Annotated in this window: 52 protein-coding genes and 1 tRNA gene (1 of these 53 running past the window's edge); 33 read left to right on the top strand and 20 right to left on the bottom strand. The window is 71.3% G+C overall.

The window, feature by feature from the left end:
• Positions 1-118 precede the first annotated feature (118 nt).
• The 9 genes from Q8A52_RS23720 to Q8A52_RS23680 all read left to right on the top strand — a co-directional run bounded on the left by Q8A52_RS23720 (position 119) and on the right by Q8A52_RS23680 (position 10,729).
• Positions 119-883, top strand: coding sequence for an IclR family transcriptional regulator (locus Q8A52_RS23720; protein ID WP_316754920.1), 765 nt, complete (start codon positions 119-121; stop codon positions 881-883).
• 356 nt (positions 884-1,239) lie between these two features.
• Positions 1,240-2,034 (top strand): MIP/aquaporin family protein, encoded by a 795-nt coding sequence (locus Q8A52_RS23715; protein WP_316754918.1) that lies wholly within the window; start codon positions 1,240-1,242, stop codon positions 2,032-2,034.
• A 90-nt stretch (positions 2,035-2,124) separates the two neighbouring features.
• Positions 2,125-3,663 (top strand): glycerol kinase GlpK, encoded by a 1,539-nt coding sequence (gene glpK, locus Q8A52_RS23710; protein ID WP_316754916.1) that lies wholly within the window; start codon positions 2,125-2,127, stop codon positions 3,661-3,663.
• Between the two features lie 47 nt (positions 3,664-3,710).
• Positions 3,711-5,327: a glycerol-3-phosphate dehydrogenase/oxidase gene (locus Q8A52_RS23705; protein WP_316754914.1), complete on the top strand. Its 1,617-nt coding sequence runs from the start codon at positions 3,711-3,713 to the stop codon at positions 5,325-5,327.
• 177 nt (positions 5,328-5,504) lie between these two features.
• Positions 5,505-6,248, top strand: a complete 744-nt coding sequence (locus tag Q8A52_RS23700) for a hypothetical protein (RefSeq protein WP_316754912.1) — start codon at positions 5,505-5,507, stop codon at positions 6,246-6,248.
• A gap of 34 nt (positions 6,249-6,282) precedes the next feature.
• Positions 6,283-6,954 carry a FadR/GntR family transcriptional regulator gene (locus Q8A52_RS23695; protein ID WP_316754911.1) on the top strand — a complete coding sequence of 224 codons (672 nt, stop codon included), beginning with the start codon at positions 6,283-6,285 and terminating at the stop codon, positions 6,952-6,954.
• 188 nt (positions 6,955-7,142) lie between these two features.
• Positions 7,143-8,126, top strand: a complete 984-nt coding sequence (locus tag Q8A52_RS23690; RefSeq protein ID WP_316754909.1) for a PAC2 family protein — start codon at positions 7,143-7,145, stop codon at positions 8,124-8,126.
• A 334-nt stretch (positions 8,127-8,460) separates the two neighbouring features.
• Positions 8,461-10,173 carry a S8 family peptidase gene (locus Q8A52_RS23685; RefSeq protein ID WP_316754907.1) on the top strand — a complete coding sequence of 571 codons (1,713 nt, stop codon included), beginning with the start codon at positions 8,461-8,463 and terminating at the stop codon, positions 10,171-10,173.
• A gap of 76 nt (positions 10,174-10,249) precedes the next feature.
• Complete coding sequence (locus tag Q8A52_RS23680) at positions 10,250-10,729, top strand: hypothetical protein (protein WP_316754905.1); 480 nt, start codon at positions 10,250-10,252, stop codon at positions 10,727-10,729.
• Between the two features lie 77 nt (positions 10,730-10,806).
• On the opposite strand, the gene mshC is transcribed toward Q8A52_RS23680, so the two are convergent.
• The 4 genes from mshC to Q8A52_RS23660 all read right to left on the bottom strand — a co-directional run bounded on the left by mshC (position 10,807) and on the right by Q8A52_RS23660 (position 14,316).
• The gene (gene mshC, locus Q8A52_RS23675) at positions 10,807-12,036 is read right to left on the bottom strand and encodes a cysteine--1-D-myo-inosityl 2-amino-2-deoxy-alpha-D-glucopyranoside ligase (RefSeq protein ID WP_316754903.1); all 1,230 of its coding nucleotides are present in this window, start codon (positions 12,034-12,036) and stop codon (positions 10,807-10,809) included.
• A 103-nt stretch (positions 12,037-12,139) separates the two neighbouring features.
• A complete protein-coding gene (locus Q8A52_RS23670) occupies positions 12,140-12,958 on the bottom strand; it encodes an SCO1664 family protein (protein ID WP_316754901.1) in 819 nt (272 codons plus the stop codon).
• Positions 12,922-13,512 (bottom strand): DUF3090 domain-containing protein, encoded by a 591-nt coding sequence (locus Q8A52_RS23665; RefSeq protein WP_316754899.1) that lies wholly within the window; start codon positions 13,510-13,512, stop codon positions 12,922-12,924. The genes Q8A52_RS23670 and Q8A52_RS23665 overlap by 37 nt, the downstream gene beginning before the upstream one ends.
• 117 nt (positions 13,513-13,629) lie before the next feature.
• The gene (locus tag Q8A52_RS23660) at positions 13,630-14,316 is read right to left on the bottom strand and encodes a histidine phosphatase family protein (protein ID WP_316754897.1); all 687 of its coding nucleotides are present in this window, start codon (positions 14,314-14,316) and stop codon (positions 13,630-13,632) included.
• Between the two features lie 62 nt (positions 14,317-14,378).
• Here Q8A52_RS23660 and corA point away from each other — a divergent pair, with 62 nt between their 5' ends.
• A complete protein-coding gene (corA, locus tag Q8A52_RS23655; RefSeq protein WP_316754895.1) occupies positions 14,379-15,377 on the top strand; it encodes a magnesium/cobalt transporter CorA in 999 nt (332 codons plus the stop codon).
• Positions 15,378-15,384: 7 nt separating this feature from the next.
• Here corA and Q8A52_RS23650 read toward each other — a convergent pair whose 3' ends face one another.
• Together Q8A52_RS23650 and Q8A52_RS23645 are read right to left on the bottom strand one after the other, a co-directional pair.
• Entirely contained in the window at positions 15,385-16,173 is a 789-nt protein-coding gene (locus Q8A52_RS23650; protein ID WP_316754892.1) for a ferritin-like domain-containing protein, read from the bottom strand.
• Between the two features lie 313 nt (positions 16,174-16,486).
• On the bottom strand, positions 16,487-17,542 hold the full coding sequence (locus Q8A52_RS23645; RefSeq protein WP_316754891.1) for an LLM class F420-dependent oxidoreductase: 1,056 nt from the start codon (positions 17,540-17,542) through the stop codon (positions 16,487-16,489).
• Between the two features lie 207 nt (positions 17,543-17,749).
• Here Q8A52_RS23645 and Q8A52_RS23640 point away from each other — a divergent pair, with 207 nt between their 5' ends.
• Positions 17,750-18,733 (top strand): aldo/keto reductase, encoded by a 984-nt coding sequence (locus tag Q8A52_RS23640; protein WP_316754889.1) that lies wholly within the window; start codon positions 17,750-17,752, stop codon positions 18,731-18,733.
• Positions 18,730-20,946 carry a helix-hairpin-helix domain-containing protein gene (locus Q8A52_RS23635; RefSeq protein ID WP_316754887.1) on the top strand — a complete coding sequence of 739 codons (2,217 nt, stop codon included), beginning with the start codon at positions 18,730-18,732 and terminating at the stop codon, positions 20,944-20,946. The genes Q8A52_RS23640 and Q8A52_RS23635 overlap by 4 nt, the downstream gene beginning before the upstream one ends.
• A 98-nt stretch (positions 20,947-21,044) precedes the next feature.
• Here Q8A52_RS23635 and Q8A52_RS23630 read toward each other — a convergent pair whose 3' ends face one another.
• Positions 21,045-21,752, bottom strand: coding sequence for a hypothetical protein (locus Q8A52_RS23630; RefSeq protein WP_316754885.1), 708 nt, complete (start codon positions 21,750-21,752; stop codon positions 21,045-21,047).
• 47 nt (positions 21,753-21,799) lie between these two features.
• Between Q8A52_RS23630 and Q8A52_RS23625 the strand changes: the two genes are divergently transcribed.
• The gene (locus Q8A52_RS23625) at positions 21,800-21,988 is read left to right on the top strand and encodes a DUF5703 family protein (protein WP_046732800.1); all 189 of its coding nucleotides are present in this window, start codon (positions 21,800-21,802) and stop codon (positions 21,986-21,988) included.
• 85 nt (positions 21,989-22,073) lie between these two features.
• On the opposite strand, the gene Q8A52_RS23620 is transcribed toward Q8A52_RS23625, so the two are convergent.
• The 3 genes from Q8A52_RS23620 to Q8A52_RS23610 form a co-directional block, all read right to left on the bottom strand.
• Complete coding sequence (locus tag Q8A52_RS23620; protein WP_316754877.1) at positions 22,074-23,102, bottom strand: chaplin; 1,029 nt, start codon at positions 23,100-23,102, stop codon at positions 22,074-22,076.
• A 225-nt stretch (positions 23,103-23,327) separates the two neighbouring features.
• Complete coding sequence (chpH, locus tag Q8A52_RS23615) at positions 23,328-23,561, bottom strand: chaplin ChpH (protein WP_316754875.1); 234 nt, start codon at positions 23,559-23,561, stop codon at positions 23,328-23,330.
• Between the two features lie 166 nt (positions 23,562-23,727).
• A complete protein-coding gene (locus Q8A52_RS23610) occupies positions 23,728-25,053 on the bottom strand; it encodes a M20/M25/M40 family metallo-hydrolase (protein WP_316754873.1) in 1,326 nt (441 codons plus the stop codon).
• Between the two features lie 199 nt (positions 25,054-25,252).
• On the opposite strand from Q8A52_RS23610, the gene Q8A52_RS23605 reads away from it, so the two are divergent.
• The 5 genes from Q8A52_RS23605 (at position 25,253) to Q8A52_RS23585 (ending at position 32,205) form a co-directional block, all read left to right on the top strand.
• A tRNA-Leu gene (locus tag Q8A52_RS23605) sits at positions 25,253-25,340 on the top strand.
• A gap of 366 nt (positions 25,341-25,706) precedes the next feature.
• On the top strand, positions 25,707-29,573 hold the full coding sequence (locus Q8A52_RS23600; RefSeq protein WP_316754870.1) for a Pls/PosA family non-ribosomal peptide synthetase: 3,867 nt from the start codon (positions 25,707-25,709) through the stop codon (positions 29,571-29,573).
• Between the two features lie 104 nt (positions 29,574-29,677).
• On the top strand, positions 29,678-31,033 hold the full coding sequence (locus Q8A52_RS23595; RefSeq protein WP_316754868.1) for a M1 family metallopeptidase: 1,356 nt from the start codon (positions 29,678-29,680) through the stop codon (positions 31,031-31,033).
• A gap of 48 nt (positions 31,034-31,081) precedes the next feature.
• Positions 31,082-31,795, top strand: coding sequence for a hypothetical protein (locus tag Q8A52_RS23590; RefSeq protein ID WP_316754866.1), 714 nt, complete (start codon positions 31,082-31,084; stop codon positions 31,793-31,795).
• A gap of 5 nt (positions 31,796-31,800) precedes the next feature.
• Entirely contained in the window at positions 31,801-32,205 is a 405-nt protein-coding gene (locus Q8A52_RS23585; protein ID WP_316754864.1) for a YchJ family protein, read from the top strand.
• Between the two features lie 2 nt (positions 32,206-32,207).
• Here Q8A52_RS23585 and Q8A52_RS23580 read toward each other — a convergent pair whose 3' ends face one another.
• Positions 32,208-32,909 (bottom strand): FadR/GntR family transcriptional regulator, encoded by a 702-nt coding sequence (locus tag Q8A52_RS23580; RefSeq protein ID WP_316754862.1) that lies wholly within the window; start codon positions 32,907-32,909, stop codon positions 32,208-32,210.
• A gap of 150 nt (positions 32,910-33,059) precedes the next feature.
• On the opposite strand from Q8A52_RS23580, the gene Q8A52_RS23575 reads away from it, so the two are divergent.
• Together Q8A52_RS23575 and Q8A52_RS23570 are read left to right on the top strand one after the other, a co-directional pair.
• A complete protein-coding gene (locus Q8A52_RS23575) occupies positions 33,060-33,578 on the top strand; it encodes a gluconokinase (protein ID WP_316754860.1) in 519 nt (172 codons plus the stop codon).
• Positions 33,579-33,670: 92 nt separating this feature from the next.
• Complete coding sequence (locus tag Q8A52_RS23570; RefSeq protein ID WP_316754859.1) at positions 33,671-35,068, top strand: GntT/GntP/DsdX family permease; 1,398 nt, start codon at positions 33,671-33,673, stop codon at positions 35,066-35,068.
• Positions 35,069-35,577: 509 nt separating this feature from the next.
• On the opposite strand, the gene Q8A52_RS23565 is transcribed toward Q8A52_RS23570, so the two are convergent.
• The 3 genes from Q8A52_RS23565 to Q8A52_RS23555 form a co-directional block, all read right to left on the bottom strand.
• Complete coding sequence (locus tag Q8A52_RS23565) at positions 35,578-36,204, bottom strand: cytochrome b/b6 domain-containing protein (RefSeq protein ID WP_316754857.1); 627 nt, start codon at positions 36,202-36,204, stop codon at positions 35,578-35,580.
• Entirely contained in the window at positions 36,188-36,946 is a 759-nt protein-coding gene (locus tag Q8A52_RS23560; protein ID WP_316754855.1) for a molybdopterin-dependent oxidoreductase, read from the bottom strand. The genes Q8A52_RS23565 and Q8A52_RS23560 overlap by 17 nt, the downstream gene beginning before the upstream one ends.
• An 85-nt stretch (positions 36,947-37,031) precedes the next feature.
• Positions 37,032-38,060, bottom strand: a complete 1,029-nt coding sequence (locus tag Q8A52_RS23555; RefSeq protein WP_408649238.1) for a hypothetical protein — start codon at positions 38,058-38,060, stop codon at positions 37,032-37,034.
• A 348-nt stretch (positions 38,061-38,408) separates the two neighbouring features.
• On the opposite strand from Q8A52_RS23555, the gene Q8A52_RS23550 reads away from it, so the two are divergent.
• The 4 genes from Q8A52_RS23550 to Q8A52_RS23535 are packed head-to-tail and all read left to right on the top strand — an operon-like array spanning position 38,409 to position 40,589.
• The gene (locus Q8A52_RS23550; RefSeq protein ID WP_316754851.1) at positions 38,409-39,302 is read left to right on the top strand and encodes a DMT family transporter; all 894 of its coding nucleotides are present in this window, start codon (positions 38,409-38,411) and stop codon (positions 39,300-39,302) included.
• Between the two features lie 48 nt (positions 39,303-39,350).
• The gene (locus Q8A52_RS23545; protein WP_316754849.1) at positions 39,351-39,878 is read left to right on the top strand and encodes an NUDIX hydrolase; all 528 of its coding nucleotides are present in this window, start codon (positions 39,351-39,353) and stop codon (positions 39,876-39,878) included.
• A gap of 10 nt (positions 39,879-39,888) precedes the next feature.
• Complete coding sequence (locus Q8A52_RS23540) at positions 39,889-40,281, top strand: YidH family protein (RefSeq protein ID WP_263206954.1); 393 nt, start codon at positions 39,889-39,891, stop codon at positions 40,279-40,281.
• Complete coding sequence (locus Q8A52_RS23535; RefSeq protein ID WP_408649237.1) at positions 40,278-40,589, top strand: DUF202 domain-containing protein; 312 nt, start codon at positions 40,278-40,280, stop codon at positions 40,587-40,589. Before Q8A52_RS23540 ends, Q8A52_RS23535 begins: the two co-directional genes overlap by 4 nt.
• Positions 40,590-40,615: 26 nt before the next feature.
• Here Q8A52_RS23535 and Q8A52_RS23530 read toward each other — a convergent pair whose 3' ends face one another.
• Positions 40,616-41,569 (bottom strand): NADP-dependent oxidoreductase, encoded by a 954-nt coding sequence (locus Q8A52_RS23530; protein ID WP_316754845.1) that lies wholly within the window; start codon positions 41,567-41,569, stop codon positions 40,616-40,618.
• A gap of 114 nt (positions 41,570-41,683) precedes the next feature.
• Here Q8A52_RS23530 and Q8A52_RS23525 point away from each other — a divergent pair, with 114 nt between their 5' ends.
• From Q8A52_RS23525 to Q8A52_RS23515, 3 genes are all read left to right on the top strand, one after another.
• Complete coding sequence (locus Q8A52_RS23525; RefSeq protein ID WP_316754843.1) at positions 41,684-41,992, top strand: hypothetical protein; 309 nt, start codon at positions 41,684-41,686, stop codon at positions 41,990-41,992.
• 158 nt (positions 41,993-42,150) lie between these two features.
• Positions 42,151-43,173, top strand: a complete 1,023-nt coding sequence (locus Q8A52_RS23520; protein ID WP_316754842.1) for a phosphotransferase family protein — start codon at positions 42,151-42,153, stop codon at positions 43,171-43,173.
• 5 nt (positions 43,174-43,178) lie between these two features.
• A complete protein-coding gene (locus Q8A52_RS23515; RefSeq protein ID WP_316754840.1) occupies positions 43,179-44,402 on the top strand; it encodes an acyl-CoA dehydrogenase family protein in 1,224 nt (407 codons plus the stop codon).
• A 58-nt stretch (positions 44,403-44,460) separates the two neighbouring features.
• Here the strand turns inward: Q8A52_RS23515 and Q8A52_RS23510 are convergent, their stop codons facing one another.
• The 3 genes from Q8A52_RS23510 to Q8A52_RS23500 are packed head-to-tail and all read right to left on the bottom strand — an operon-like array spanning position 44,461 to position 47,510.
• Complete coding sequence (locus Q8A52_RS23510; protein ID WP_316754838.1) at positions 44,461-45,054, bottom strand: TetR/AcrR family transcriptional regulator; 594 nt, start codon at positions 45,052-45,054, stop codon at positions 44,461-44,463.
• A gap of 27 nt (positions 45,055-45,081) precedes the next feature.
• A complete protein-coding gene (locus Q8A52_RS23505; protein WP_316754835.1) occupies positions 45,082-46,749 on the bottom strand; it encodes a class I adenylate-forming enzyme family protein in 1,668 nt (555 codons plus the stop codon).
• Positions 46,746-47,510, bottom strand: coding sequence for an SDR family oxidoreductase (locus Q8A52_RS23500; RefSeq protein ID WP_316754833.1), 765 nt, complete (start codon positions 47,508-47,510; stop codon positions 46,746-46,748). Before Q8A52_RS23500 ends, Q8A52_RS23505 begins: the two co-directional genes overlap by 4 nt.
• A gap of 135 nt (positions 47,511-47,645) precedes the next feature.
• Between Q8A52_RS23500 and Q8A52_RS23495 the strand changes: the two genes are divergently transcribed.
• Positions 47,646-48,881: an exo-beta-N-acetylmuramidase NamZ family protein gene (locus Q8A52_RS23495; protein ID WP_316754831.1), complete on the top strand. Its 1,236-nt coding sequence runs from the start codon at positions 47,646-47,648 to the stop codon at positions 48,879-48,881.
• Positions 48,882-48,962: 81 nt separating this feature from the next.
• The gene (locus Q8A52_RS23490; protein ID WP_316754829.1) at positions 48,963-50,288 is read left to right on the top strand and encodes a serine-threonine protein kinase; all 1,326 of its coding nucleotides are present in this window, start codon (positions 48,963-48,965) and stop codon (positions 50,286-50,288) included.
• Positions 50,289-50,391: 103 nt separating this feature from the next.
• Here Q8A52_RS23490 and Q8A52_RS23485 read toward each other — a convergent pair whose 3' ends face one another.
• Positions 50,392-53,178 (bottom strand): penicillin acylase family protein, encoded by a 2,787-nt coding sequence (locus Q8A52_RS23485; RefSeq protein WP_316754827.1) that lies wholly within the window; start codon positions 53,176-53,178, stop codon positions 50,392-50,394.
• A 257-nt stretch (positions 53,179-53,435) separates the two neighbouring features.
• On the opposite strand from Q8A52_RS23485, the gene Q8A52_RS23480 reads away from it, so the two are divergent.
• The 3 genes from Q8A52_RS23480 (at position 53,436) to Q8A52_RS23470 (ending at position 55,990) form a co-directional block, all read left to right on the top strand.
• On the top strand, positions 53,436-54,038 hold the full coding sequence (locus Q8A52_RS23480) for a hypothetical protein (RefSeq protein WP_316754825.1): 603 nt from the start codon (positions 53,436-53,438) through the stop codon (positions 54,036-54,038).
• A 56-nt stretch (positions 54,039-54,094) separates the two neighbouring features.
• The gene (locus Q8A52_RS23475) at positions 54,095-54,841 is read left to right on the top strand and encodes a 3-keto-5-aminohexanoate cleavage protein (RefSeq protein WP_316754823.1); all 747 of its coding nucleotides are present in this window, start codon (positions 54,095-54,097) and stop codon (positions 54,839-54,841) included.
• Positions 54,842-54,922: 81 nt separating this feature from the next.
• On the top strand, positions 54,923-55,990 hold the full coding sequence (locus Q8A52_RS23470) for an RNA ligase (ATP) (RefSeq protein ID WP_316754821.1): 1,068 nt from the start codon (positions 54,923-54,925) through the stop codon (positions 55,988-55,990).
• 54 nt (positions 55,991-56,044) lie between these two features.
• Here the strand turns inward: Q8A52_RS23470 and soxR are convergent, their stop codons facing one another.
• Positions 56,045-56,503, bottom strand: coding sequence for a redox-sensitive transcriptional activator SoxR (gene soxR, locus Q8A52_RS23465; protein ID WP_316754819.1), 459 nt, complete (start codon positions 56,501-56,503; stop codon positions 56,045-56,047).
• Positions 56,504-56,617: 114 nt separating this feature from the next.
• Between soxR and Q8A52_RS23460 the strand changes: the two genes are divergently transcribed.
• Positions 56,618-56,819, top strand: partial view of a MaoC family dehydratase gene (locus Q8A52_RS23460; protein WP_316754818.1) — the 5' portion only. It continues 260 nt past the right edge of the window; the window shows 202 of its 462 coding nt (coding positions 1-202); its start codon is at positions 56,618-56,620; the stop codon falls past the right edge of the window.

Raw genomic sequence — 56,819 nt, 5'->3', positions numbered from 1 at the left:
CAGGTGCCGACCGACCATTAGCGGGAGGTCGGCATGGACCGGTAGTGTTCGGCATTGCCGAACGACGGTAAAACGACACCGCGCGGCGGCGGTCGAAGGGGACGGAGGCAGTACGGCGATGGCACGGAACATCCAGTCGCTCGAGCGGGCGGCCGCGATGCTGCGGCTGCTCGGGGGCGGCGAGCGACGGCTCGGCCTGTCGGACATCGCCTCGTCCCTCGGCCTCGCCAAGGGCACCGCCCACGGCATCCTGCGCACCCTCCAACAGGAGGGTTTCGTCGAACAGGACGACGCCTCCGGGCGATATCAGCTGGGCGCCGAGCTGCTGCGGCTGGGCACGACCTATCTGGACATCCACGAGTTGCGGGCGCGCGCCCTGGTGTGGACGGACGACCTGGCCCGCTCCAGCGGGGAGAGCGTCTATCTGGGTGTGCTGCACCAGCAGGGCGTGCTGATCGTCCACCACGTCTTCCGGCCCGACGACAGCAGGCAGGTCCTGGAGATAGGGGCCATGCAGCCGCTGCACTCCACGGCCCTCGGCAAGGTGCTCTCGGCGTACGACCCGGTCGCGCACAGCGAGGCGCTGGAGGCCGACCGCAAACCCTTCACCGATCGCACGGTGTGCGAGCTGGAGGACTTCGAGCACATCCTGGACATCACACGCGCGCGCGGCTACGCCGCCGACGTGGAGGAGACCTGGGAGGGCGTGGCCTCGGTGGCCGCCCCCGTGCACGACCGCCGGCGCATGCCCGTGGGTGCGGTCGGCATCACCGGCGCCGTGGAACGGCTGTGCCGGGACGGGGAGCTGCGCCCCGAACTGATCGCGGCGGTACGGGACTGTGCCCGCGCGGTGTCGCGGGATCTGGGCGCCGGACGGTTCTGAGCGCCGCACAACGAAAGAGCCGGAAAAAAGGACGAGACCGGAACGCTGAGCGGCGTTCCGGCTGTCGCCATACCCTGAAATGGACATAACGGACGAATGCCATCGTTCGGTGCTCGAAGATCGATAACTCGCCGCGATCAGTAACGATCAGGTTTTCGATAACAGAACTCTTGACGCGCCTGTAACGCCGGAGCAAGACTCCCGTCCATCGGTCGGCATTGTCGAACACCTACCGGCAATACGCGCTAGAGTGTGACAACGCCAAGGACCGGTTTCGCTCTCACCCCCGAGGGCGCCAGAACCCCCGGAGGGACCCGGGGTTCGGCTTCCCTGGACGAAGGACAAAGGAGTCGCGGGTGTCCAGCTCCGACATCTTCATCGGCGAGACCATCGGTACCGCCATACTCATCCTGCTCGGCGGTGGCGTGTGCGCCGCCGTGACCCTGAAGGCCTCCAAGGCCCGTAACGCCGGTTGGCTCGCCATCACCTTCGGGTGGGGTTTCGCCGTCCTGACGGCGGTCTACACCTCGGCACCGCTCTCCGGTGCCCACCTCAACCCGGCCGTGACCCTCGCACTCGCGATCAAGGACCACGACTACAGCAACCTCCCCACCTACTGGGGCGGCCAGCTGCTCGGCGCCATGATCGGCGCGACCCTGGTCTGGGTCGCCTACTACGGTCAGTTCCGCGCACACCTCACCGACAAGGAGATCGTCGGCGGTCCGGGTGCGCAGGCCACGGCGGCCAAGGCCGTCGAGGCCCAGGAGAAGGGCGCCGGCCCGGTCCTGGGTGTCTTCTCCACCGGTCCCGAGATCCGGAACGCGGTGCAGAACCTCGCCACGGAGATCATCGGAACGATCGTCCTCGTCCTCGCGGTCCTCACGCAGGGCCTCAACGACAAGGGCAACGGCCTGGGCACCCTGGGCGCCCTGATCACCTCCTTCGTGGTCGTCGGCATCGGTCTGTCCCTCGGCGGCCCGACCGGCTACGCGATCAACCCGGCCCGTGACCTCGGTCCGCGTATCGTGCACGCCCTCCTGCCCCTGCCCAACAAGGGCGGCTCCGACTGGGGCTACGCCTGGGTCCCGGTGGTCGGTCCCCTGATCGGCGCCGCGATCGCTGCGGGCATCTACAACGTCGCATTTGCTTAAAGAGCACCGAGCTTCGTCTTCGAGCACCGAGCTTCACAGCACGCGTCGTACGTACAGCCCTCGTAACCACGGAACTCCCAGGAGCACACAGTGACCGACGCCCACACGGCCGGCCCCTTCATCGCGGCCATCGACCAGGGCACGACCTCCAGCCGCTGCATCGTCTTCGACCGGGACGGCCGCATCGTCTCCGTCGACCAGAAGGAGCACGAGCAGATCTTCCCGAAGCCGGGCTGGGTCGAGCACAACGCCAATGAAATCTGGACCAACGTCCAGGAAGTCGTCGCCGGAGCCATCCAGAAGGCCGGCATCACCCGTGACGACATCAAGGCCATCGGCATCACCAACCAGCGCGAGACCACCGTGCTGTGGGACAAGAACACCGGTGAGCCCGTCCACAACGCCCTCGTCTGGCAGGACACCCGCACCGACGCCCTGTGCCGGGAACTCGGTCGCAACGTCGGCCAGGACCGCTTCCGCCGCGAGACCGGCCTCCCGCTGGCCTCGTACTTCTCCGGGCCCAAGGCCCGCTGGCTGCTCGACAACGTCGAGGGCCTGCGGGAGCGCGCCGAGGCGGGCGACATCCTCTTCGGCACCATGGACACCTGGGTCATCTGGAACCTGACCGGCGGTGTCAACGGCGGCCACCACGTCACCGACGTCACCAACGCCTCGCGCACCCTTCTCATGAACCTGCACACCATGCAGTGGGACGAGAAGATCGCCGAGTCGATCGGCGTGCCGCTGCAGATCCTGCCCGAGATCCGCTCCTCCGCGGAGGTCTACGGCGAGGTCACCGGCGGCAAGCTCGGCGAGCTGCTCGGTGGCATCCCGGTCGCCTCCGCGCTCGGCGACCAGCAGGCGGCCCTGTTCGGCCAGACCTGCTTCTCCGAGGGCGAGACCAAGTCCACCTACGGCACCGGCACCTTCATGGTGATGAACACCGGTGACAAGATCATCAACTCCTACGCGGGCCTGCTGACCACGGTCGGCTACAAGATCGGTGAGCAGCCGACGGTCTACGCCCTGGAGGGCTCGATCGCCGTCACCGGCTCCCTGGTGCAGTGGATGCGCGACCAGATGGGCCTGATCTCCACCGCGGCCGAGATCGAGACGCTCGCGCTCTCGGTCGAGGACAACGGCGGTGCCTACTTCGTACCGGCCTTCTCCGGCCTGTTCGCCCCGCACTGGCGCTCCGACGCCCGCGGTGTGATCGCCGGCCTGACCCGGTACGTCACCAAGGCGCACCTCGCCCGTGCCGTCCTGGAGGCCACCGCCTGGCAGACCCGCGAGATCGCCGACGCGATGGTCAAGGACTCCGGCGACGAGCTGGTGGCCCTCAAGGTCGACGGCGGTATGACCTCCAACAATCTGCTGATGCAGACCCTCGCCGACGTCCTGGACGCACCCGTGGTGCGCCCGATGGTCGCCGAGACCACCTGCCTCGGCGCCGCCTACGCCGCCGGCCTCGCCGTCGGCTTCTGGTCCAGCACCGACGAACTGCGCGCCAACTGGCGCCGGGCCGCCGAATGGACCCCCAACATGGACGCGGAGACCCGCGACCGTGAGTACAAGAACTGGCTCAAGGCCGTCGAGCGGACCATGGGCTGGATCGAGGACGAGGACTGAGCGGCCCGGACCGCCCAGCCAACTCTGACTAGGAGTAAGAACCCGAAATGACCAGTCAGTCCACCCTGCAGTCCGTGCCTGCCCTCGGGACGCACCCGGCCTCCGGCTCCAACCCTAGCCGGGCCGAAACCAGGGAGCAGCTCTCCAAGGCGTCGTACGACCTTCTCGTGATCGGCGGCGGCATCCTGGGCATCTCCACCGCCTGGCACGCCGCGCAGTCCGGCCTCAGGGTGGCTCTGGTCGACGCCGGCGACTTCGCCGGCGCCACCTCCTCCGCCTCCTCCAAGCTCCTCCACGGCGGTCTGCGCTACCTGCAGACCGGCGCGGTGAAGCTGGTGGCGGAGAACCACTTCGAGCGCCGTGCGGTCTCCCGCCAGGTGGCCCCCCACCTGGCGAACCCGCTCACCTTCTACCTCCCCGTGTACAAGGGCGGGCCGCACGGCGCCGCGAAGCTCGGAGCGGGCGTCTTCGCCTACTCCGCGCTCTCCGCCTTCGGTGACGGTGTCGGTCACCTGCTCAGCCCCGCGAAGGCCGCGCAGGACGTGCCGGAGCTGCGCACCGAGAACCTCAAGGCCGTCGCCGTCTACGGCGACGACCAGATGAACGACTCGCGCATGGCGCTGATGACGGTCCGCGCGACCGTCGAGGCGGGCGGGGTCGTCCTGAACCACGCCGAGGTCACCGGCCTGCGCTTCACCCAGGGCCGGGTCACCGGCGCCGACCTCAGGGACCGGGTCTCCGGCGACGAGTTCGGCGTCAACGCCCGCCTGGTGCTGAACGCGACCGGCCCCTGGGTCGACCACCTGCGCCGTATGGAGGACCCGAATGCCGCGCCGTCCATCCGCCTCTCGAAGGGCGCGCATCTGGTCCTGAAGCGGACATCGCCGTGGAAGGCCGCGCTCGCGACCCCCATCGACAAGTACCGCATCACCTTCGCGCTCCCCTGGGAGGACATGCTCCTGCTGGGCACGACCGACGAGGAGTTCGAGGGCGACCCGGCCGATGTCGCGGTCAACGAGAAGGACATAGCCCAGATACTCGACGAGGCCGCCTTCTCCGTCCGCGACCAGCAGCTCGACCGGTCCCTCATCACCTACGCCTTCGCGGGTCTGCGCGTGCTGCCGGGCGGCCCCGGCGACACCGCCAAGGCCAAGCGCGAGACGGTGGTGACCGAGGGCAAGGGCGGCATGCTGTCCGTCGCGGGCGGCAAGTGGACCACCTTCCGGCACATCGGCCGCACGGTGATGCAGAAGCTGGAGGAGCTGCCGGGCCACCCGCTGGGCGAGGACTTCGAGCCGATCTCGTCGCTGCCGAAGAAGCTGCCGCTGCCCGGTGTCGCCAACCCGCGTGCCGTCGCCCACCGCCTCCTGGTGGACAACCCGGCGCCCGGCCCGCGCATGGCCGCCGACACCGCCAAGCACCTGGCCACGCACTACGGTTCGCTGGCCTTCGACATCGCCCGTCTCGCCAACGAGAACCCGGAGCTGGGCGAGCGCGTCCACCCGGACGCGCCGGAGATCTGGGCGCAGGTCGTCTACGCCCGTGACCACGAGTGGGCCGAGACGCCGGACGACGTGCTGCGCCGCCGTACGACGCTGACGATCCGCGGCCTGGCCACGGACGACGTCCGCGCCAAGGTCCAGGACCTGCTCGACAAGAAGTAGGCGTTCGGTGCCGGCCGACTCCCCTGACCGGGTCGGCACCGTCGGACCGGCCCCCTCCGCACCGGGGCCGGGACACTGAGGGGCGGCTCCACGCCGATGGAGCCGCCCCTCTTTCTTGTACGCGGACTGCTTCATGTGCCGACCGCTTCATGCCTCAGCAGCGGCGGACCGGTGCCGGTGATCTTTCCGCTGGCGGGCTGGGACCCCCGGCGGACCGGCCTGCGCGACTGGCTCGCGGACCGGCTCGCCACGGCATACGCGGCGAACCTGCGGTCCGTGCTGCCGGAGGCGGCCCGCGCCTGGCCGACCCGGGGCCCGGCCGAGGGCGTTCCGGCGCGCTGTCTGCCGCCGTTCACGGCCGGCGGGGTGCTGATCGGGGTGGTGGGCGGGTGTGTGTGCGGTGGCTACCGTGCCCTGAGCGTGCCGTCGGACATCATGCGCGCGTCGGGCCCGGGTTCCTCGCTGCGCACGGACCGGACCGCGTCCTTCACGCGGGGTGGTGTCGTCGCCCTGCTGGTCACCCTCGTCTGTGTGCTGGTGGTGGCGCTGCCCGACGACTGGGGCGGTCCGGTGCACATCGGCACGCAGCTGTGGCTGCCGGTGGGTGCGGCGGCACTTGCGATGAGCGCGTGGGGGCGCTTCACCGTCCCCCGTGTCTGGCTCGCGGTGACGGGCCGGCTGCCGTGGCGGCTGATGAGGTTCCTGGAGGACGCGTATCGGCGCGGGGTGCTGCGGCGGTCCGGGGCGTGCTTCGAGTTCCGTCATCTGCGGCTGCTTTCGCATCTGGCGGGCGCCGGAAGGGGCGAGGACAGGCCTCGTCCCGCCGTGGCCGAGGTGGCGAGACCACGTGAGGCGCGCGCTGGGCCGGGCAGGCCGACCGCTGTCCGAGGGGCCCTGTGCGGGTGCCCCATAATGTGCTGAGTCATCGGATGTCTGAGCGACAGGGAGGCCCGCCATGGCAGTCACCGATGAGGCGATCGAGAAGATCAAGGACATGATCGTCTCCGGTGCGCTGCGCCCCGGCGACCGGCTGCCCAAGGAGAGTGAACTCGCCGCCGAGCTCGGGCTGTCGCGCAACTCGCTGCGGGAGGCCGTGCGTGCCCTGTCGCTGATCCGGATCCTGGATGTGCGGCAGGGCGACGGCACGTACGTGACCAGTCTGGATCCGCAGTTGCTGCTGGAGGCGATGAGCTTCGTCGTCGACTTCCACCGCGACGACACGGTGCTGGAGTTCCTCGCCGTGCGCCGCATCCTGGAGCCGGCCGCGACCGCGATGGCGGCCTCCCGGATCAGCGAGCAGCAACTGGACGCGCTCGCCACCCAGTTGGACGCGCTCGGCGCCGCGCCCTCGGTGGAGGAGCTGGTCGCCTGCGACCTGGAGTTCCACCGGGGGATCGTGCAGAGCGCCGGGAACTCGGTGCTGTGCTCGCTGCTCGACGGTCTGTCCGGGCCCACCACCCGGGCCCGGATCTGGCGCGGGCTGACCCAGGAGGACGCGGTCGGGCGCACGCTGCGCGAGCACCGGGCGATCCTGGCCGCGCTGCGCGACCGGGACGCGGAGGCGGCGCGCTCATGGGCGACCGTGCACATCGCGAGCGTGGAGCAGTGGCTGCGCAGCTCTCTGTGAATCCCCGGCGGGAACTGGCCTGAACCCCCTGTGGAAAACCGGTGGGGCTGCCCTTCGCCCAGGGGTGTTCGAGGGTGGCGAACGGGGCAGTGATCCGTTCACTCCCCCGTGCAAGGGGGCTGCGGGCGCCCCCGCCGGACGCCGTAAGGTTGGGATGTACGCGAGGGCACGTCGGAAGGAGGCGCTGGGTGATCGAGCTGGAGGGAGTTCCCGAGCTGATCGACCCAGTCATGGTGGCCGCGTTCGAGGGCTGGAACGATGCCGGCGACGCCGCCTCCACCGCGGTCGCGCATCTGGAGCGCGAGTGGAAGGGCGAGGTGTTCGCGGCGCTGGACGCCGAGGACTACTACGACTTCCAGGTGAACCGCCCCACGGTGTGGATGGATGCGGGCGTCCGCAAGATCACATGGCCGACGACAAGGTTGTCGGTGGTCCGGGTCGGCGGCGAGAAGCCGCGCGACCTGGTGCTGGTCCGCGGCATCGAACCGTCCATGCGCTGGCGCTCGTTCTGCAACGAGCTGCTCGGCTTCGCGCACGAGCTGGGCGTGGAGCTGGTGGTCGTCCTGGGCGCCCTGCTCGGTGACACCCCGCACACTCGTCCGGTCCCGGTCAGCGGGGTCACGTCCGACTCGGATCTGGCCCAGCGCATGGACCTGGAGGAGACCAAGTACGAGGGCCCCACGGGCATCGTCGGTGTCCTCCAGGAGGCGTGCACGCACGCGGGCGTCCCGGCGGTGTCGCTGTGGGCGGCCGTCCCGCACTATGTGTCGCAGCCGCCCAACCCGAAGGCGACGATGGCCCTGCTCAACCGGCTGGAGGACCTGCTCGACCTGCGCATTCCGCTGGGCGAGCTGCCCGAGGACGCACGGGCCTGGCAGGTGGGCGTGGACCAGCTGGCCGCCGAGGACAGCGAGGTCGCCGAGTACGTCCAGACGCTGGAGGAGGCCCGGGACACCGCCGAGCTGCCGGAGGCGTCGGGCGAGGCGATCGCCCGCGAGTTCGAACGCTATCTGCGACGCAGGGACGTCAGCCCGCCGGGCGGGCACGCCACGGCGGACGGCAGCGACAGCACGTCGTATCTGCGGGACAACCCCAGTGGCCGCAGCCGTCCCCCGAAGCCGCCGAAGCCCGACACCTCCGGGACCGACGACGAGGACACCTCCGAGGACTGAGCAGGGGCGGTACGCGACGCGCGTACCGCCCCTTCGTCATGCGCCGACGGGCGGTCACGGTCGGGGTGCCGGGCGTCGCCGTTGACGAGCGACGCCGTACAGAGCCCTGCACCACACAGGTCCCGGGCGCCACGGGACACCACAGACGATCGACCACGCCTCGACAGCATCCGGTCGGATGAGGGCGTCAAATCTGTTTCAGGACGGATTGCACCCGTTACCCAATTCAACTTCTTTCCAAACCGAGTTGCCGAAACCCGTCTGGACGACGCGCCGCAGGAGTGCTTGGTTGTCTCTTCGTGGCGGCCCACACGGACCGAAGGGAGCGGTACCGATGACCGACCAGACAGTGCCGGCGCAGGGCCCGGGGACGTCCGGGCCGGGGCCCGACGGAGCGGGGTTCACCTATCGAGGAACCGAGCAGGAACTGATCGTCGTCGCGCGTCCCGAGGCCAGGCTGCGTGCCGGGGCCGACGGGGTCCGCTCGGCGGCGGGCGCGGACCTGTCGGCCCTGGCCATGTTCCTCGGCGACGAACAGCTGCTCCTGGAGCCGCTGTTCGGCAGTGAGGAGCGTGTGCGGCAGTCCGGCGCCGAGGGCGTGCCCGACCTCGCGCTGTTCTACCGGGTGCGCGGCGGGGAGAGCCGGGCGCAGGAGCTGCGGGCCCGGATGGCCGCGCTGCCGGGTATCGACACGGCGTACGTCAAGCCGGGCGCCGCACCGGCGACCGTCTCGGACGACGACCGGCGGCTGAAGGAAGGCGCCCCGGTCACCCCTGATTTCAGCGGCCGTCAGGGGTATCTGCGACCGGCGCCGGAGGGGGTCGACGCGCACTGGGCCTGGCAGCGGCCCGGTGGCACCGGCCAGGGCGTGACGGTGATCGATGTCGAGGGAGCCTGGCAGCTGGGGCACGAGGACCTGGCCGCCAAGCTGGCCGGAGTGGTCGTCGGCACCCCGCTGACCGACCCGGCCTGGCGCAATCACGGCACCGCCGTGCTCGGGGTGCTCGGCGGGGACCGCACCGAGTACGGCATCACCGGGATCGTGCCGGACGCGGTGACCGCGGCCGCGTCGTTCCAGGGCAGCGGCACGGCCGCGGCGATCCACGCGGCCGCCGACCGGCTCGGCCCCGGTGACCTCCTGCTGGTCGAACTGCACCGCCCGGGACCGCGGTTCGAGTACACCGACCGCGACGACCAGCGTGGTTACATCCCGCTGGAGTGGTGGCCGGACGACTACGCGGCCGTACGGTACGCCGCCTCCCGGGGCGTCGTGGTCGTGGCGGCCGCCGGGAACGGCGGCGAGTCCCTCGACGACGCGGTGTACGAGCGGCGTCCCGACGGCTTCCCGTCCTGGTGGCGCAACCCGTTCAACTCGGCCAACCCGTCCTCCGGCGCCGTCCTGGTGGGCGCGGGTGCCCCGCCTCCCGGCACCCACGGCCGCGACCACGGGCCGGACCGTTCGCGGCTGGCGTTCTCCAACTACGGCGCCCGGGTGGACGCCCAGGGCTGGGGCCACGAGGTCACGACCACCGGTGGCTTCTGGGACCGGCCCGGTGACCTCCAGGGCGGGCCCGAGGAGATCGCCTGGTACACGGACACGTTCTCCGGGACCTCCTCGGCCACTCCGGTGGTGGCTGGCGCGCTGGCCGCGCTGCAGGGCATGCTCAAGGCGGCCGCCCAGCCCCCGATGTCCCCGGAGCGCGCCCGCGAAGTGCTCCGGGCCACCGGTTCCGCGCAGCAGGACGCACCGGGCCGGCCCGCCTCCCAGCGGATCGGCGCCCGGCCCGACATCAGGGCGGCGGTCACGCATCTGCTGCCGCAGGCGGTCGGCTCCGGCCGGGCGGAGCGGTACTGGGACGAGCTGCTCCCGTACCCCCGTGAACTCCCGCCCCGGCTCCGGCTGTTCGTGGCCGGCTCCTGGCGGAACCTGAATCGTCCGTCCCCCGAGATCCGCCAGGCGGTGCACACCGCCTTCGCGGGAGGGCGGCCCGATGTCCGCGTGTGGTTCGCGGACGACGAGATCGTCGGCCTGGTCGTGACGGGCTGACGTTCATCACCGAGCAAGAGTCCAGCAAGGCAAGAGTCCATCAAGGCAAGAGTCCATCAAGGGAAGGTGACACCACATGAGCACCACCCCGCAGATGAGCCCCATGGGACAGCAGTTCCCGACCACCTCGCCCCAGCAGCAGCCGTACGGCATGGGCACGTACGGGCCGGGCAGTTCGCTGGAGCAGCTCCAGCAGCTCGGGCAGCAGCAGCCGTACCACCAGCTGATGCAGCAGCTCGGGCAGCAGCAGGCACCCGGCGAGCAGCAGGTGCAGCAGCAGCTCCAGCAGGTGACGCAGGCCGCGATCCAGCAGGTCTCGGCGCAGGTGCTGCAGGCCGGCATCGCCAACGGCTTCATCGACATCGTGCAGCCGCTGCCCGGTCAGCCGCAGCAGATATTCCTCCGCTTCCAGGACGGCTTCCGGGTCCTCAACAACCCGACCCAGCAGGCCCACCGGGAGATCCAGGAGGCGTTCGCCCGCGGCCACCAGGTGATCGGCGTCTGGGACGGCACGTCACCGGCGATCCTGCGCAGCGTGCGGGTGCAGAAGCTCTGACCCGTGCGCGGCCGGCCCTGACCCACGCATAGACGAAGGGGCGCTTCCTCCGCGGAGGAAGCGCCCCTTCCGGCTTGTCAGAGCGCCACGCCCAGCAGGGCGTCCACGGCACGCGACACGACGCCGGGGGCGCCGGTGTCCGTACCGCCCTGCTCGTCCTGCAGCGTCACCCACCGGTCCACGGCGGCCAGCGCGGCGGGAGCGTCCAGGTCGTTCGCGAGGGCCTCGCGGATCTCCTCGACGAGGGCCTCGGCGGACGGGCCGTCGGGCCAGGAGACCGCGGCGCGCCAGCGGCCGAGCCGGGCCACCGCGTCCGCCAGCCCCTGGTCGGTCCACTCCCAGTCGGCCCGGTAGTGGTGGGCGAGGAGGGCGAGCCGGATGGCGCCGGGGTCGACGCCGTCGCGGCGCAGCTGCGAGACGAAGACGAGGTTGCCCTTGGACTTGGACATCTTCTCGCCGTGCAGGGCGACCATGCCGGCGTGGACGTACGCCTTGGCCATGGGGAACTCGCCGGTCAGCACCTGGGCATGTGAGGCGCCCATCTCGTGGTGCGGGAAGGCCAGGTCGGAGCCGCCGCCCTGGACGTCGAAGCCCATGTCGAGGTGGTCCAGGGCGATGGCGACGCACTCGATGTGCCAGCCGGGGCGGCCCCGGCCGAGCGAGCCGCCGTCCCAGCTGGGCTCGCCCTCGCGGGCGGCCATCCACAGCATCGGGTCGAGCGGGTTCTTCTTGCCCGGACGGTCCGGGTCGCCGCCGCGCTCGGCGGACAGCAGCCGCATGGCCGCGGCGTCGAGGTTCGAGACCTCGCCGAAGTGCGGGTCGGACTCGACGGAGAAGTAGATGTCGCCCTCGAGTTCATAGGCCGCGCCGAGGTCGCGCAGCCGCTCCACGAGCGGGACGATGCCGGGTATCGCCTCGACGGCGCCTATGTAGTGCCGCGGCGGGAGCATCCGCAGAGCGGTCATGTCCTCGCGGAACAGGGCCGTCTCCTTCTCGGCGAGGGCGACCCAGTCGAGGCCGTCCCGCTCCGCGCGCTCCAGCAGCGGATCGTCGACGTCCGTCACGTTCTGGACGTAGTGAACCTGCCGCTTGGTGTCGAGCCACACGCGCTGAACCAGGTCGAACGCGTTGTAGGTCGCCGCGTGACCCAGGTGGGTCGCGTCGTACGGGGTGATGCCGCAGACGTAGATACGGGCGACGGGACCGGGGTCAAGGGTGACCGGACCGCCGGTCGCGGTGTCGTGGATCCTCAGGTCGCGGCCCTGACCAGGCAGGGCGGGGACCTCGGAAGCGGGCCAGGCATGCATGTACATGAGCCTAACCGGCCAGAAGTTCGGTATACGAACCGGACCAGGCCGGATGGCCGGAAAGGCGATCTTGCGATCCTGCGCCCGGTGTGCCTTCCCGGTACTACACGGGTGGCCAGGGGATCGCCGGCCACTCCCCGCTCGGCTCGGGATGCGTCCCGGACGTGAGCAGCGCGCCGACACGCGCGCGTGTGGCCTCCAGCTCCGCGCCGGTGATCAGCCCGGCCAGCCGCACCCCGAGCGCGCCGCCGTCGCCCAGGGCGTCCGCGAGGCCCTTCAGGACGCCGACCGCCTCGGGGGTGAGCGGCTCCCCGGCCCAGCCCCACAGCAGGGTCCGCAGCTTGTTCTCGGCGTTGAAGGTGACACCGTGGTCGATGCCGTACAGCTCTCCGTCGGCGGTGGGCAGCAGATGGCCGCCCTTACGGTCGGCGTTGTTGATCACCGCGTCCAGGACGGCGAGCCGGCGCAGCCGCTCGTCGTCGGCGTGCACCAGCAGCGCGGTCCGGCCCTCACCCACCTCGGCAAAGCCGATCGCCTTCCAGCCCGGCCCCGGCTCCTCGCGGTCCACCAGGGCCAGCAGTTCGGCCTCGGGGGCCGCGTCGATCCACAGCTGGCACATGCCCTCGCCGTACGGCCCGTCGCGCAGCACGGTGGGCGGCACGAGACCCCAGCCGGTCGCCTCGGAGACCTCGTAGGCGGCCACCTCGCGCTCGGCCAGGGTGCCGTCGGGGAAGTCCCAGAGCGGACGTTCCCCGGCGATCGGCTTGTACACGCAGGAAGCTTCCCGCCCGTCGAACGCGACCGTGCAGAACAGCGTCGCGTTGGACGCCTCGCGGATGCGGCCGCGCACCTTCAGCTCACCGCGGGTGAGCAGTTCGGCGACGGTCACGCTCCGCGGCGGTATCCGTTCTGGCGCGGACATACGTGTCCTTCCGGATCGAGCGGGAGGCTGCACAGCGGACACGGCGGCCGCCCGGCGTTGACGACGTCGAGGGCGCGCTTGGCGAAGGCCCTGGCCTGCGCGCCGGTGAGCCGGACCCGCAGCATCGGGGGCCCGTTCTCCTCGTCCTGGAGCAGCCGCTCCTCGGCCTCCGCGAGGTCCTCGTCGGTGTCGGCGTCCAGCTCGACGAGCGCCTGGGCCTCGACGATCATGCGCTGCTCCTCGCCGTCCCAGGCCAGGGCCATGGTGCCGACGCGGAACTCCTCCTCGATGGGGGTGTCCAGCGGAGCCGAGTCGGAGATCTCCGTGGGCACCATGGCGGGGACGGCAGCGTTGCCGCCGCTACGGCGTACGACCTCGTCGAGCAGCTCGTCCATGCGCTCGGCGAGCGCGGCGACCTGGGTCTTCTCCAGGACCACGCTGGTCACCCGGGGGCCGGCGGTGGCCTGGAGGAAGAACGTACGGCGCCCGGGCAGTCCGACCGTGCCGGCCACGAAGCGGTCCGGCGGGTCGTAGAGGAACACCTGACGGGACACGTCCTGTCTCCATTGAAATCGAGAGTGCGTGAATCGAGAGTGCGGAAATCGGGGTTGCGCGGAGGTTCGTGCGCGAACGCGGATGAGTGGATCGCTTCACCCTACTGCGGCCGACGATCACGGTGCGCCCGCACCACCCCCGACCGGTGCGTCTTCTCCCGGGGGTTCCTCGCGCGGGGCAAGGGAGGCGAAATCCCCGGTGTCGCCGAGACGAACGACAAAGGGCCTGAGGCGGGTGTAGCGGATCGCGGTGATGGAACACGGTTCGACGGAGATCCGCTGGAAGAGGTCGAGATGAAGTCCGAGGGCGTCCGCGACGAGGGACTTGATGATGTCGCCGTGCGAGCACATGAGGTACACGGCGTCGGCGCCGTGCTCGCGCTCCACGCGCGCGTTCCACTCGCGTACGGCCTCTGCGGCGCGGGTCTGCATCGCCCGCATGGACTCCCCGCCGGGGAACGCGGCCGCCGACGGGTGGGCCTGCACCACCTGCATCAGCGGCTCGTCCTTGAGCTCGGCGAGCTTGCGGCCGGACCAGTCGCCGTAGTGGCACTCCCCGATCCGCTCGTCGGTGTGCGCGCGCAGTCCGGGCCGGGCGTCGAGGAGGGGCTGGATCGTCTCCTGGCAGCGCTGCAGCGGGCTGGTGACGACCTCGGCGACCGGCAGTTCGGCCAGCCGCCCGGGCAGCGCCGAAGCCTGGGCGGCCCCTCGCTCGTCGAGGGCGACACCCGGCGTCCAGCCGGCGAGCACGCCCGCGGTGTTGGCGGTGGATCGTCCGTGCCTTACGAGGATCAGGGTGGGCATGCGGCCCAGGGTAGGCGCACACCGGAGTGCGCAGACGGGCGGACGAGGGGAGAATACGCTCCGTGATCGTCGACTGCGCCATCTATCGCGACGGGCACCGTATGGAGGGTCCCGACGACTTCTCCGACGCCCTCGCGGAGGCACGTGCCCGTGGTGACAGCTTCCTCTGGATCGGCCTGTACGAGCCGACGGAGAAGGAGTTCGACCTGGTCACCGAGGCGTTCGGGCTCCATCCGCTGGCCGTGGAGGACGCCCTGAAGGCACACCAGCGGCCCAAGCTGGAGGTGTACGACGACTCGCTGTTCGTGGTGCTGAAGCCGGTGACGTACGAGCCGAAGAGCGACCGGGTGACCTCCGGCGAGCTGATGCTCTTCCTCGGCGACTCGTTCGTGGTGACCGTGCGCCACGGCGAGGGCTCGCCCCTCGGGACCATCCGGCGCCACTTGGAGGAGCAGCACGAGATGCTGCGGCACGGTACGACCGGGGTGCTGTACTCGATCGCCGACGCGATCGTGGACCACTATCTGGAGGTGGCCACCGAACTGGGCACCGACCTGGAGGAGTTGGAGGCCGAGGTGTTCTCGCCCGCGTTCGGCGGCTCACGGCACACGGCGTCGCGGATCTACGCCTTCAAACGGCAGGTCCTGGAGTTCCGCCGGGCGACGGTGCCGCTCGCGGTGCCCATGGGCAGGCTCGCGGGACTGGGCCCCTCCGGCGCGGCCGTGCCGTTCGTGCACGAGAAGGCGCGCCCGTTCTTCCGGGACGTCAACGACCACCTCACCCGCGTGAACGAGTCGGTGGAGGGTCTGGACCGGCTGGTGTCGGACGTCCTGTCGGCGTACCTGGCGCAGATGAGCGTCCGGCAGAACGACGACATGCGGAAGATCTCGGCGTGGGCGGCGATGGCCGCGGTCCCCACGATGATCGCGGGGATCTACGGCATGAACTTCGACCACATGCCCGAGCTGCACTGGCTGTGGTCGTATCCGACGGTGATCGCCGCGGTGATCGCGCTGGAGGTCGTGCTGTACCGCCTGTTCAAGCGGCGCGGCTGGCTGTGACGCGGCTTCAGGCGAACTCGGCGGCGGTGGTCGCGGGACCGCCGAGGGCGTTGCGCCGCTCGGGCATCCGCAGGGACACCATCCGCCGCCAGCCCGCGAGCCGCTCCCAGGCGTACACGGCGTGGATGCCGGCGGCGAGCACCAGGGACCTGGACCTCGGCCAGCACAGGATGCGCCCCATGTGGGCCATGACCGCGAGACTGACGTCCCGGTAGATCATGATCTCGGCGAGCGCGCACTCGCGCAGGGTCCGCTGGATGGCGCGGCCGTGGCCGGCGCGGGCGAGGCGGAGCAGTTCCTCGTGGCAGTAGGCGAGGTGGTTGTCCTCGTCCTGGGAGATCATCCGCACCGCGCGGCCGATGTCCGGGTGGTCGGCGAAGTGCTTGCGCAGCAGTTCCATCTGCTCGGAGGCCCGCTGCTCGGTGACCCGGCTGTGGGCGAGGTAGGTGACGATGTCCGGCACGGTCAGCGGCCTGTCGGCCGCGAGCTTCTCGTGGGCGAGGCCGATGCCGTGCCGTTCGAGGAGCATGGTGTAGTCCGTGTCGGGCGGGACGGGGACGGGCCGCAGTCCGCGCTTCTTCATGAGGGAGTTGAAGATCCGCCCGTGCTTGTCCTCGTCCGCGCCGTGGCGGGCGATCTTGGGGGCGATCTCGCGTTCGGTCTGCGGCACCAGCACGGCGATCCGCGCGTTCTCCCAGCCGCCCTGGGACTCCCCGCTGGCCGCGATGGAGCAGAAGAGCCGGAAGGACTCGTCGTTGTCGAGGATCTCCTGGAACAGACTCTTGGCCGAAAGCATCGTGGGCACCTCTCCGCAGGACGTGCGGATTCCGCAGATTTCCGCAGGTTCCGCAAAGAACGAGTCAATTGCGGCATCGGAGGCGTTGCAACAGCTGCGTCGGACAAGTGCGCCGAAAGAAGGAGCACCGGTGTCGTACCAGGGGCGTAACCGCCGGGGCCCGGGCGCGTTGTTCCCCGTGACGGCCGTGGCGGGGAAGACCCCCGAGCCCCCACCACGGCCGCTGAAAATCCCCTTCGGGCGTTACGCTCCCTTTACTTCCACTTTACGCCGATATGGCATTTTCACGCCGGTCGGCTTCACACCCGTCGCTTCACACCAGGCCGGCGCGCTCGGCGGCCTCGCTGCCGGCGCGGAGGGAGGCGATCCGCTCGTCGAGCGTGAAGCCCGCGGGAGCGAGGGTGAGGGTGGAGACCCCGGCCTCGGCGTAGGCCTTCATGCGGTCGGCGATGCGGTCCACGGAGCCGAGCAGCGTGGTCTGGTCGATCAGCTCGTGCGGTACGGCGGCCGCGGCGCCCTGCTTGTCGCCGGACAGGTACTTGTCCTGGATCTCGGCGGCTTCCTTCTCGTAGCCCATGCGCTGGGCGAGCTGGTTGTAGAAGTTCTGCTTGCGGCTGCCCATGCCGCCGACGTACAGCGCGGTGTAGGGGCGGAAGGTGTCGGCGAGCCGGGTCACGTCCTTGTCCTCGCCGACGGCCAACGGGAGGGTCGGGCAGACGTCGAACCCGTCGAGGGTCAGGCCCGCCTTCTCCCGGCCCGCACGCAGGTACTTCATGGCGGTCTCCTCGAGGTGCTCGGCCGCGGGGAAGATCAGCAGCGCGCCGTCGGCGATCTCACCGGTCTGCTCGAGGTTCTTGGGGCCGATGGCGGCGATGTAGAGCGGAATGTGCTCGCGCTGCGGATGGACGGTCAGCTTGATCGGCTTGCCCGGGCCGCCGGGCAGCGGCAGGGTCCAGTGCTCGCCCTCGTACGACAGCCGCTCCCGCGTCATGGCCTTCCGTACGATCTCGACGTACTCCCGCGTCCGCGCCAGCGGCTTGTCGAACTTGACGCCGTACCAGCCCTCGGAGACCTGCGGCCCGGAGACCCCGAGGCCGAGCCGGAACCGTCCCCCGGAGAGCGAGTCGAGCGTCGCGGCGGTCATCGCGGTCATCGCGGGCTGGCGGGCCGGGATCTGCATGATGGCGGAGCCCACGTCGATGCGCTCGGTCCGCGCGGCGACGAACGAGAGCACCGTGGGCGCGTCGGATCCATAGGCCTCCGCGGCCCAGCACACGGCGTAGCCGAGCCGGTCCGCCTCCTGGGCCACGGCGAGGTTGTCCGCGTCCATTCCGGCACCCCAGTAGCCGAGGTTGATCCCGAGCTGCATGACCGCTCCCCTTACTGATCAGTAATGTCCCTGTGCCGGAGACACTAGCGCGGCGGGCCTTCCGTCGGCAGAGGGTGCTGCTTCCGTCGGCGGAGGGAAGCAGCCTCCGGTGGGCCGCGGGGGCCGGCCCGGCTGCGGTCCGCACGGGGAAATCGGTTGTCCACAGGCAACGCAATCCATGACCTCTGGCCAGTAATCTCGGCGTTCATGGAGCAGAGGCATCTCGGCCGGACCGGCCTGCGCGTGTCCCGGATCGGACTCGGCACCCTCACCTGGGGCCGGGACACCGACGAGCACGACGCCGCGGACATGCTGAAGGCGTTCTGGGAGGCGGGCGGGACCCTCGTCGACACCGCGGACGTGTACGGCGACGGAGAGGCCGAGTACCTGCTCGGGCGGCTCATAGAAGGGCTCGTGCCGCGCCGGGACCTGGTCATCTCGACGAAGGCCGGGAGCGTACCGGACCCGGATCGCCGCTTCGACGGCTCGCGCGGTCATCTGCTCGCCGCGCTGGACGCCTCCCTCGCCCGCCTCGGCACGGACCATGTCGACATCTGGCACGTGCACGCCTTCGACCCGGACACCCCGCTGGAGGAGACCCTGCAGGCCCTCGACCTCGCGGTGAGCAGCGGCCGTGCCCGCTATGCCGGAGTCTCCAACTTCTGCGGCTGGCAGCTCGCCAAGGCGGCGACGTGGCAGCTCGCGGCCCCGGGCACGCGCACCCGGCTGGCCAGCTCGCAGATGGAGTACTCGCTGCTCCAGCGCGGCGTGGAACGCGAGGTGCTGCCCGCCGCCCTCGACCTGGGCGTCGGTCTGCTGCCCTCCTCGCCGCTCGGCCGCGGCGTGCTCACCGGCAAGTACCGCCACGCCACCCCCCCGGACTCGCGCGGCGCCTCGGAGCATCTGGCGCCCTTCGTGGCGCCGTATCTCGACGACGCGGCGACCCGCATCGTGGACGCGGTGACGACGGCGGCGGACGGGCTGGCGGTGACCCCGCTCCAGGTGGCCCTCGCATGGGTCCGCGACCGGCCCGGCGTAGCCGCCCCGATCATCGGCGCGCGCAACGCACAGCAGCTCACCGCGGCATTGTCAGTGGAGGCCCTTAGTCTTCCTGACGAGATCTGCCGGGCGCTGGACGACGTGTCGGCGCCCCTGCACCGCTATCCCGATCACGACTGGAGCACGCTGTGAGCACGGAGCCGGAGACCACGGAGGAAGCCGAGCCGGGGCCCCCGGACGTTCCGGACGCCGCGGAGAGCGGCACCGCCGCCGACCCGACGGCCCCGGATGCCGGGCAGGAGGCCCGGCCGGATCAGGCGGAGACCGCCGCCGCGCCCGACCGGTCCGAGGCGGAAGCCGAGCTGGCGGCGCAGAAAGTAGAACGGGAGCGGATCGAGCGGCGCAAGGCGGAGAAGAAGGGGCCGGTCGCCGGCGGCGCCAAGCTCAGCGGCACAGCGGCCGATCTGCTCGCGGCCGTGCGGGCGGTGGAGGGCGGCGAGAAGCCGGCATCCGCGGTCTTCGCCGAACCGGCACCCGCCCCGCGCAAACCGGCGTCGCCGGAGCCCGCGCGCCGACCGCAGCCCGCGGCACCGGCCGCCGACCGGGCCTTCGCGCTCACCGCGCCCGCCCATGCCCCTGCCCCGGAAGCCGTCGACGCCGTACGCAGTGTGCTGACCGAGGGTGGCGCGCCCGACTCCCTCGCACCCCAGGTCGCGACGGCCCTCGGCGAAGGTGCGGACGCACAGCTGCGGGAGGACCCGTGGCAGCTCCTGAAGATCGCCGGTGTGCGGCCGGAGCAGGCCGACGGGTTCGCGCGGGCGCTGCTCGGCGCGGAGTGCGGCCCGGACGACGAGCGGCGCGGCCGGGCGCTGACCGGCCGGCTGCTGGAGCAGGCGGCCCTGGCCGGGCACACCGCCCTGGAGCTGCCCGTGCTCACCGCCGCGCTGGCCCAGTGGAACGTGCCGGATCCCGACGCTGCCGTGCAGAGCTCCCTCTCGGAGGGCGAGGCCCTGGTCTTCCAGGACGCCCTGGACGAGCCGGGAGCCCCGGTCCGGCCGGAACCCCGGGAGGACGAGGAGGAGGGCGGCGAGGAGCGTCCCGTCCGTGTCCTGGTCGGCCTGGAGCGGTACGCGCTCGCCGAGGAGAGCCTCGCCGACGGCCTGGCCCGCCTGCTCAACTCCGTGCCCAAGGAGGACGGTCCGGGCGAGGCCTGGGAGCGGGCCGCCGCCGGTGCCGGGGGCTCCGCGGGCGAGCTGATCCGGGCGGTCGCGGCGCACGGCCTGGTGCTGCACACCGGTGGACACGCGTCCCTCGCCGACCCGGCGCGCCTGCTGCACGAGGCGCCCGGTCTCGGGCAGCGCGCCTGGGCGGTGACGCACACCGACAGCGGCCGGGACGAGTTCACGGCCCTGGCGGCCGGGTTCGGCGAGCAGGACGGACCGTCCGGTGGCGCGACGGCCACCGTGGCCGGGCTGCTGTCCGGCGCCGAGGGCCCGGGGCGGGACGCGGACGGTGCGTTCGACCTCGACCTGCTGATCGTGCTCGACGCGCCCCAGTTGGACGTGGAGACGGCGGCCCTGCTCGTCGAGTCGCTGGCGGACGGTGCCCGGCTGGTGCTGGCCGGTGATCCCGCCGTGCTCTGGTCGGCCGGGCCCGGGCGGGTGTTCGCGGACCTGCTGGCGGGGCGGGTGTGCCCGCAGGTCGCCTCGCGCGTGCCCGATCCCGGTCCCCTCGGCGAGCTGGTCTCCGGCATCGGCATCGGCGAGCTCAGCCAGGTCGAGGCGCCCGGCAAGGAGATCGTCATCGTGCCGGTGCGGGACGCGGGCGAGGCGGTGCACCGGACCGTGCAGCTGGTGGCGGACTCCGTGCCGCGGGCCATCGGCGTACCGGCCGAGCAGACGGTGGTGATCACCCCGGGGCACGGCGGAGCCGCGGGCTCCCGTGCGCTCAACACGGCGCTCAAGGAGCGGCTCAACCCGGGCCCGGGCCGTTTCGGCGGCTTCGACCCGGGTGACCGGATCGCCTACTCCCCCGCGCCAGGGCGCACCCTGCCGGGCGTGGTGGTGAAGGCCGACGCCGACGGGCTGCACCTGTCGTGCGCGGGCGCCCCCGTGGTCGTACCGAAAGAACGGGTGGAGCAGTCCGTGCGCCACGGGTGGGCGCTGACCGCGCACCAGGCCGTGGGCGGCCGCTGGCCTGCGGTGGTCGTGGTGCTGCCCGGCGATGCCGCGCAGTCCCTGAGCCGGCCTTGGGTGTACACCGCGTTCAGCCGGGCGGCCCGCCATCTGTCCGTGGTCCACGGTGTGGAGCAGGCGCTGCCCAGGGCGGTCGCCGAGACCCCGGCCAAGCCGCGCACGACGCGGCTGCCGGCCCTGCTGAAGGCCCAGGTCCCGGCGTCCGGTTGAGCGCTCCGGCGGTGCCGGACCGGCCTCGGCGCCGGTCCGGCAGCGCCCCGTGCACCGGCGATCCACGATGGGTGACGCACGGGGCGGTGATCGACGGATCAGCGATCCGCGTCCAACGGCTCCAGGTCTTCGTCGCCGTCCAGGTCGAGCTCGTCCTCGAGATCGTCGTCCCCGGTCACGTCGTCGATCTCGTCGTCGATCTCGTCGTCGAAGACCGCGCTGACGTCGAACCGGCAGACCACCCGCTGCGGGTCGACCTGCTCGAAGGGCGCCTCCAGCCACTCGCCGGGGTCGGCGGGGTCGTCCGCGGCGGTCACCCACAGCGTGGCGTCGCCCTCCTCCAGCCCGAACTCCTTGTGCCGGGAGGCGATCTCGTCCGGTTCGAACTCCCCGAACAGGACCCCCAGCGCCCCGTGCACCGTGCCGGAGGCCTCCGTGTCCGCGCCGTCCCCGTACTCCGCCGCCTCGACCCGCTCGGCCTGCGCCAGTAGTCGCTGCGGTTCCGCGACGGAGTAGTCACGGCGGATCAGCACGCTGATCGCGTTCGGTTCCTCGGGGCCCGCGTACGGCGGCAGCGTGTCTTCCGTACCGGGGATCTCGAAGGGAGTGACCTCGTCGTAGCGGTCGTAGAGCAGCTCGTCGTACGCCTCGGCGGCCGCGGCCAGCTCGTTGAACGCCTCGTAGACAGCGGGGTCGTCCTCCCCCGACCTGCGTTCGACCGCCGCCAGGTGACGGTCGAGCGCGGTCTTGACCGCCTCGGCGGCGGCACGTACCTCGGCAGCGGTGGGCTGCGCAGCATCAGACATAGTGCAGACGCTATCCGTACCGGGCCCCAGCCCGCACAATAGATGCGATGCCGGAATACGAATTTGTCGACGTGTACGTACCGCGCGGGGTCTCCCGCAAGGAGGCGACGCGTCTGCTGACGGACCATGCCGAGTACGGACACTGGGAGTTGGACCGACTGAGCCTGATGCGCGACGGCAGCCGCAGGGTGCGGTTGCGCCGGCGGATCATCCGCCAGGTGCGCGCCACGTGGTGAGTCAGGGCACCTGAACGGAGCGGGCCCCGCTTCGGCGGGGCCCGCTCCGATTTCCCGGGTTCCGGTCCTGTCCCGCGCTCGTGCGCTATGCCGAGGCGCGGGCCTTGCGGTACATCACGGCTCCGGCGAGCAGAGCCCCCGCGCCCACCGGCAGCACGATGCCCATCGGCAGGTCACTGCCGGTGTGGGCGAGCTGCGCGGCGCCGGACGGCAGCTGGGCGACGACGTTCGCCCCCTGCGGAGCGCCGTGCGAGGAGCCACCGGGGGTGCCGTGGCCCTTGGTGGGCGGGGTGCCCGGGTGACCGGGTGTACCGGGGTGGCCCGGGTGACCGGGCGTACCCGGCTGACCCGGGTGTCCGGGCGTACCCGGCTGACAGGGGTGCCCGGGGGTGCCGGGCTGCCCCGGCTGCCCGGGCGGCGGCGTGCCGTGGCCGCCCCCTGGCGGCGTCCCGTGACCGCCGCCCGGGGGCGTGCCGTGCCCCCCGCCGGGCGGCTGGCTGGGGTGTCCGCCCCCGGAGCTGCCATTGGCGCAGTCGTTGCCCACGGCCGCGTTGCCGGCCCCCACGACATTGACGCTGTTGCCGCACACATTGACCGGCACGTCGATCGGCGCCTGCACGGTGTTGCCCGAGCCGACACCGGGCGAACCCGAGGTGTGTCCGCCCGCGTGCGAGCCGCCGTGATCACCGGAGCCGCCTTGGTTGTCGCACTGGTTGCCCACGGACGGGTTGAGGAGCCCGACGACGTTCACGCTGTTGCCGCACACATTGACCGGCACGTCGATCGGAGCCTGCACGGTGTTGCCCGAGCCGACACCGGGCGAACCCGAGGTGTGTCCGCCCGCGTGCGAGCCGCCGTGATCACCGGAGCCGCCTTGGTTGGCGCACTGGTTGCCCACGGACGGGTTGAGGAGCCCGACGACGTTCACGGTGTTGCCGCAGACGTTCACCGGCACGTGCACCGGCGCCTGCACGGTGTTGCCGGACAGTACGCCCGGCGAGTTCGAAGCGGAGCCGCTCGCGCCCGAGTCGGCGTGGGCGTAGCCGCCCGCCGCGGCGAGAACTCCGGTGGCCGCCGCCACGGTCATCAGGCCCTTGCGGGTGCCCAGTCGCATTGGTGATTCCCCCCTGCCTTCGTTCCTGCTACGAATTTCCTGCACTGAACTCGTACGGCGAATTCGCACGGTTGATTCGCACGGTTGATTCGCACGGTTGACTCGCGCGATTGATTCGCACGGCGATTCCCCTGGTGAATTCAGCGTGAAAAGAAACCGTTCGGCCCCGGAGCGCATGGCGCGCGCTCCGGGGCCGACGGAAGGACGCCCCTCGGGGAGTCGTCGTCAGTGGTTGACGCAGGTGTTGCCGAAGGCGGGGTTCAGCAGCCCGATCACCGAGATCGTGTTGCCGCAGACGTTCACCGGGACGTGCACCGGCACCTGGATGACGTTGCCGGAAGCGACACCCGGGGAGTGCACGGCCGCACCCTGGGCACCGGAGTCGGCGACGGCGAGGCCCGCACCCGCGAGCACCAGACCACCAGTGGCAGCCGCAGCAGCGACGACCTTCTTGAGCATTGTTCCTCCTTGTTGGCAAAGCGATCCCAAGTAGCTGATCGCATCACCAGTAACGAGGAGGGAGTAATGGAGCTACGAGCCTATGGTCACATTCACTCTTCTCAGTTACCTCCGCACAGGTGGCCGATTGTCAGGGTTGCCGGGTGCTTTGTTTCGGCGGGCTTTTTCAGGACGCGTCGATGAACCGGTCGAGCACCCGCACACCGAACTGCAGCCCGTCCACCGGCACCCGCTCGTCGACGCCGTGGAACATGCCCGCGAAGTCCAGCTCCGGCGGCAGCTTGAGGGGCACGAAGCCGAAGCCCCGGATGCCCAGGTCGTCGAAGGACTTGGCGTCGGTGCCGGCGGAGAGCATGAAGGGGATCGCCTTCGCGGTGGGATCCTCGGCGAGCAGCGCGGACTGCATGGCCTCGACGATCGCCCCGTCGAAGGTGGTCTCCACGGCCTTGTCCGAGTGCACGTCCTCGCGCCGCACCTTCGGGCCCAGGATCCGGTCGAGGTCGGCGAGGAACTCCTCCTCGAACCCGGGCAGGAACCGGCCGTCGATGTTGGCGGTGGCCTCGCCCGGGATGACGTTGACCTTGTAGCCGGCATTCAGCTGCGTGGGGTTGGCCGTGTTGCGCAGGCTCGCGCCGATGAGCTTGGCGATGCTGCCGAGCTTGGCGAGGGTGGACTCCATGTCCTCCGGGTCGAGCTCGGTGCCGAGCGCGTCGCCCAGCTCGTCGAGGAAGGCCCGGGTCGTCTTGGTGACGCGCACCGGGAACTTGTGCCGGCCCACCCGGGCGACGGCCTCCGACAGCTCGGTGATCGCGTTGTCCCGGTGGATCATCGAGCCGTGCCCGGCCCGGCCGGCCACGGTCAGCTTCATCCAGTGCAGGCCCTTCTCGGCCGTCTGGATCAGATAGAGGCGCCGCTGCTCGTTCACGGTGAACGAGAACCCGCCGACCTCGCTGATGGCCTCGGTGACGCCGTCGAAGAGCTCGGGGTGGTTGTCCACCAGCCACCGGGCGCCGTACGTGCCCCCCGCCTCCTCGTCCGCGAGGAAGGCGAGCACGATGTCCCGGGGCGGCCGGCGCCCGCTGCGCAGCCGGTCGCGCACCACGGCCAGCGTCATCGCGTCCATGTCCTTCATGTCGACGGCCCCGCGCCCCCACACGCACCCGTCCGTGACCTCGCCGGAGAAGGGATGGTGGGTCCAGTCGTCGCCGTTGGCCGGTACGACGTCCAGGTGGCCGTGGATCAGCAGCGCGGGCCGGGACGGATCCTCGCCCTCGATACGGGCCACGGTCGAGGCACGCCCCGGGTGCGACTCGAAGATCCTCGGTTCGAGACCCACCTCGGCGAGCTTCTCCGCCACGTACTCCGCGGCCTTGCGCTCGCCCGGGCCGGAGTGGTCCCCGTAGTTGCTGGTGTCGATCTGGATCAGCTCGCGACAGAGGTCCACGACCTCGTCCTGGCCCGTGACGCTCCTGGCCGTGTCCTTCTCGCTCACGCTGCTTCCTCCCACTGGCGCTGCTGGTCGGTCCCCCACATCCTCCCTCTCCCCCGCTCCGCCCCCAAGGCCGGACCCGGCCCGTCACAAGCCGTTCACGACCGCCCGGCGCCCGGAACGGGGTGTGATCGGCCACCCCTGAAAGCCTGGTAATGTTTCCTTCGTCGCCGCGAGGGAAACCACGCACGACAGACACCTTGTCCGGGTGGCGGAATGGCAGACGCGCTAGCTTGAGGTGCTAGTGCCCTTTATCGGGCGTGGGGGTTCAAGTCCCCCCTCGGACACCAGACCAGTGAGGGCTCCTGCTCGGCAGGGGCCCTCCGGCTTTCCCGCCGACGATTCCTGACTGTCGGTCATCCGGCCGGGCGCACCGCACGGCCGGTCAACTCAGCGGTCCGCCACGGCAGTTCTGCGTGCGGTCTGCACGGATGTGGGCCATCTCTCGTCCCGCGCACGGACCTCCAGGTCACAGCCATGCGCGCGCGCCCACGGCCTCCCCCGGACGGCCGCCCCGAGTGGCCGGACGAAGGGGCGGAGCATAGCGTCGTACTAATATTTCCGGCTTGTTACCGAGCTGGAGCCGGACAACCCCAGGCAGACCTGCGGGCCCGCCAGCGCCCCGGAGGCTTCCGGGAACTAGACGCGAGGACCGGATGGCAGCCATACAGGAGGGCAGCGCCCTCGGCCTGCTCGACGTGGAAATCCGCGAGCAGTTCGGCGACACGGCACGTTTCTCCGCGGGAGCGGCCGCCTCGCCGCGCACGCTCGTCGACGTGTTCGACGCTTCCGTACGGTCCTACCCGGACGAGCTCGCCCTGGACGACGGGACGGCACGGCTCACCTACCGGGCGCTGGCCGTCGAGGTGGAGCGGCTGCGCCGGGGGCTCGCGGACGCGGGCGTCGGGCTCGGGGACCGGGTGGGCGTGCGGGTGCCGTCCGGTACCAATGAGCTGTACGTCGCCATCCTGGCCGTGCTCGCGGCCGGTGCCGCCTATGTTCCCGTCGACGCCGAGGACCCCGACGAGCGGGCCGAGCTGGTGTTCGGGGAAGCGCAGGTGCGGGCCGTGATCGGGGCGGGGCACCGGATCACCGTCAACGGCAGGTCCGAGGTCCCGGCCGCCCGCCCCGGCACCGAGCACGACGCCTGGATCATCTTCACCTCCGGATCCACCGGCAAGCCCAAGGGCGTCGCCGTCACGCACCGCAGCGCCGCCGCGTTCGTGGACGCCGAGGCGGTCCTGTTCCTGGTCGAGGAGCCCATCGGGCCCGGGGACCGGGTCATGGCGGGGCTGTCGGTCGCCTTCGACGCGTCCTGCGAGGAGATGTGGCTGGCCTGGCGCTACGGCGCCTGTCTGGTGCCCGTGCCCCGGTCGCAGGTCAGGAGCGGTGCCGACCTCGGGCCCTGGCTGGTCGAGCAGGAGATCACCGTCGTCTCCACGGTGCCGACGCTGGCGGCGCTCTGGGAGCCGGAGACCCTCAACGACGTACGCCTGCTGATCTTCGGCGGTGAGGCCTGCCCGCCCGAGCTGGCGCAGCGGCTGGTCACCGAGGGGCGCGAGCTGTGGAACACCTACGGGCCCACCGAGGCGACCGTCGTCGCGTGTGCGGCGCTGATGACCGGTGAGGAGCCGGTGCGGATCGGGCTGCCGCTGGGCGGCTGGGAGCTCGCCGTCGTCGACGAGGCCGGGGAGCCCGTGCCCATGGGTGGCAGCGGACAGCTGGTCATCGGCGGGGTCGGGCTCGCGCGGTATCTCGACGCCGAGAAGGACGCGGAGAAGTACGCCCCGCTGCAGTCGCTGGGCTGGGAGCGCGCGTACCGCAGCGGTGACCTGGTCAAGGCCGATCCCGAAGGGCTGATCTTCCTGGGGCGGGCCGACGAGCAGATCAAGCTCGGCGGGCGCCGGATCGAGCTCGGTGAGGTGGACGCCGCCCTGCAGGCGCTCCCGGGCGTCGCCGGTGCGGCGGCCGCCGTGCGCACCGCCCGCAGCGGCAACCAGCTCCTCGTCGGCTATGTCGTCACCCAGGACGGCTGGGAGCACGCGGCCGCCGTCGAGAAGCTCCGGGCCGAGCTGCCCGCCGCCCTGGTCCCGCTGCTCGCCCCGGTCGGCGAACTGCCGACCCGGACGTCCGGGAAGGTCGACCGCAACGCCCTGCCGTGGCCCCTGGAAGGCCTGGAGACCGGCGGGAAGGCCGAGCAGCTCTACGGCACCGAGGCCTGGCTCGCCGAGCAGTGGGCGGAGGTCCTCGGCATCCCGGTGACCAGCGCCTCCGACGACTTCTTCGCGATCGGCGGCAGCAGCCTGGCCGCCGCCCGGCTCACCACCCGGCTGCGCACCCGCTACCCGAGCGCCGCCGTCCTCGACATCTACCAGCAGCCCACCCTGCGCAAGCTGGCCCGGCGCCTGGAGGCGTCCGCGCACGACGACGGCGCACAGCGGACGGTCGCCCCGGTCCCGGTGCGCGCCCGGATCGTCCAGCTCCTCCTGCTCGTCCCCCTGTTCACCCTGCTCGGGCTGCGCTGGACGGTGGCCCTGGCCGCGCTCGGGAACCTGCTGCCCGGCTACTCCTGGCTGCCGACCGCACCCTGGTGGCTGATCGCGGCGGGCGCCGTGCTGTTCTTCAGCCCGCCCGGACGGATCGCGCTCGCCGCGGGCGGGGCGCGGCTGCTGCTGCGGGGCGTACGGCCCGGCCGGTACCCGCGCGGCGGGAGTGTGCACCTGCGGTTGTGGACCGCCGAACGGCTGGCCGAGTTCAGCGGGGCGACCACGCTGACCGGGTCGTGGCTGGAGCGGTACGCACGGGCGCTGGGCGCCAAGGTCGGCCCGGACGTGGACCTGCACTCGCTGCCCCCGGTCACCGGCATGCTCAAGCTGGGACGCGGGGCCGCCGTGGAGTCCGAGGTGGACCTGTCCGGGTACTGGCTGGACGGGGACCGGCTGGAGATCGGGGCGGTGAAGGTGGGTGCGCACGCCGTCGTCGGGACGCGCGGCATGCTCTTCCCGGGCGCACGGGTCGGCAAACGGGCCGAGGTGGCACCCGGTTCGGCCGTCACCGGGCAGATTCCCACCGGTCAGCGATGGGCCGGCGCGCCCGCGGTCAAGCTCGGCAAGGCCAAGCGCAACTGGCCCAAGGAGCGGCCGCAGCGGGGCACGTACTGGCGGGTGATGTACAGCGTGACGGGCGTCGCGCTGAGCGCCCTGCCGCTGTCGGCGGGGGTGGCCGCACTGCTGGTCGCCGGTGTCTTCGTGACACCCGGGACCGGACTCGCCGACGCCCTGCGGGGAGCCGCGTTCGCGCTCGTCCCGGCCACGCTGGCCTATGGGCTGGTGTACGCGCTGAAGATCCTGATCGCCGTACGGCTGCTCAGTCTGGGCCTGCGCGAGGGCACGCATCCGACGCACAGCCGGATCGGCTGGCAGGCGTGGACGGTCACCCAGCTGATGGACCGGTCCCGGGAGACGCTGTTCCCGCTGTACGCGGGCCTGGTCACGCCGGTGTGGCTGCGGCTGCTCGGGATGCGGATCGGGCGGGGCGCCGAGGTGTCCACCGTGCTCGCCCTGCCGAGCCTGACGACGGTCGGCGACGGGGCCTTTCTGGCGGACGACACGCTGACGGCGCCGTACGAGCTCGGCGGTGGCTGGGTGCGGATCGGGCGCGCGGAGATCGGGCGGCGGGCGTTCCTCGGGAACTCCGGGATGACCGCGCCGGGGCGGAGCGTGCCGGACGGCGGTCTGGTCGGCGTGCTGTCGGCGACCCCGAAGAAGGCCAAGAAGGGCACCTCGTACCTCGGGCTGCCGCCGGTGAAGCTGCCGCGCAGCGCGAGCGACGGCGACCAGAGCCGTACCTACGACCCGCCGGCCCGGCTGCTGTGGGCGCGCGGGCTGGTGGAGCTGTGCCGGATCGTGCCGGTGTTCTGCTCGGCGGCGCTGGCCGTGCTGACGGTGGCGGCGCTGTGCGCGCTGGGGGCCTGGGCCCCGCTGCTGTCGGGCCTGGTGCTGCTCGCGACCGGGGCGACGGCGGCCGTCGTGTCGATCGTGGCCAAGTGGCTGCTGGTGGGGCGGCACCGCAGCGGGGAGCATCCGCTGTGGAGCTCCTTCGTGTGGCGCAACGAGCTGGCGGACACGTTCGTCGAGGTCGTGGCCGTGCCCTGGCTGGCCGGTTCGGTGCCGGGCACGCCGCTGATGACGGCATGGCTGCGGGGGCTCGGCGCCCGGGTCGGCAAGGGCGTGTGGGTGGAGAGCTACTGGCTGCCGGAGACGGACCTGGTGACCCTGGAGGACGCGGCCACCGTCAACCGTGGCTGCGTGCTCCAGACACACCTCTTCCACGACCGGATCTTGCGGACGGATACTGTTGTTCTCCGTGAGGGCGCCACGCTGGGCCCTGGCGGGATCGTGCTGCCCGGCAGCACGGTCGGGGCCCGTACGACGCTGGGTCCCGCGTCGCTCGTCATGGCCGCGGAGTCCGTCCCGGACGACACCCGCTGGCTCGGCAACCCGATCGAGGCATGGCGTCCCTGAGCGCGGGCACTCGGTGTCGGCTGTGGCGCCCCGGAGGCGAAAATCGTCGCGGGCGGGGTACCGGCGATGCGGAGTGGCGGCACAGTGCAGGGAGCGGACGCGCAGTGGCAGTTCAGCAGTCAGCGGGTCAGGACCCGTATTTCCCGGACAACGGTGATCCCCGCTACCGGGTGCACCGCTACGAGCTCACGCTGGACTACCGTCCCGGCCCCAACCGGCTGGCGGGCACGGCCCGGATCAACGCCATCGCGGGACGTTCGACGCTCACCGAATTCCAGCTGAACCTGGCCGACTTCAAGATCGGCCGGGTGCGGGTGGACGGCCGGCAGCCGCACTACACCCACCGTGGCGGCCGGCTGCGGATCCGCCCGGCGAAGCCGCTGCGCGCCGGGGCCGCCTTCACCGTCGAGGTGCACTGGTCCGGCAACCCCAAGCCGGTGCCCAGCCCCTGGGGCGGGATCGGCTGGGAGGAGCTGGACGACGGCGCGCTGGTGGCGAGCCAGCCGATCGGGGCGCCCTCCTGGTACCCGTGCAACGACCGGCCCGCCGACAAGGCGTCGTATCTGATCTCGGTGACCACGCCGTCGGCGTACTCGGTGGTCGCGGGCGGTCGGCTGCTGACCCGTACGACGAAGGCCTCGACGACCACCTGGGTGTACGAGCAGTCCGCGCCCACGTCGAGCTATCTGGTCGGGCTGGCGATCGGCAAGTACCAGACGGTGCTGCTGGGCGACCCGGGGCCGGGCGGGGTTCCGCAGCACGGGCACATCCCGGCGCACCTGCTCCCGGAGTTCTCCCGGGACTTCGCGCGGCAGCCCGCGATGATGGAACTGTTCCAGGACCTGTTCGGGCCGTACCCGTTCGACGAGTACGCGGTCGCGGTGACCGAGGAGGAGCTCGATGTGCCCGTCGAGGCACAGGGGTTGTCGCTGTTCGGCGCCAACCATGTGGACGGGGCTCGGGGTTCGGAGCGGCTGGTCGCGCACGAGCTCGCGCACCAGTGGTTCGGCAACTGTCTGTCCATCGCGGACTGGCGGCACATCTGGCTGAACGAGGGCTTCGCCAAGTACGCGGAATGGCTGTGGTCGGAGCGCTCGGGCGGCCGCAGCGCACAGCAACTCGCCGCGGTCGCACACCGGTTGCTGTCCACGCTGCCGCAGGACCTCCGGCTGGCCGACCCGGGCCGCAAGTCGATGTTCGACGACCGGCTCTACGAGCGCGGCGGCCTGGCGATCCACGCGGTGCGCTGCGCGCTCGGCGACGACGCGTTCTTCCTGATGCTGCGCAGCTGGGTGCGGCTGCACCGCAACGGGGTGGTGTCCACGCCGATGTTCACCACGCACGTGGCCCGATTCGCGGACGAGCCGCTGGACGGCCTGTTCGAGGCCTGGCTCTTCCGGGGTGCGCTGCCCCCGCTGCCGACTCCGGCCGCATCGCGGGGGACGGCGGACTCGGCCTGAGCTAAGGTGCGCTCCAACAGGGGTGCTGCCTCAGGGGGTTGAGCGGTCATGGTGTCCCGGTGGGCCCGGTGGTCCGACGACGCCGGTGGGTTCTGGCTGGAGGTCTTCGGGGAGACCGAACCCGTGCCGGTACCGCTCGGAAGCCTGTTCGACGCAAGGGCCGAACAGGCCGCGCGGTGTCCGGCGTACCTGTACGTGTGGACCTTCGGGTACGACGAGACACGGCGGGTGCGGCGGGACACGCACGTGAAGCTGTTGTTCCCGTCCGTCGCCGGGTGGCGGTGCAAGGACGTCCAGGCGGTCGTGTACCACCTGTCTCCGGTGCAGAGGGAGCGGGAGTGGCGCACCGCCCTTGCCGAGGACGTGCGGGCGATCAAGCCGGTGCTGGAGGTCGCGGGCGCGGCCACGACCGCGGCCGGCTACCCCGAGCTCGGCGGCCTGGCCGCGATGATGGCCCATCTGAAGCTGCGGAGCGCGCCACAGCTGCCGACGGGGTGGTACGTGAAGCGGACCCACTCCAGGCTCGACGGGGTACTGCACCAGGGAGTCGAGTGGGTGCTTCCGGCACCATTGCTGCGGCAGATCGGCACCCGGGTCACCGGCGCCCTGCTGGTGCAGTTCATCGAGGCGGCGCCCGCGCGGGAGGACACGTCCCCGGCGGGGGCCGCAGCCCCGGCCATCGTGGTCCGTGCGCGGTTGGGGAGCCGTCCGGAGGGCCCCGAGGCCCGCGCGGACCTGCCGCTCTGCGTCACGGCACAATAGGGGCCGTGTCCCGACGTACCGCCCGCCCCGCGAAGCCCGCGCCCACCTGCCCCTGCGGCCTGTCCGAACCGTACGCGGAGTGCTGCGGCCGGTATCACTGCGGTGACGCGGCCGCGCCGACCGCCGAGGCGCTCATGCGGTCGCGGTACAGCGCCTTCGTGAAGCGGGACAGCGGGTATCTGCTGCGGACATGGCATCCGCGCACCCGGCCCGAGCAGTTGGACCTCGACCCGGGGATGAAGTGGACCGGCCTGGAGGTGCCGGGCGCGACGGACGGGTCGGCCTTCCACAGCACCGGGACCGTGACCTTCCGGGCGTCCTACCGGGGCGGCTCGCTGCACGAGCGGAGCCGGTTCGAGCGGGTCGACGGCGTGTGGGTGTACGTCGACGGGGAGTTCCTCGGCGAGTAGGGCTACGGCGCCAGGATGTCGAGTTCCTGGAGGGCGCCCGTGGTGATCTCTCGGGTCAGCTGTTCGGCGCGGGCCGCGTCGCCCGCCCGCACCGCCTCCGCGACCTGGACGTGCAGGGTGACGGCGGCCGGGTCGGGGTCCTCGAACATGATCTCGTGGTGGGTGCGGCCCGTGAGGACCTCGGCGACGACGTCGCCGAGGCGGGCGAACATCTCGTTGCCGGAGGCGGCGAGGATGACCCGGTGGAAGGCGACGTCGTGGACGAGGTACCCCTCCAGCTTGTGGCCGCGTGAGTTGGCCACCATGCCGAGCGCGCACTCGGTGAGCTCGGCGCACTGCTCCGCCGTCGCGTTCTTCGCCGCGAGGCCCGCCGCGACCGGCTCGACGGCCGAGCGCAGCACCGTCAGCGAGCGCAGTTGGTGCGGGCGGTCGGCGCCCTCCAGACGCCAGCGGATGACCTGCGGGTCGTAGACGTTCCACTCGGCCTTGGGGCGGACCGTCACGCCCACACGGCGGCGGGACTCGACCAGGTGCATGGACTCGAGGACACGCACCGCCTCGCGCATCACCGACCGTGACACCTCGAAGTGCTGCGCCAGTTCGTCCGTGCGCAGGACGCTGCCCGGCGGATACTCGCCCGCCGTGATGGCGGGGCCGAGGGTGTCCAGTACATGGCCGTGCAGACCCCGGCCCGGTGTGCTCATGCACTCAGCGTACAGAGTGGATCACTGAGACAAAAAGTCAGACTTATACATCACACACTCTTGAATTCGTCGTACCTAATGCGTTTCAGTGAGGCCGACGCCGGATGTCGGATGCCGGCGTCGCTTCTCGAGGAAGACAGCGAGGCAGTGATGCGTACCCCGCACGTCGTCGTGGTGATGGGCGTGGCCGGCACGGGCAAGACCACGATCGGTCCCCTGCTGGCCGCCCGGCTCGGCGTCCCGTACGCCGAGGGCGACGACTTCCACCCGCAGGCCAACATCGACAAGATGTCGGCCGGGATCCCGCTCGACGACGAGGACAGGTGGCCGTGGCTCGACGCCATCGGCGCCTGGGCGGACGGGCGGCGCGGGCTCGGCGGGGTGGTCAGCAGCTCGGCGCTGAAGCGGTCGTATCGCGACCGGCTCAGGGCGACGGCACCCGGAATCGTGTTCGTGCACCTCACGGGCGACCGGAAGCTCATCGAGGACCGGATGTCGCACCGGCAGGGCCACTTCATGCCGGCCACGCTGCTGGACTCCCAGTTCGCCGCGCTCCAGCCGCTCCAGCCGGACGAGGCGGGCGTCACCGTGGATGTCTCCGGGTCCCCGGAGGAGATCACCGAGCGGGCCGTCAGGGCGCTGGACACGCTTCCCGACGCACCGCAGTAACACCCCCGCGGCAGCACCTCTGCCTCACCGCGGCACCACCCCCCACCGCAGCAGCACCCCTCCCCAGTCCCCCGTATCTGCAAGGGAACCCCGTGACCAGACTCAGCGTCGAGATGCTGGCAGCGGACACCGTCGAGCCGATCACCTCGGCCGGCCATGCCCAGCTGGGCATCGCCGTGCTGGCCGGTATCGCCGTCATCGTCCTGCTCATCACCAAGTTCAAGCTCCATGCCTTCCTGGCGCTGACCATCGGGTCGCTCGCGCTGGGCGCGTTCGCCGGGGCGCCGCTCGACAAGGCGATCGTCAGTTTCACCACCGGGCTCGGCACCACGGTCGCTGGCGTCGGTGTGCTGATCGCGCTGGGCGCGATCCTCGGCAAGCTGCTCGCCGACTCGGGCGGCGCGGACCAGATCGTCGACACGATCCTCGCCAAGGCGGGGGGCCGGGCGATGCCGTGGGCGATGGTGCTGATCGCCTCCGTGATCGGTCTGCCGCTGTTCTTCGAGGTCGGCATCGTGCTGCTGATCCCGGTGGTCCTGATGGTCGCCAAGCGCGGCAACTACTCCCTGATGCGCATCGGTGTCCCGGCGCTCGCGGGCCTGTCCGTGATGCACGGCCTGGTGCCGCCGCACCCCGGGCCGCTGGTCGCGATCGACGCGGTCAAGGCCAACCTGGGCGTCACGCTCGCGCTCGGCGTCCTCGTCGCGATACCCACGGTGATCATCGCCGGTCCGCTGTTCTCCAAGGTCGCTGCGCGGTGGGTGGACGTCCCGGCTCCGGAGCGCATGATCCCGCAACGGCCCTCCGCGGAGCTGGAGAAGCGCCCCGGCTTCGGCGTCACCCTCGCCACGGTCCTGCTGCCGGTCGTCCTGATGCTGGCCAAGGCGCTGGTGGACATCGTGGTCGACGATCCGACGCACTTGGTGCAGCGCGTCTTCGACGTCATCGGCTCCCCGCTGATCGCCCTGCTCACTGCCGTGATCGTCGGCATGTTCACGTTGGGCCGGCCCGCCGGGTTCAGCAAGGAGCGGATCTCGCGGACGGTCGAGAAGGGTCTCGCTCCCATCGCGGGCATCCTGCTGATCGTCGGCGCGGGCGGCGGCTTCAAGCAGACGCTGATCGACAGCGGTGTCGGTCGGATGATCCTGGACATCTCCAAGGACTGGTCGATACCGGCCCTGCTGCTGGCCTGGCTGATCGCGGTGGCCATCCGGCTGGCGACGGGTTCGGCGACGGTGGCGACCGTCTCGGCGGCGGGTCTCGTGGCCCCGCTGGCCGCCGACATGTCGACGACCCACGCGGCCCTGCTGGTCCTGGCCGTCGGCGCCGGATCGCTCTTCCTCAGCCATGTCAACGACGCCGGATTCTGGCTGGTGAAGGAGTACTTCGGACTCAGCGTCGGCCAGAACCTGAAGACCTGGTCGGTCATGGAGTGCATCATCTCGGTGGTCGCGGGCGGCCTGGTCCTCCTGCTGTCCCTGGTGATCTAGGAGCGGCACGCGATGTCGCGGGCGGCGGTCGGCCCATCGACCGCCGCCCGCGTTCCTGGTCTCTGCCCGTCCTCATGGGGCCGAGCCCAGCGGGTACGTGACGCTCACGTCGACGAACGGGGCGTGGTCGCCGCCGACGGGGTCGCGGAGGCGGTGCGGGGCGGACGGTCCGGTCCGCAGCGACGGCGCTCATCTCGTCGAAGCGGCCGTCGCCCACGGCCTGGACACCGGCGCGCTCAGCACGGCCCAAGCGCGCCGCCGACCTGGCCGACCAGCGGGGCAGCATGCTCAGGCGCGCCCTGGCGGAATGGACCGCAGGGCACCGCATCCGAGTCGGTGCGGGAGACCGTGGCCGCGCTCGGGGCACCCCCGTCCATGTCGGCGAGGATCACAGGCGGACGGCGGCTCACGAAGTCGCGCCGCTCGGTCTGTTCGCCATCGCGGTGCTTGGCCGGCCGGGTCGGCCGGGTCCGACGACCGAACCCGGGCTCGCCGCACTACGGCCGGATTCAAGGCCGCCAGAGCGGATGCTCCCGCTTCGCCCACTCCCGGCTCACCTTGCCCGTGCGCAGGCCTCGGCGGGCCTCCGGGTCGCCGAGGGCCATGCCGATGTGACCGGCGAGGACGATGCCGATGGTGAGGGCCAGCCAGTCGTGGACGAAGGTCGCCGAGGTGCGCCAGATCAGCGGGGTGAGGTGGGTGAACCACATCATCAGGCCCGTGGCGAGCATTACCACCGTCGCTCCGGCGATCCACGCGGCGTAGACCTTCTGCCCGGCGTTGAACTTGCCGGCCGGGCGGGAGGAGCGCCGCTTGTCGCGGACGAGGGCCGCCCGCAGCCAGAGCCGGTCGTGCGGACCGAACCGGTTGAGGAAGCCCAGGTCGGTACGGAAGGCACGGGAGGCCAGGCCGAGCAGGACCGGGACGGGCAGGGCCAGACCCGCGCACTCGTGGATGCGGACGACCAGTTCGCGGCGGCCGACCAGGACGGCGAGCTGCGGGATGTAGAGGCAGGCCGCGGTCAGCACGACGATGCCCATCAGGGCGGCCGTCGTGCGGTGAACCCAGCGCTCGGCCGGGGTGAAGCGGCGGACGCGGGAGTCCGGCGGGGCCGGCGTCTCAGCTCGTAGGCTCATCGGTCCGTCCGTTCGAGCGGCCCACCCAGGCGTCGACGTCGTAGCCGAGCTTCTCCCAGTAGCCCGGCTGGACGCGGTCCGTCACGGTGATGCCGGAGAGCCATTTGGCGGACTTGTAGAAGTACATGGGGGCGACGTAGAGGCGGACGGGTCCGCCGTGGTCGTGGCCGATGTCCTTGTCCTGCATGCGCAGGGCGACCAGCACGTCGGCTCGGCGGGCCTGTTCGAGGGTGAGGCTCTCGCTGTAGACGCCGTCGAAGCAGGTGAAGCGGATCGCCTTGCCGCTGCCGCGCACGCCCGCCGCGTCCAGGAGGTCCGAGAGCCGTACGCCCTCGAAGGGGGTGCCCGGGACCCGCCAGCCGGTGACGCACTGGACGTCCTTGACCACCCGGGTCTGGGGCAGGGCGCGCAGGTCGGCGAGGGTGTAGCTGCGCGGGTGGTCCACGAGTCCGTCGACAGTGAGGCGGTAGTTCACGGCGCCCTTGTGCGGCACGGACGCGGCGACCGAGTAGTAGCGGAACCCGCCGCCGTTCGGCAGCAGGCCCGTCAGGCCCGTGGGGTCCTGGCCGGACACGGTGCCGAGGAAGGCCTCCATGCCGCGCTGCAGGGTGGGTGCGGTCACCACGCCGAGTGCGCCCAGGCCGATGGTGCCGAGCAGCACGCGGCGGCCTATCGGCCGGCCCTCCTCGGACGCTCGCCGATCCGGGTGCTCCGGCCGCTCCTCGGGTTGTTCGGTGTTCACGTATTCATTCGAGCACTCCGGGCCCCCGCGGGACCAGGGAACGCGGGCAGAGGTCAGACTTCCGTAATCACTTCTTACGCGCGTCTCAGAAAAGCAGGTGCACGTCCCGAAGGGCGCCCTGCCGGGAGACGCCGTCCCCGGCCGCGCCGAGCACGCGGGCCCGTGCCGCGCGGAACGCGGCGCACGGGTCGCGGTCCGGGTACGACCAGGGCGCGGGGGTGGCGTGCCGGCCGATGCGCCGGAACAGCGCGGCGGCCTCGGCGCCCCGGCCCGCGCAGGACGTGGCGTGGGCGAGGAAGTTCAGGTCGACATGGCGGCGCGGGTGGTCGTCGTGCTCCCACTCCAGCCACCACTGGAAGGCGGCCCGCAGCGCGCGCCGGGCCCGTCGCCCCGACCAGTGCCCCGAGGCGTCCGGGTCGGCGGGCGCCCGTCCGGCCGCGGCCAGCGCCCGGTAGCGCTCGGTGTGCGCGACGACCGGCAGGACGGCGAGCGGGGAGTCGGCAGGGGCCCGCTCGGCGGCGCGGTCGGCGAAGTCGTACACCTCGTGCCGTGGGTCCGGGCCGTCCTCGGTCTGCCGCTCGGCGAGGCGGGCTGCCATCAGATGGTGGGCGTGGTGGTGGTCGGGGTGGCGGCGGCACACCTCGGCGAAGATCCGGTCCGCCTCCTTCCCGGCGCGCTCCAGCCGGAGCAGGCCGAGCCACGGGGTCGGGTCGGCGGGCGCGAGCGCGGCCGCGGCACGGCAGGCCTCGCGGGCCGCGGCGGGGTCCTCCTTGCGGCACCGGGCGCGCCGCACCAGGCTCAGGGCGAGCAGCACGGAGGCGTCGGCGGAGCCGGGCTCGGCGAGCAGCCAGTCGCGCGCCCAGGCGGCCGCGTAGGGCTCCCGGGCGAGGACGGTGATCCGGTGTCCGCGGCGGTCCCAGTCGTCGCCGGTGTGCAGCAGCAACGAACGGGCCGCCTGCCTGCGGCCCTGGGCCAGGGCGGTGCGCGCGACGACCAGTTCGCAGTCGCCGAGGGCGCCGTCGAAGGCCTGGGCCGTGCGTTCACGGCCGGGACCGAGCAGAGGCGGGTGTGGGGGTGGGGGCACCACAGGACTTCCTGGTTCTCGGACTGCCATCGACCGATCACGCACAGCAAACCCTCAGCCAACACTTTGCGTCAAGCCGAACCGGGCTATTACTGCCTTCAACTACCCTTCCTGAAGCGGAACTTGAGGCGGCCACGCGCACCGGTGAGCGATGCGCCTCAGGTCACCCGTGTGGCGTACGCCATAGCGTCGCCCCTCCGGGCAGCGGACCATGGCCGTACGGTCCCGCCGCCGCCCGTGATCCCGCCTTGATCGACTGGCATCGTGACCGATTCAACCGCCCGGTTCCGGGCACTCCCAGGGGCAACGGCGTCCCGGGAGCGCTACAGTCGGCCACTGACGCACCCGTGGCCCGGCCGGATGATCGAGGTACGCAGCGTGTCGGTTCTGGTTCTGATTCTCGCCGTGAGCGCGGCCTGTTGCCTGGGCTTCGGGTTCGTGCTCCAGCAGAACGCCGCCCAGCAGGCACCGCTCAGCGACTTCCTCTCGCCCCGCCTGCTGCTCGACCTGATGAAGGTGCCGCGCTGGCTGGGCGGCATCGGGCTGATGGTGGCCGGCATGATCCTGGGCGCGATCGCACTCGGGAAGGGTGAGATCTCCCTGGTGGAGCCGCTGCTGGCGACGAACCTCCTGTTCGCCTTCGCCCTCTCCCGGCACCAGACCAAACACAAGCTGAGCCACCAGGGCGCGACCGGCCTCGCGCTGCTCGCGGGCGGCGTGACGATGTTCATCGTCGCGGGGCAGCCGCACAGCGGCACCGCCGTCAACAGCCCGTTCCGCCACTGGCTGATCATCGGCATCATGGTGGGCACGGCACTGATCCTGACCACCTACGCCAAGCGCTCCCGGCTGACCTGGGCCCCGGTGCTGCTGGCCCTCGCCGCCGGCCTGCTGTACGGCGTGCAGGACGCACTGACCCGGGTGAGCGGGCAGCGCTTCTCCGCGGGCGGCCTCACCGACGTGCTCACCGGCTGGCAGCCGTACGGCGTGCTCGTGCTCGGCGTCACCGGGCTGATCCTGGTGCAGAGCGCGTTCGAGACCGCGCCGCTGCGCATGTCGCTGCCCGCGCTGACCGCCGCCCAGCCGCTGGCCGGGATCCTGTGCGGAGTGGGCTTCCTCGGGGACCGGCTGCGCACCGACACCGGGGCGCTGGCCTGGGAGACGGCGGGCCTCGCCGCCGTGGTCGTGGGCATCGTCCTGCTCGGCCTGCACCCGGCGATGCCGCGCGGCACGGCGGAGGAGAGCCCGGCCCGGGACCTGCAGCCGCACTGACCCCACCGCCCGGCCCGGCCGGGTCGCGGCCCCTGATTGGATGGGCCCATGAGCGCTGCTGACGAGATCCTCGACATCGTCGACGAGCACGACCAGGTCATCGGGCAGTACCCGCGCGGTGAGGCGTACGCCCGCAATCTGCGCCACCGCTGCGTCTTCATCGAAGCCCGCGACGGTGAGGGCCGGATCTTCGTCCACCGCCGCACACCGACCAAGCTGGTCTTCCCCTCCCTCCACGACATGTTCGTCGGCGGCGTCGTGGGCGCGGGCGAGTCCTACGACGACGCGGCCCTGCGCGAGGCCGAGGAGGAACTGGGGGTGACCGGCCTCCCCCGCCCGTCCTTCCTCTTCAAGTTCCTGTACGACGACGAGGCGGGCCGCACCTGGTGGTCCGCGGTGTACGAGGTGCGCTGCGACCTCCCGGTGCGACCGCAGGCCGAGGAGGTCGCCTGGCACGACTTCCTGCCCGAGGACGAGGTGGAACGGCGTCTCGGGGAGTGGGGGTGGGTGCCGGACGGGCTGGCCGCCTACGAACGGCTCAAGACCTACCGGACGGCCCGGGACACGGCTCGATAGGGTCCTGGCCGTGATCGAATTCGTGCGGAACGTCCGCCTGTGGTTCGCGCCGGACCTGGTACGGGAAGAGGGCAGCACCCCGGACTACCGGTTCTCGCTGGCCAACGAGCGCACCTTCCTGGCCTGGCTGCGGACCGCGCTCGCACTGATCGGCGGCGGATTCGCCGTGGACCAGTTCCTGCCGGACCTGCGCTGGGGCTGGCGCGTCGGGCTGGCGCTCGCGCTGCTGGGGGCCGGGGTGCTGTGCTCGCTGCGCGCGGTCAACCACTGGGTGCGCTGCGAGCGTGCCATGCGCCGGGGCGAGGACCTGCCGGTGTCGCGCTTCCCGGCGCTGCTGAGCCTGGTCATCGCGGTGGTGGCGGTGGCGATGGTCGTCGTCGTACTCGTCGGGTGGGAAGGGTGAGCGACGAGCGGGACCCGGGGCTGCAGCCGGAGCGGACCAGGCTCGCCTGGCGTCGTACGACGCTGTCGTACGCCGTTGCCGCCGTGCTCGCGCTGAGGAACGTCCTGCACGGCGGGGTGACGGCCACCGCGCTCGTCGTGTGCGCGCTGTGCGGCGCCCTCTGGCTGGGCTTCCTGTGGGCCGCCCACCGCCGTATCCGCGCCCTCTCGGCCTCCGACCGCCCCGCGGCCCTGACGCCACGGGAGGGAACGGTGGCGGTGCTGTGCATCGTGGCGACGGCGGTGTGCGCGGCGGTGCTCGTCGTCTAGATCCTGTCCGCGGCCCCACGGCCCCGCTACTGCGCCGGCTCCGACTCCGCCTGCCAGTCCACCGTCACCACGATCTTGCCGCGGGTCCGGCCCTCCTGGTTCATGCGGTGGGCGTCCGCCGCCCGCTCCAGCGGGAGAGTCTCGGACACATGCACGCTCACCGCCCCCTGTTCGACCAGCTCGGACAACTCGCGCAGGTCCGCCGCGTCGGCACGCACGAAGTGGTAACGGCCGCCGTAGCTCAGCACCTCGGGGTCGGCGATCGACACCAGGCGGCCCTCGGGCGCGAGCAGGTTGGCCGAGATCCGCAGCGTGTCGCCGCCGATGGTGTCGAACGCCGCGTCCACCCCCTCGGGCGCCAGCCCGCGCACCCTCTCGGCCAGGCCCCCGCCGTACACGACCGGTTCGCCGCCCAGGCCGCGCACGAAGTCGTGGTTGTGCTCGCTCGCCGTACCGATGACCCGGGCGCCGAGGTGGGCCGCGATCTGGACGGCGATCGAGCCGACCCCGCCCGCGGCCGCGTGCACCAGGACGGTCTCGCCCCGCTTGACCTCCAGGACCTTGACGAGCGACTGGTAGGCGGTGAGCCCGGCCAGCGGCAGCCCGGCCGCCTCCTCGAAGGAGACGTTGCGCGGCTTGCGGGCGAGGGTGCGCACCGGTGCGGCGACGTACTCGGCGAAGGTGCCGCGGGAGAGGAAGTCCTCGCGGACGTAGCCGACGACCTCGTCGCCGACGGTGAACTCCGTGACGGAGATTCCGGGCTGTACGACGACCCCGGAGACGTCCCAGCCGGGGATGACCGGGAAGACGGTGTCCAGGACGCCGTCCAGGTGGCCCTCGCGGCACTTCCAGTCGACCGGGTTGACGCCCGCCGCGCGCACCTTCACCAGCACAGAGTCGGGGCCGACCTTCGGGTCGCGCACATCGCCGTACTCCAGCACCTCGGGTCCGCCGTACCGGCTGTAACTGATGCCCTTCATGGCACCGACCCTCTGGGGTAGTCGGACGCCACGCAACCGGGATGCCCCGATATGTGCCGTTCGCGTGGCAGCCTGTCCGACGTCATCACCCCGCACCACCGAAGGTGAGCACCCATGACCACCCTCCACCAGGAACACCAGGAACACACCGCCCACGGCACCCACGTCCACGGCCCGGGCTGCGGGCACACCGCCGTTCCGCACGGCGACCACGTCGACTACGCGCACGACGGGCATCTGCACCGCGAGCACGACGCGCACTGGGACGAGTGCGAGCCCACCGGACACGTCACGCACGAAGATCACGACCACCAGCACGGCGCGGGCTGCGGACACGGACGCGTGCGGCACGGCGACCACGTCGACTATCTGCACGACGGCCACCGGCACGCCGAGCACGACGGCCACTGGGACGACCACTGACAGGCCGGAATCCGACGGTCGGCGGCTCCCACGCACCCTGCGCCGGGAGCCGTCCGCCTATCGTGGCACCGATCACGTTTGGCTCCCCCACTGGACGGCATACCGACCGGTCGGCATCATGAGTCGGGTCCTGATGAATCCGTTCGTAGGAGCGAAGTATGAGCCCCGACCACCCGCCCGGACTCGACCTGGACCGGCTGCGCGGCCTGCTCGACCGTGAACGGCCCGGTCTGGTGAACGGCCCCCTGACCGGCCGGCTGATCGAGGGCGGACGGTCGAACCTCACCTACGCGCTCTCCGACGGCACGTCGAAGTGGGTCGTACGGCGTCCCCCGCTCGGCCATGTCCTGGCCACCGCGCACGACATGAAGCGCGAGCACCGGGTGATCAGCGCGCTGCACCCGACGAATGTGCCCGTGCCGCGTCCGGTGCTGCTGTGCGAGGACGAGGAGGTGCTCGGGGCGCCCTTCTACGTCATGGAGTTCGTCGAGGGCACGCCGTACCGCACCGCCGACCAGCTCGCGCCGCTGGGTCCCGAGCGCACCCGCAACGCGGTGCTCTCCCTGGTGGACACCCTGGTCGAGCTGCACGCGGTGGACCCCGCCGAAGTGGGCCTGGCGGACTTCGGCCGCCCGGAGGGCTTCCTGGACCGCCAGCTGCGCCGCTGGGGCAAGCAGCTGGACGCCTCCCGCAACCGTGAGCTCGCGGGCATCGACGAGCTGCACGCGGCGCTCGGCCGTCAGCTGCCGCACTCCCCCGCGCCCGCCGTGGTGCACGGCGACTACCGGCTCGACAACGTCCTGATCGGGTCCGACGACAAGATCAAGGCGATCCTCGACTGGGAGATGTCGACCCTCGGCGACCCGCTCACCGACCTGGGCCTGCTGGTGATGTACAGCATGCCGCTGGGCACGCCCGACTCGCCCGTCTCCACCACCGCCGAGGCCGCCGGGCACCCGGCTCCGGCCGAGCTGATCGAGCGCTACGCCGCCCGCTCCGGGCGGGACGTCTCCGCCGTCTCCTGGTACACGGCCTTCGCCTGGTTCAAGCTCGCCGTGATCCTGGAGGGCATCCACTACCGGTACACGCTGGGCCAGACGGTCGGGCGCGGTTTCGACCGCATCGGCGGCCTCGTGCCCGTCTTCATCGACCACGGACTGACCACGCTGCAGGAAGGCTGACCGGCATGGACTTCGCGTTCGACGCGCGCACCGAGGAGCTGCGCCGCAAGCTGCTCGCCTTCATGGACGAGTACGTCTACCCGGCGGAGGCGGTGGCGGAGGAGCAGCGCGCACGGCTGGCGTCGCCCTGGGACACGCCCGCCGTGGTGGAGGAACTGAAGGCCGAGGCGCGCAGGCAGGGCCTGTGGAACCTCTTCCTCCCGGACGCCGAGTACGGCGCGGGGCTCACCAACCTCCAGTACGCCCCGCTGGCCGAGATCACCGGCCGCTCGCCGCACCTGGCGCCCACCGCCACCAACTGCGCCGCGCCGGACACCGGCAACATGGAGGTGCTGGCGCAGTTCGGCGACGAGCGGCAGAAAAAGCAGTGGCTGGAGCCGCTGCTGGCGGGCGAGATCCGCTCGGCGTTCGCGATGACCGAGCCGGAGGTGGCCTCCTCGGACGCCACCAACATCACCACGCTCCTCGAGCGCGCCTCCGACGGTACGGACGAGTACGTCATCACCGGGCGCAAGTGGTACATCTCCGGAGCGATGAACCCGGACTGCAAGGTCTTCATCGTGATGGGCAAGACGGACCCGGACGGCCCGGACATCCGCCGTCAGCAGTCCATGGTCCTGGTCCCGCGCGACACCCCGGGTGTCACCGTCGAGCGGGCGATGCAGGTCTTCGGCTACGAGGACCACTCGCACGGCGGCCATGCCGAGGTGATCTTCGATCACGCGCGCGTGCCGGTGTCCAACCTGATCGGCGAGGAGGGCGGCGGCTTCGCGATCGCCCAGGCGCGCCTCGGTCCGGGCCGTATCCACCACTGCATGCGGCTGATCGGCATGGCCGAGCGGGCGATCGAGTTGATGTGCCGCCGGGCCGTGTCCCGCACCGCCTTCGGCAAGGCGCTGGCCCAGCAGGGCGTGGTCCACAACTGGATCGCGGACGCCCGGGTCGCGGTCGAACAGCTGCGGCTGCTCGTCCTGAAGACGGCCTGGCTGATGGACACGGTCGGCAACAGGGGCGCCCACACGGAGATCCAGGCCATCAAGATCGCCACGCCCCGTGCGGTCGTCGACATCATCGACCGTGCGATCCAGCTGCACGGCGCGGGCGGCGTCAGCCAGGACTTCCCGCTGGCCGAGCTGTACGCGGCGGCCCGCACCCTGATGATCGCCGACGGCCCGGACGAGGTCCACCAGCGCTCACTGGCTCGGCGCGAGCTGAAGAAGTACCTCTGACGAACAGGTGAGGGGCGGCCACCACCGGTGGCCGCCCCTCATGTGTGCTCGCCGACCGCTACGGCCGCAGCGCGCGCAGCAGCAGGTCCGCCAGGTGGTCGGCGACCTGCTGGGGGCTCAGGGGGCCGTCGGGGCGGTACCAGGTCGACAGGTGGTGGACCGAGCCGAAGTGGTAGTCGACGACCAGGTCGGCCGGGGTCGCCCTGGAGAAGACGCCCTCCTCCTGGCCCTCCTCGATGAGCGCACGGAAGCGTTCGTGGTAGCGCCGGCGCTCGGCGCGCACCTGCTTGTTCTTCTCTGGGCTCAGATGGTGCATCGAGCGGAAGAAGATCATCGCGTCGTCGAGGTTCTCGATCGTCGTGACGACGACGTCCGCGGCCGCGGCCCGCAGACGCTTCTCCACCGGCTCGTCCGCGTCCGCGAGGGCGTCCAGCCGCTCCTGCTGGACGCGCAGCACGCGCGCGTACACCTCGTGCAGAAGGTCGTCCTTGGACCCGAAGTAGTGGTACAGCGCCCCCTTGGTGACGCCGGCCGCCTCGACGATCTCCTGCACCGAGGTGCGGTCGTAACCCTGCTCGGCGAAGAGCCGGGTGGCGGCGGCAAGGAGCCGCTGCGGAACAGGAGCCCCGTCCCCGTCCGTAGTCCTGGGCACTGCCGCCACCTGCCTTTCCGTCATGCCTCACCGGCTTTCGTGCGCTCGGGAACGAAGTTCCCGACGGAGGATCTTCCCACTTGCCGTCTTGGGCAAGTCGGGCAGGATCTCCACCTGACGCGGGTATTTGTAGGCCGCCAGTCTCTCCTTGCAGTAGACGGCAAGTGCGTCGGGGTCGGTTTCGGCACCCGGACGGAGGCTGATGTAGGCCTTGACGGTCTCCCCGCGGTATCCGTCCGGCACCCCGACGACGGCCGCCTCGCGCACCGCCGGGTGCGTGTAGAGGACGTCCTCGACCTCGCGCGGCCACACCTTGAAGCCGGACGCGTTGATCATGTCCTTCTTGCGGTCGACGACGTACACCCAGCCCTGTTCGTCCATGAACCCGATGTCGCCGGTGCGCAGTTCGCCGTCCGGGAAGGTCTCGGCGGTCGCCTCGGGCCGCCGCCAGTAGCCGGGCACGACCTGCGGGCCGCGCACGACGATCTCGCCCTGTGCGCCGAAGGGGACCTCGGCGCCCTGGTCGTCGATGATGCGGACGACCGAGTCCGGGCCCGGCACGCCCACGGCCAGGGTCCCGGAGACCGGGTCCACGGGCGCCTCCCGGCCGGGCGGCACGGAGGCGCAGGGCCCGCTGCACTCGGTGAGCCCGTAGCCGGTGCGGATGTACGGGCCGAAGCCGGCGCGGAACTTCTCGACCAGGGCGGGCGGCACCGGGGCGCCGCCCGAGGAGATGTTCACGAAGGAGGCGAAGTGCTCCGGGGTGCTGTCCGGGTGGGCGGCGAGCGCCATGTAGGCGGTGGACGGGCCGACCGTGTAGTGCGGGCGGTGCTCGGCGAACATCTCCAGGACCACGCCGGGCTCGAAGCGGTAGGCGAGCACCAGGGTGCCCGCGCTGTTGAGGCAGGCACCGAACTGGCAGACCATTCCGGTGATGTGGAACAGGGGCGCGAGGGTGTAGTACACCGGCGCCTCGGGCAGGGCCAGGCCGGTCCGCTGCCGCTCGGCGTTGAACATGATGTTGCCGTGCGTGTTGGTGGCGCCCTTGGGGGTGCCGCTGGTGCCCGAGGTGTAGCTGATCAGGGCGATGTCGGCGGGGCCGGGGTCCCGCCCCTCGGGTGCCTTGCCGCCCTGCCGGGCCACGGTGACGAGGTCGTCGGCGTCGGCGGCCGGGGGCATCCGCTCGAAGGCCAGCACGCGCGCGTCGTCGCGGCTCTGGAAGTCCAGCTCGCAGCCGGTGAGCACGATCCGCACCGGCGATGCGGCGGCCGTCTCGCGCAGATACGACTCCCAGGCCCGGTCGGAGCAGATCAGCGCGGCCACCTCGCCGTCCCGCAGGACATGGGCGACCTCCGCCGACTTGTACATCGGGTTGACGGGGACGACGGTGGCTCCCGCCTTCCAGGCGCCCAGGACGGCGAGCACGAAGTGCGGGGAGTTCTGCAGCAGGACGGCGACCCGGTCGCCGCGCTCCAGGCCGCGGGCGGCGAGATGACCGGCGACCGAGTCGCTCAGCTCGTCGACCTCGCGGTAGCTGAGACGGCCGTCGAAGTAGGCCAGGAAGGCACGGTCCGGAGCCTCGGCGACCACGCGCCGCAGCGCGTGCACGAGAGAGTCGTCCGGGGCAACGGGGGCGCGCTGGACGTCGCTCAGGAGGCTCAGCCACGGCTTGGCCGCGTAACAGGACTCGGTCACCGGGTCTCCTCCCACTTCTGCTGGATGTGGTTCATGTTCGTCAGCCAGCGGTCGGGGTCGGTGGCCCGCGCCTGGAAGTACCCGGCGACCTCGGGGTGCGGCAGGATCAGGAAGCGGTCGTCCTCGATGCCCTTGAAGAGGGCGTCCGCGACATCCTCCGGCTCGATCGCGGTGGGCTGGAGGACCAGGTCGCCCGCGCTGCCGGTCGCGGCGAGCATATCGGTGCGCACGCCCTGCGGGCAGATCGCGTGGACCTTGAGGCCGCGGTGGCGGTACGTCAGCGACAGCCACTCGGCGAAGGAGTACGCGCCGTGCTTGGTGACGCTGTACGGGGCGGCACCGATCATGGTGAGCAGGCCTGCGGCGGAGACGGTGGAGACGAAGCGGCCGCTGCCGCGCTCCAGCCAGGCCGGGAGCAGTTCCTGGGCGGCGCGTACATGGGCCATGACGTTGACGTCCCAGGCCCGTGCCCAGACCGTCTCCTCGGCCGCCTCGGAGCCGCCGGAGGCGAGGCCCGCGTTGGCGCAGTAGATGTCGACCGTGCCGCCGAGTGCCTCGCGGGCCGCGCCGATGATCGCGGAGGCGTCGCCGGGGACCGCGATCGCGCCAATCTCGTCGGCGACGGCCCCGGCCTTGCCGGCGTCCAGGTCGTTGACGACGACCCGGGCGCCCGCGGCGGCGAACCGGCGGGCCAGCGCGGCCCCGATGCCCCCGCCCGCTCCGGTGACGACCACTCCCGCGTCCTGCACGGCTTCCATCATCGGTCTCCTTCGAAGCGACGCGACTCGGCTCTGCCGAGCCAGACTAACCAGTCGGTATGTGTAAGCGGAAGGGCGACTGGAACACCTTCAGGGACCGCTGACGACCCGCTCCCGCCCCACTTACGGAGGTCAACCATGCGCCTGTCAAGACGAGGTCTCCTGGCATCGGCCACGGCGGCAGCCGTGTCGCCCGCGTCGGCGCCGGCCGGAGGAGAGCGTCACGGGCGGCTGCGCACCGGGTTCGAACGCCTCGCCGCCGACGGGTACACCCTGCTGGATGGACAGCGCGTCGGCATCGTCACCAATCCGACCGGCGTCACCAAGGACGTACGCCACATCGTCGATGTGATGCATGCCGACCCGCGCGTGCGGCTGACCGCCGTCTTCGGCCCCGAGCACGGTTTCCGCGGCACGGCGCAGGCGGGCGGCTCGGAGGGGCGCTACGACGACCCGGCGACCGGGCTGCCGGTCTACGACACCTATCTCAAGAGCGGCCGGCCGCTGGCGGACATCTTCACCGCCTCCGGCGTCGACACGGTCGTCTTCGACATCCAGGACGTCGGGGCGCGCTTCTACACCTACATCTGGACCCTGTACGACTGCATGGCGGCGGCGCAGCTCGCGGGCAAGCGGTTCGTGGTGCTCGACCGGCCGAATCCGGTGACCGGGCGGTCCGCCCAAGGGCCGGTGCTGCACAAGGAGTTCGCGAGCTTCGTCGGGCGTGAGCCGATCGCGCAGGCGCACGGGACGACGGTCGCCGAGCTGGCGCGGCTGTTCAACGGGGAGTTCCTGAGCACGCCGGTCGCGCTGGAGACCGTACTGATGACGGGCTGGAAGCGGTCGGACTTCTACGACGCCTCCGCGCTGCCCTGGGTGCCACCGAGCCCGAACATGCCGACGCCCGACACCGCCCTCGTCTACTCCGGGACGTGTCTTTTCGAGGGGACCAACCTGTCCGAGGGACGCGGCACGACGCGGCCCTTCGAACTGCTGGGCGCGGAGGGCATCGACGGGCGCTGGGCGGCCGCGGCGAACGAACTCGGTCTGCCGGGCGTGCGGTTCAGGGAGGCGTACTTCGCTCCCACCTTCTCCAAGTTCCAGGGCAGGACGATCGGGGGTGTGCAGATCCATGTCCACGACCGGGACGCGTACGACCCCGTGCGTACCGGGATCGCGCTCCTGGTGACCGCCAAGAAGGTCTGGAGCGGCTTCGGTTGGCGGTCCGACAACTGGATCGACAAGCTCACGGGGTCCACCCGGGTGCGCACGACGATCGACGCGGGTGCGGGCGCGGACGAGGTGGTCGCCGCCTGGCAGGACGAGCTGGCGGCGTTCCGGCTGATTCGAAAGGAATATCTGCTCTACAGGTGAGCCGCGACGTATGGCCAATCTTGCCCCCCGGCGGGACGATGCGCGCACATCGCACCACTTCGGGGGACGAGGGAGCCTGTCATGGCGGATCCTGGGACGAGCGTGACTCCCTACTGGGAGCTGACCTTCGACGCGGACGGAGACGTGGACGGCCGGGAACGGGACCGGCTGCTGCACGAGGTCCCGCGCCGCGCCGTCCGTGATCTGATCGTCTTCGCGCACGGCTGGAACAACGACCGGGCGGGCGCGACGGGGCTGTACCGCCAGTTCTTCGCCCCCGTCCCACAGTTGGCCTCCAAGGCGAAGCTCGGCTACGTGGGTGTGATCTGGCCGTCGATGCGGTTCTGCGACGAGCCGATCCCGGACTTCCCGAAGTCCGTGGTGGCCTCGGAGGCCGAGGCGGCGACGCGCCCGGCGCTGGACAAGGACACCCGGCATGCTCTCCTCGAGACCTTTCCGGGCCGGGCGACGGTGGTCGACCAGATCGCCCGGATGCTGGACCAGCAGCCCGGTGACCAGTCCGAACTGGAGGAGTTCGGGCGGCTGGTGCGGCTGCTGGTCGAGGTGGCGCCGGGCGGGCCGCAGCCACTGTTCGCGGCGGACACGCTCGCGGAGGGCGTGCCGCAGAGCGACCCCGTGCTGTTCACCGGGGACACGGCGACGGTCTGCGACGACTTCGCCGAGGCGCTGGCGTACCTCCGCTCCGGCGGCGCCACGGCGGAGTTCACGCTGCCCAACCCCTGGAACGGGGCCCGCGAGCTGCTGCGGCAGGCGACGTACTACGCGATGAAGCGGCGGGCCGGCACCGTCGGGGAACGTGGACTGGGGCGGGTGATCGGGCAGTTGGCCACTGCGGCACCGGACGCACGGGTGCATCTCGTGGGACACAGCTTCGGCGGGCGGCTCGTGTCGTTCGCCCTGCGCGGGCTGCCCCAAGGCGTGCACACGGTGAAGTCCGTGACGCTGTTCCAAGGAGCCTTCTCGCACTACGCGTTCGCGGCACGGCTGCCGCACGACCCGCGCGCGGGAGGGGTGCTGCAGGGCCAGCAGAACCGGATCGACGGCCCCCTGGTGTGCTGCTACTCCCACTTCGACTCGGCGCTCGGCACCCTCTACCCGCTGGCTTCACGGATGGCGGACGACGACGAGTCCTTCGCGGGCTTCGACCTCGGCCGGACCCTGGGCCCCAAGTGGGGCGCGATGGGCCACGACGGGGTCCAGGCTGTACCGGGCACCCGCGCCCTGGACCTCGCCACGGCCCTGCGCGGCCCGCTCCCCTCGTCGGGCTGCGTGAACATCGACGCGGCGGCGGTCGTCAGACGCGGGGGCCCGCCGGCCGGCGCACACAGCGACATCGTGCACACCGAACTCGCAAAGGTGGTGCTGGCGGCGGGCCGCATCACCTGACCCGCCGCCGTGCGGAGGTGAAGCAGCCGACCGCAGAGACCAAGGCTCGGTCGGAGACCGGTACGCGGCGGGCCGCATCACGTGACCCGCCGCCGTGCGGGCGTCACCGGTGTGAGGTGTACTCCACGACCTGCTGGAAGGTCGGGCGGTTCTGCCAGCTGATCCTGCCGTGCTTGATGCCGCCCAGGGTGCGCTGGACGATCGAGTCGGCGCACCACTGGTCGCCCGCCGAGCACTGGTCGTCACCGGGGTAGACCTGGGCCGCGGTCATGCCGGCCGCCGTCTTGAGCGTGCCGATCAGGGTGTCCCGGCACGACGTGAGGCTGCCGCCGCCGCAGTACTTCTGCGCGAGTCCGCCCTGCACGGACTCGCCGAGCACCGCCCGGATGTCCTTGTCGACATAGCTCCACCAGCCGTACTGGAAGGAGCTGCCGGCGTGCGAGCCGGTCGGGCCGTGCCCGGCCGACGGGGCCTCGTCGATCGGCAGGTTGTTGGAGAAGGCGGTGTACAGGTCGCTGCCCAGACCGGGTTCGAACTCGGCCTTCACCAGCAGCGGCCACCACGCGTCCAGGATCCGGATCGCGTCCGCGTCGGCGTAGGTCTTCGAACCTGCCGAGGTCTCCGTGCGCCTGGCGCCCGCTGTCACCCACGCCTGCAGCTTGCTCACCGCCGCCGCGGCCGTGGAGTCGGTCACCGGCGAGCTGTTGACGACCTTCAACAGCTTCGGCAGCACGTCCTCGGCCCGCAGATCGGCAAGGGCCGCGTCGGCCATCGCCTTCGTCAGCGCCGACCGGGTCACCCCGCCGGCCGCGACCAGCTTCTTCACCCGGTCCTCCAGCAGGTTGCCGCGGTGCACCGACCCGTCGCCCCAGGGCGCGGTCGTGTAGTCCTTGGCCTGCTTGTTGTTCCAGGAGACGTAGTAGTCCTGGTCGACGGAGTTGGGGTGCGCGGAGGCCGGGGTGTAGTCGGCCGTGTTGGTGGCCGGGTTCCAGTTCTTCCACTCGTAGGCCGCCTGCCCCCACACCGGGAACTCGGCGTCGACACCGTTCGCCCGCACCGGGTTGTCACCGCTGTTGTAGTACGCGGTGTGCTGGGAGTCGGCGTAGAACCAGTTGAAGGTGTAGTTGATGTGCTGCGCCGCGCTCTGGAAGTCCTTGGGGCCCTTGACGTAGTCGGGGTCGTTCAGCATCTGGAAGCCGATGATGGAGTCGGCCTCGTGCATATAGGAGGAGCGCAGGGTGGTGTAGGCGACCTTCTTGCCGCCGACGGTCGCCCGGTACTCCACCGGCCCGTACTTCGTGCGCCACACCCGCATCGTGTACGACCCCGCGGCGGTCCCGTCGGCGGTCGTCGGCTTCCATGCGTTCTTCTGCTCGACCTTGTCCATGGCCGTGCAGGTGCCGTGGTACAGGTAGTGGTAATCGTCCTGGCACAGCTCGACGGCGTAGGAGTCGATGATGTCCTGGCCCGAGGTCGTCGCGCTCCAGGAGTAGTCCTGGCCGCGGCCGAGTTCTACATACATGCTCAGACCCGCGAAGGAGGCGCCGCGGGCGCTGATGCCCGGGCCCTGGATCTCCTGCAGCATGAGCAGCTGCGGGGCGAAGTAGCCGGTCTGCGGTCCGAAGACGGCGACCGGGTGGCCGCTCGCGGTGTACTTGCCGCTCACCACGAGGGCGTTGGACATGCCGCGCTTGGCGGAGCTCAGGGTGGTGGCCGCCGCCTTGGCCGAGGCACTGGTCGCGCTCGAGCTGCCCGCGCTGCCCGTACGGTCGTAGACCAGCGGTTCCTGGGTCACCGAACCGGCGTCGGGCAGGGCCTCGCCCTGGGGGCTGTCCGGCTTGGTCACATACGGGAAGCTCTCGCCGTTGTGGACGGTCAGGACGGCCTCGGGGTCGTTGCGCTCCCGGAAGGACTCCCAGACCCTGGTGCCCTCCTCCACGCCGTACTTGGACTGGGCGGCGATCAGGGAGATCGCGTTGTTGACCTCGCCACCTCCGCCGGAGCCGAAGAGCGAGCCGATGACCGAGCCCAGCGCCACCAGGTCGGTGATCTTGAAGTGGTCGATGGTGCCGGCGTTGGTGATCGAGTCCTTGTGTCCGGTCAGGACGTATTCGCCGGGGAAGTAGCGGCCGCTGTCCGAGGCGTCGATGTAGGCGTTGATGCCGGCGAGGTAGGCGTTGGCGTCGGCGAGGGCCTGCTGACCGCGGGCGCCGTTGCCGGCGACGGCGTTGTCGATCTGGGCTTGGAGATCGGCCTCGGTGTAGGGGGCGTTGCGGTAGAACTCCTGCTCAAGTCCCTGGTTGGCGGGCGCGCCGCCGGCGAAGGTGGTCAGCCGGCCGCGTCCGACGTGCCGGAAGACGTCCATCAGCCACAGCCGGTCCTCAGCGGCGGCATACCCGGCACCGAACTCGGTGCCGTATCTGGTGGTACCGGTGATGTGCGGCACACCGGTCTTCTTGTCGCGGACGATCGTCACGTCGCCGCGGTTGGCCGGCTTCTCGGTGGAGGCGACCTGGTCGGAAGCGACCCCGAAGGACGCGTCGTTGAAGAACGTGTTGATCTTCGCGTCGGTGAGCCCGGAGTAGCCCGTGGCCAGGCTGCCATAGGGACCGAGCTGGTCCTCGGCGTGGTCGGGCTGGGTGCCGAAGATCTGGTTGAGGAGGATCTGGGCGAGGGTCGCGTTGCCGTTCTCACCGGGCGGCAGGATGTCCGAGCACTGGCCGCCGCAGTAGTCGTTGGAGGCCGTGGCCGCGGCGGCGGTCGCCTGGGTCAGCGGGGAGAGCAGACCCGCGATCAGCACGCATACGGATGCCGTTTTCAGGAACCCGGTGAGCCTGCGGGGAGTTCTCAGTCTGGTGAACAACGCGTTGCGTGGGGTGCGCCGTGCCATGGCAGCTCCTGGGGAACGGGTGTTGGCGGGACGTTACCGCCGGTATCCCCGAGATTGAAGATGAACATGCGTCACTTTTTGGAGCCGCCCTAGGTGTTGCCCGGCGGGTCAACCCGGGAGGCCTTATGGACGGCATCGGAAATCGAATGGAGCCGAATCGTGTGTCGATACGTCTATTCGGCGACGTCGAGCGAAGTCCCTACTACGACGCCGAAGTGACCGAAGAACAGGTGCAGGTGTGACGGAGGTGCAGGGCGATGGCCGGTTTCCGGAGTCTGGCGAGACAGGTGCGAGATCCGCGGTGCGACCTGGCGCTGCGGCGCTACTCACTGCGCAAGTGCCTGGAGCGGTTCGCTCCTTACGGACACAGGGCGACCTGGGACCATCTGTGCTCCCGGGCCGGGTTCGGTCCCGAGGACCGGTCCCCCGATCCGGCGCGTCTCGTGGCCGCGCTGGATGAACTGGAGGAGGCGCGGGCGGTCTGGCTCGCCTATGAGGTCGAGTTCGCCGAGCGCCGCAAGAAGGAGAAGCACGACGGGCTGCGCCGGCCGGGCAGCGTGGACGACTGGCACCGGCTGACCTGGGGCGGCTTCGGTGTCGCCTGGTGCGACGACCCGCGTGTCCACCCCCATGAACCACTGGCCGAGGTGCTGCGACGGCTGATCGCCGCCCTGGAACGCGAACCGGGCTCGTCCTGCCCGGTGTGCGACGGGGAGCGCCTCATCTGGAAGTACGACCTGGACCACGAACCCTCGGCGGGTCCGGTCTGCGCGGACTGCGGGATTCTGGTACCCCGGCCCGTGCTCACCCCCGAGGCGCTGGCCTACGCCAGGCGCGGCAGGCTGCTCGTGTCGGCCTGAGGCATGTCGGGGGTGCGCCGGGGATGCCGCACCCCCTACCGGAATGAGACCGTGACGTGGTGCAGGTGTGTCTCAACGGGCGCCGGGAGGGCGCCGATGGCGCGTGTGTGCCTCTGTCACCGGCGGCGCTGGCGGAGTCCGCGGCGGAGGCCGTCGCGGCCGGGGCCACGGACATTCATGTGCATCCGCGGACACCGTGCGGACGGGACAGTCTCTCCCCGCGCATGGTCGCGACCACCCTGGAGGCCGTACGGGCACGGGTGTCCGTGCCGGTCGGAGTGACCACGGGCGCCTGGGCGGAGCCCGATACGGCGGCCCGTCTCGAGCAAGTACGCGGCTGGTCCGCACCGCTGCCCGACCACGCCTCGGTCAACTGGCATGAAACGGGCGCCGAAGAGATCGCCGAGCAGCTGCTCACCAGGGGCATCGGCGTGGAGGCGGGCATCTGGTCCGGCACGCACGGAGCGGCCCGCTTTGCCGCCTCGCCGCTCGGCCCGAAGGTGCTGCGGGTCCTCGCGGAGGTGACGGACACGGACGCGGCCACGGCGGAGGCGTCCGCATGCGCGCTGTTGTCCCTGCTGGGTGACGTTCACGGCCGCCCCGTCCTGCTGCACGGCGAAGACCGCGGCGCCTGGCCCGTACTGCGGCTGGCCGGGCGGCTCGGGCTGGCCGCACGGATGGGCCTGGAGGACACCCTGCTCCTGCCGGACGGTCAACGTGCCGCTTCCAACGCCCAGTTGGTGACGGAGGCGCTGGCCCAGTACCGGTCGTCGGCCGAGGGGCGCGACTCTAGCAACGGATAAACCGGTCGCTCCATCCGTTTCCCGTCCGGACAGTGGGAGGCGATGAATCACGCCTGATGAACCACGCCCGAGGAGTCCGACATGTCGACGCTGCGCGTCACCGCCGAAGTGCTGACCGTCCATGAGCATCCGAACGCCGATGCGCTCGAACTGGCCCAGGTGGGCCTGTACCGAGCGGTCGTCGCCAAGGGCGCTTTCCGCACCGGTGAGGCCGCGGTCTACATCCCCGAGCAGTCCGTGCTCCCGGCCGGGCTGATCGAGGAGCTCGGGCTGACCGGACGGCTGGCGGGCGGCAACGCGGACCGGGTCAAGGCGGTGCGGCTGCGCGGGGAACTGTCGCAGGGCATCGTGTGCAGGCCGAAGGCGCTTGCGGACGTCGACCTGACGCGGGCCGCGGCCGAGGGGACCGACTTCGCGGAGGCGCTCGGCATCACCAAGTGGGTGCCGCCGATCCCGCCGACCATGAACGGCGACGTCGAGTCCGCGCCGGATCTGCTGCCCTGGGTCGACATCGAGAACATCCAGCGTTACCCCGGGATATTCACCGCGGGCGAGGATGTGGTCCTGACGGAGAAGCTGCACGGTTCGGCGTGCCTGCTGACGTATGTCGCCGACGAGGGCCGGGTGTTCGTGTCCTCGAAGGGCTTCGGCGCCAAGTCCCTCGCGCTGAAAGAGGATCCGCGGAACCTGTACTGGCGGGCGATCCGGGGGCACGGGGTCGCCGAGGCGGCCGCGCGACTCGCGGAGCGGCTCGGGGCGCGGCGCGTCGGCGTCTTCGGGGAGGTGTACGGAGCGGGAGTGCAGGATCTGACGTACGGGGCCGACGGACGCCGGGAGACGCTCGGGTACGCGGTGTTCGACGTGTCCGCGGAGATCGACGGTGCCGTGCGGTGGCTGGACGCGGTGGAGCTGCTGAAGGGGGAGCTGCCGCTGGTGCCACGGCTGTACGAGGGGCCGTACGACATCGATCGGGTGCTGGAGTTCGCCACGGGGCGGGAGACGGTGTCCGGGCGGAACCTGCACTTGCGGGAGGGCGTGGTCGTACGGCCCGCCGTCGAGCGGTACAGCCCCGTGACCGGGGGCCGGGCCATCGCGAAGGCGGTCAGTCCGGCCTACCTGACGCGGAAGGGCGGGACCGAGTACGAGTGAGTCGTGCCGCCGTTGCCCGGCGCCGGCACTGGTGCCGGCGCCGGGCAACGGCTCTCACCGGCGTTCCAGCAGCAGGCGCGACCCCGGCCCCCGTTCGCCGAACGCGTCGTCGGGGTTGGACAGGACGCAGGTGTCGAGGGACAGGCAGCCGCAGCCGATGCAGTCGGTGAGGTGGTCGCGGAGACGATTCAGCTGCTTGATGCGCTCGTCGAGCTCGGATCTCCACGCTTCTGAGAGGCGGGCCCAGTCCTCGCGGGTGGGGGTGCGTTCCTCGGGGAGCTCGGCGAGGGCCTCGCGGATCGTGGCGAGGGGGATGCCGACCCGCTGGGCGGCCCGGACGAAGGCGACGCGGCGCAGCGTGTCGCGGGTGTAGCGGCGCTGGTTGCCGGCGGTGCGCCGACTGCTGATCAGGCCCTTGGACTCATAGAAGTGCAGGGCGGAGACGGCGGCGCCGCTGCGCGCGGACAGCTGGCCCACGGTCAGCTCGTGGATCTTCTCGGGGATCTGGGGCACCTCTCAGAGCCTACCTACCGATCATCCGCGCCGTCCGTTGACATCGGTTCCGTCGCCGACCATGCTAAGCAGTTGCTTAGGGTTTGTGATTCCGCGACGCGAGAGGCCGGGAACATGGCAGAACCGAGGATCTTCACCTCCCCCGACGAGCTGAAGGCGGCCGTGGGCGAGCAGCTGGGGTACACCGACTGGCTCGAGGTCGACCAGAAGCGGATCGATCTCTTCGCGGAGGCCACCGGCGACCACCAGTGGATCCATGTCGACCCGGAGAAGGCGGCCGCGGGGCCGTTCGGGACGACCATCGCGCACGGCTATC

The organism is Streptomyces herbicida (assembly GCF_032656585.1).
In the GTDB taxonomy this organism is placed as follows: domain Bacteria; phylum Actinomycetota; class Actinomycetes; order Streptomycetales; family Streptomycetaceae; genus Streptomyces; species Streptomyces herbicida.
This window is presented reverse-complemented; position numbering and strand designations above follow the sequence as displayed.

Coding starts and splice junctions, on each gene's coding strand:
- Q8A52_RS23720 (WP_316754920.1), top strand. CDS start 119: ATGGCACGGAACATCCAGTCGCTCGAGCGGGCGGCCGCGATGCTGCGG.
- Q8A52_RS23705 (WP_316754914.1), top strand. CDS start 3,711: ATGACCAGTCAGTCCACCCTGCAGTCCGTGCCTGCCCTCGGGACGCAC.
- Q8A52_RS23695 (WP_316754911.1), top strand. CDS start 6,283: ATGGCAGTCACCGATGAGGCGATCGAGAAGATCAAGGACATGATCGTC.
- Q8A52_RS23685 (WP_316754907.1), top strand. CDS start 8,461: ATGACCGACCAGACAGTGCCGGCGCAGGGCCCGGGGACGTCCGGGCCG.
- Q8A52_RS23680 (WP_316754905.1), top strand. CDS start 10,250: ATGAGCACCACCCCGCAGATGAGCCCCATGGGACAGCAGTTCCCGACC.
- mshC (WP_316754903.1), bottom strand. CDS start 12,036: ATGCATGCCTGGCCCGCTTCCGAGGTCCCCGCCCTGCCTGGTCAGGGC.
- Q8A52_RS23670 (WP_316754901.1), bottom strand. CDS start 12,958: ATGTCCGCGCCAGAACGGATACCGCCGCGGAGCGTGACCGTCGCCGAA.
- Q8A52_RS23660 (WP_316754897.1), bottom strand. CDS start 14,316: ATGCCCACCCTGATCCTCGTAAGGCACGGACGATCCACCGCCAACACC.
- Q8A52_RS23650 (WP_316754892.1), bottom strand. CDS start 16,173: ATGCTTTCGGCCAAGAGTCTGTTCCAGGAGATCCTCGACAACGACGAG.
- Q8A52_RS23645 (WP_316754891.1), bottom strand. CDS start 17,542: ATGCAGCTCGGGATCAACCTCGGCTACTGGGGTGCCGGAATGGACGCG.
- Q8A52_RS23640 (WP_316754889.1), top strand. CDS start 17,750: ATGGAGCAGAGGCATCTCGGCCGGACCGGCCTGCGCGTGTCCCGGATC.
- Q8A52_RS23630 (WP_316754885.1), bottom strand. CDS start 21,752: ATGTCTGATGCTGCGCAGCCCACCGCTGCCGAGGTACGTGCCGCCGCC.
- Q8A52_RS23625 (WP_046732800.1), top strand. CDS start 21,800: ATGCCGGAATACGAATTTGTCGACGTGTACGTACCGCGCGGGGTCTCC.
- Q8A52_RS23620 (WP_316754877.1), bottom strand. CDS start 23,102: ATGCGACTGGGCACCCGCAAGGGCCTGATGACCGTGGCGGCGGCCACC.
- chpH (WP_316754875.1), bottom strand. CDS start 23,561: ATGCTCAAGAAGGTCGTCGCTGCTGCGGCTGCCACTGGTGGTCTGGTG.
- Q8A52_RS23600 (WP_316754870.1), top strand. CDS start 25,707: ATGGCAGCCATACAGGAGGGCAGCGCCCTCGGCCTGCTCGACGTGGAA.
- Q8A52_RS23590 (WP_316754866.1), top strand. CDS start 31,082: ATGGTGTCCCGGTGGGCCCGGTGGTCCGACGACGCCGGTGGGTTCTGG.
- Q8A52_RS23580 (WP_316754862.1), bottom strand. CDS start 32,909: ATGAGCACACCGGGCCGGGGTCTGCACGGCCATGTACTGGACACCCTC.
- Q8A52_RS23575 (WP_316754860.1), top strand. CDS start 33,060: ATGCGTACCCCGCACGTCGTCGTGGTGATGGGCGTGGCCGGCACGGGC.
- Q8A52_RS23565 (WP_316754857.1), bottom strand. CDS start 36,204: ATGAGCCTACGAGCTGAGACGCCGGCCCCGCCGGACTCCCGCGTCCGC.
- Q8A52_RS23555 (WP_408649238.1), bottom strand. CDS start 38,060: ATGGCAGTCCGAGAACCAGGAAGTCCTGTGGTGCCCCCACCCCCACAC.
- Q8A52_RS23545 (WP_316754849.1), top strand. CDS start 39,351: ATGAGCGCTGCTGACGAGATCCTCGACATCGTCGACGAGCACGACCAG.
- Q8A52_RS23530 (WP_316754845.1), bottom strand. CDS start 41,569: ATGAAGGGCATCAGTTACAGCCGGTACGGCGGACCCGAGGTGCTGGAG.
- Q8A52_RS23525 (WP_316754843.1), top strand. CDS start 41,684: ATGACCACCCTCCACCAGGAACACCAGGAACACACCGCCCACGGCACC.
- Q8A52_RS23520 (WP_316754842.1), top strand. CDS start 42,151: ATGAGCCCCGACCACCCGCCCGGACTCGACCTGGACCGGCTGCGCGGC.
- Q8A52_RS23515 (WP_316754840.1), top strand. CDS start 43,179: ATGGACTTCGCGTTCGACGCGCGCACCGAGGAGCTGCGCCGCAAGCTG.
- Q8A52_RS23500 (WP_316754833.1), bottom strand. CDS start 47,510: ATGATGGAAGCCGTGCAGGACGCGGGAGTGGTCGTCACCGGAGCGGGC.
- Q8A52_RS23495 (WP_316754831.1), top strand. CDS start 47,646: ATGCGCCTGTCAAGACGAGGTCTCCTGGCATCGGCCACGGCGGCAGCC.
- Q8A52_RS23490 (WP_316754829.1), top strand. CDS start 48,963: ATGGCGGATCCTGGGACGAGCGTGACTCCCTACTGGGAGCTGACCTTC.
- Q8A52_RS23485 (WP_316754827.1), bottom strand. CDS start 53,178: ATGGCACGGCGCACCCCACGCAACGCGTTGTTCACCAGACTGAGAACT.
- Q8A52_RS23480 (WP_316754825.1), top strand. CDS start 53,436: ATGGCCGGTTTCCGGAGTCTGGCGAGACAGGTGCGAGATCCGCGGTGC.
- Q8A52_RS23470 (WP_316754821.1), top strand. CDS start 54,923: ATGTCGACGCTGCGCGTCACCGCCGAAGTGCTGACCGTCCATGAGCAT.